At 35.7% G+C, this 52,614-nt stretch carries 29 protein-coding genes and 1 pseudogene; 1 reads left to right on the top strand and 29 read right to left on the bottom strand.

Annotation, left to right across the window (positions count from 1 at the left end; genetic code table 11):
* The 3 genes and pseudogenes from DPQ31_RS12225 to DPQ31_RS12215 all read right to left on the bottom strand — a co-directional run.
* A partial coding sequence (locus DPQ31_RS12225) for a M60 family metallopeptidase (protein ID WP_222615862.1) occupies positions 1 to 1,044 on the bottom strand: 1,044 nt, incomplete at its 3' end.
* A gap of 516 nt (positions 1,045 to 1,560) precedes the next feature.
* A pseudogene (locus tag DPQ31_RS12220) lies at positions 1,561 to 2,891 on the bottom strand (IS3 family transposase).
* Between the two features lie 155 nt (positions 2,892 to 3,046).
* Positions 3,047 to 4,228 (bottom strand): DUF7018 domain-containing (lipo)protein, encoded by a 1,182-nt coding sequence (locus DPQ31_RS12215; RefSeq protein ID WP_098820913.1) that lies wholly within the window; start codon positions 4,226 to 4,228, stop codon positions 3,047 to 3,049.
* 2,341 nt (positions 4,229 to 6,569) lie between these two features.
* Here DPQ31_RS12215 and DPQ31_RS12210 point away from each other — a divergent pair.
* Positions 6,570 to 6,776, top strand: coding sequence for a hypothetical protein (locus tag DPQ31_RS12210; RefSeq protein WP_098820914.1), 207 nt, complete (start codon positions 6,570 to 6,572; stop codon positions 6,774 to 6,776).
* A 192-nt stretch (positions 6,777 to 6,968) separates the two neighbouring features.
* Here the strand turns inward: DPQ31_RS12210 and DPQ31_RS12205 are convergent, their stop codons facing one another.
* The 26 genes from DPQ31_RS12205 to DPQ31_RS12080 form a co-directional block, all read right to left on the bottom strand.
* Positions 6,969 to 8,216 (bottom strand): hypothetical protein, encoded by a 1,248-nt coding sequence (locus DPQ31_RS12205; RefSeq protein WP_208731959.1) that lies wholly within the window; start codon positions 8,214 to 8,216, stop codon positions 6,969 to 6,971.
* A gap of 13 nt (positions 8,217 to 8,229) precedes the next feature.
* A complete protein-coding gene (locus DPQ31_RS12200; protein WP_208731958.1) occupies positions 8,230 to 9,003 on the bottom strand; it encodes a hypothetical protein in 774 nt (257 codons plus the stop codon).
* 178 nt (positions 9,004 to 9,181) lie between these two features.
* A complete protein-coding gene (locus DPQ31_RS12195) occupies positions 9,182 to 11,236 on the bottom strand; it encodes a hypothetical protein (protein WP_098657006.1) in 2,055 nt (684 codons plus the stop codon).
* 3 nt (positions 11,237 to 11,239) lie between these two features.
* A complete protein-coding gene (locus DPQ31_RS12190; protein ID WP_208731957.1) occupies positions 11,240 to 13,021 on the bottom strand; it encodes a hypothetical protein in 1,782 nt (593 codons plus the stop codon).
* Positions 13,022 to 13,033: 12 nt separating this feature from the next.
* The gene (locus DPQ31_RS12185; RefSeq protein ID WP_208731956.1) at positions 13,034 to 14,248 is read right to left on the bottom strand and encodes a hypothetical protein; all 1,215 of its coding nucleotides are present in this window, start codon (positions 14,246 to 14,248) and stop codon (positions 13,034 to 13,036) included.
* Positions 14,249 to 14,262: 14 nt separating this feature from the next.
* Positions 14,263 to 15,210, bottom strand: a complete 948-nt coding sequence (locus tag DPQ31_RS12180) for a hypothetical protein (protein ID WP_208731955.1) — start codon at positions 15,208 to 15,210, stop codon at positions 14,263 to 14,265.
* A gap of 15 nt (positions 15,211 to 15,225) precedes the next feature.
* Positions 15,226 to 15,975, bottom strand: coding sequence for a hypothetical protein (locus tag DPQ31_RS12175; protein WP_208731954.1), 750 nt, complete (start codon positions 15,973 to 15,975; stop codon positions 15,226 to 15,228).
* Positions 15,976 to 15,977: 2 nt separating this feature from the next.
* On the bottom strand, positions 15,978 to 16,358 hold the full coding sequence (locus DPQ31_RS12170; protein WP_208731953.1) for a hypothetical protein: 381 nt from the start codon (positions 16,356 to 16,358) through the stop codon (positions 15,978 to 15,980).
* A gap of 92 nt (positions 16,359 to 16,450) precedes the next feature.
* Positions 16,451 to 16,678 (bottom strand): hypothetical protein, encoded by a 228-nt coding sequence (locus DPQ31_RS12165; protein WP_098000122.1) that lies wholly within the window; start codon positions 16,676 to 16,678, stop codon positions 16,451 to 16,453.
* A 74-nt stretch (positions 16,679 to 16,752) separates the two neighbouring features.
* Positions 16,753 to 17,436 (bottom strand): DUF4376 domain-containing protein, encoded by a 684-nt coding sequence (locus tag DPQ31_RS12160; RefSeq protein ID WP_098657001.1) that lies wholly within the window; start codon positions 17,434 to 17,436, stop codon positions 16,753 to 16,755.
* A gap of 12 nt (positions 17,437 to 17,448) precedes the next feature.
* Positions 17,449 to 20,226, bottom strand: coding sequence for a hypothetical protein (locus DPQ31_RS12155; RefSeq protein ID WP_208731952.1), 2,778 nt, complete (start codon positions 20,224 to 20,226; stop codon positions 17,449 to 17,451).
* A 32-nt stretch (positions 20,227 to 20,258) separates the two neighbouring features.
* Positions 20,259 to 27,350: a carbohydrate binding domain-containing protein gene (locus DPQ31_RS12150; RefSeq protein ID WP_208731951.1), complete on the bottom strand. Its 7,092-nt coding sequence runs from the start codon at positions 27,348 to 27,350 to the stop codon at positions 20,259 to 20,261.
* Positions 27,351 to 27,450: 100 nt separating this feature from the next.
* Complete coding sequence (locus tag DPQ31_RS12145; RefSeq protein WP_208731950.1) at positions 27,451 to 30,969, bottom strand: hypothetical protein; 3,519 nt, start codon at positions 30,967 to 30,969, stop codon at positions 27,451 to 27,453.
* Between the two features lie 94 nt (positions 30,970 to 31,063).
* Positions 31,064 to 31,270, bottom strand: coding sequence for a hypothetical protein (locus DPQ31_RS12140; RefSeq protein ID WP_232353614.1), 207 nt, complete (start codon positions 31,268 to 31,270; stop codon positions 31,064 to 31,066).
* Positions 31,267 to 35,781, bottom strand: a complete 4,515-nt coding sequence (locus DPQ31_RS12135) for a hypothetical protein (RefSeq protein ID WP_208731949.1) — start codon at positions 35,779 to 35,781, stop codon at positions 31,267 to 31,269. The genes DPQ31_RS12140 and DPQ31_RS12135 overlap by 4 nt, the downstream gene beginning before the upstream one ends.
* On the bottom strand, positions 35,762 to 38,239 hold the full coding sequence (locus DPQ31_RS12130) for a hypothetical protein (protein ID WP_208731948.1): 2,478 nt from the start codon (positions 38,237 to 38,239) through the stop codon (positions 35,762 to 35,764). Before DPQ31_RS12130 ends, DPQ31_RS12135 begins: the two co-directional genes overlap by 20 nt.
* Before the next feature lie 101 nt (positions 38,240 to 38,340).
* Complete coding sequence (locus tag DPQ31_RS12125; RefSeq protein ID WP_208731947.1) at positions 38,341 to 41,640, bottom strand: LysM peptidoglycan-binding domain-containing protein; 3,300 nt, start codon at positions 41,638 to 41,640, stop codon at positions 38,341 to 38,343.
* Between the two features lie 44 nt (positions 41,641 to 41,684).
* Positions 41,685 to 43,868 (bottom strand): glycoside hydrolase family 78 protein, encoded by a 2,184-nt coding sequence (locus tag DPQ31_RS12120; RefSeq protein ID WP_208731946.1) that lies wholly within the window; start codon positions 43,866 to 43,868, stop codon positions 41,685 to 41,687.
* 17 nt (positions 43,869 to 43,885) lie between these two features.
* A complete protein-coding gene (locus DPQ31_RS12115; RefSeq protein ID WP_098126705.1) occupies positions 43,886 to 45,001 on the bottom strand; it encodes a hypothetical protein in 1,116 nt (371 codons plus the stop codon).
* Between the two features lie 17 nt (positions 45,002 to 45,018).
* Positions 45,019 to 46,602, bottom strand: a complete 1,584-nt coding sequence (locus tag DPQ31_RS12110) for a hypothetical protein (RefSeq protein WP_208731945.1) — start codon at positions 46,600 to 46,602, stop codon at positions 45,019 to 45,021.
* 15 nt (positions 46,603 to 46,617) lie between these two features.
* Positions 46,618 to 47,418 (bottom strand): baseplate J/gp47 family protein, encoded by an 801-nt coding sequence (locus tag DPQ31_RS12105; RefSeq protein WP_208731944.1) that lies wholly within the window; start codon positions 47,416 to 47,418, stop codon positions 46,618 to 46,620.
* Entirely contained in the window at positions 47,418 to 47,906 is a 489-nt protein-coding gene (locus tag DPQ31_RS12100; protein WP_208731943.1) for a hypothetical protein, read from the bottom strand. Before DPQ31_RS12100 ends, DPQ31_RS12105 begins: the two co-directional genes overlap by 1 nt.
* 3 nt (positions 47,907 to 47,909) lie before the next feature.
* A complete protein-coding gene (locus tag DPQ31_RS12095) occupies positions 47,910 to 48,479 on the bottom strand; it encodes a hypothetical protein (protein ID WP_208731942.1) in 570 nt (189 codons plus the stop codon).
* Positions 48,480 to 48,493: 14 nt separating this feature from the next.
* Positions 48,494 to 48,859 carry a hypothetical protein gene (locus DPQ31_RS12090; protein WP_001010565.1) on the bottom strand — a complete coding sequence of 122 codons (366 nt, stop codon included), beginning with the start codon at positions 48,857 to 48,859 and terminating at the stop codon, positions 48,494 to 48,496.
* Positions 48,860 to 49,088: 229 nt separating this feature from the next.
* Entirely contained in the window at positions 49,089 to 50,414 is a 1,326-nt protein-coding gene (locus DPQ31_RS12085) for a M23 family metallopeptidase (RefSeq protein ID WP_208731941.1), read from the bottom strand.
* Positions 50,389 to 52,443 (bottom strand): N-acetylmuramoyl-L-alanine amidase, encoded by a 2,055-nt coding sequence (locus tag DPQ31_RS12080; protein WP_208731940.1) that lies wholly within the window; start codon positions 52,441 to 52,443, stop codon positions 50,389 to 50,391. Before DPQ31_RS12080 ends, DPQ31_RS12085 begins: the two co-directional genes overlap by 26 nt.
* Positions 52,444 to 52,614: the final 171 nt, after the last annotated feature.

Here is a 52,614-nt window from a genome sequence, read left to right as displayed (position 1 = left end):
TTCTAGATATTGAAATGCTTTTGGATAAATTCCACTTTTCTCTAAGTTGGATGGTTGATTAAATGCTTTTTCTACAGAAAGGCTGTATATATTATTTTGTACTTCTGTCATATTATAAAACTTCCAGGGCGATTGTTGTCTCAAATGTCCTGCCTCATGCCAAGGGCCCCAGCCATCTGTTATAAATTTATTAATATCTAACACGTATTGGATTGCATCTCCTACATATGCGGTTCGATAAGAAGTTGCATACATATAATAATCGGGAGAATGATTTTCTTCTACGTAATGAATATAATGTTTATCTACTTGTTCTTCGGATAATCCAGCTACTTTGTCTTGAATTCGAGTAGCTTCATCCATCTTTTTCAATAGTTGTACAGGATCTGTATTAGAACCCAACAAATATTTCTTAACACGTGCAGGGCTGGCTGTAATTAATACACGTTCTCCTTTTAACTCCACTGCATGTGCATTAGGATATTGGTCCAGCATGTTTATTAAATCTTGTTTCGTATGCTTTCCTAATTCAAAGAAAGGCGTAGTCGTTCCCCCTGCTGTGATTGTTGTTCGAATGGTACCACCTTGTTGTTTATTATAAAAATATATCATCCCCCCATTTGGAGATTGGATTGTGTTTATACCAGGTTTTAATGTGAATGATTTTATCTTAGAATCTTCTCTCCAAGAAGCATCATACGAATACGTTCCAATATATACCTGAATATCTTGATTACCTTCTACATTAATCGTTATTTGTTCATTTGGCTTTGCATATAAACCAGTTGGTTCATATGGACTAAATGCCATATTTTTTCTTTCCTGTTGTTTCAGTACCTCAACATCCCCTTTTCCTGGGACCGTAAATGCTCTATTTTCTGATTTAACTGACTTTTCACTTTGCAGTGATGTCGATAAATTTTTTTGCTGCTCCTTTTGCTCCGCAAAGACATCCGATGAAGAAATCATTCCAGTCGCAAGCATAGTTACTGTAGCAGTGGCCGCAAGTATTTTTCTAGTTTTATGTTTTGAATTATTCCCCATATTATCTCCCTCATTTTTCCTTATCACTCTTAAGTTTTTTTGTTTTCTTCTCCATGTTTTTACAATCTAAACTATTCATACTATTTAAGTTGTGTCTATTACTCTATATTTTTTCATAAATATCTCCTTTTCTTTATGTATTATTGTATATAAATGTTATTTGATGACACATTAAATAACAACTTTACGATAAACTCATCGATAACAGCCTATTATGTTTTGATTCTGTATTCTAAACTTCCATCCAATTAGAGAAATATATCCAATTGGAGAAATAAGTAAATAAATTACAACATTTAAAGCTTGTGATCTCACGAAAAATTCATAAAACTTTTTTACTTTAAAGGTTTAAACAATTGTGACCACATTTGTTTGAACCTCCACAATTTTTTTCTAAGCTATTCTCTAAAAATCTTATTTTTCGTTGTAAATAAACCTGATTGGTACTCTTTATGCAAAAGAAAAGATGGAATCTTTAATAATCTGTACCCTTTGTAAAGGACATTTTGAAAAAAGTTAGGCAACATCAAGAAGATGATTTCTGTATCCAACAGGAGTCATCTTTTTTAAATTCCATTGATATCTATAATGATTATAATACGTCATATATTTCTTAATCTCTTGTTTCAATTCATTAAAGGACGCGCAAGGTTTTATATGAGCTTCATCTTTCAGATGACCAAAAAACGATTCTTGTGGGGCGATATCCCAACAGTTACCTCTTCTTGACATGGATTGTCCAAGGTTTAGCTTTTGATAGGTAGGGCTTGTGTAGTCGGATCCTTGATCTGAATGAATATAAGCACCTTCAGTCAATCGAATCCGCGGATTCCTTTTTAGTTTATGGAGAGTTGTCGTTACGAGCTCTAATGTCATCTGTTCTGAAACATGGTAAGCTAAAATTTCATTAGTTGAGCCGTCTAAAATTGTAGATAAATAGGCCCTTTGATTCTTACCGTAAACTAAATAGGTGATATCTGTAAGAAGTGTTTTCCCTGGGGTGTTTTGTTTAAATTCCCGATTTAATTGATTCGGTACTATTCGATGTTCTTTTGTAGCTTTAAGCATTCTTTTATAAGGATTCGCTTTGCGAACCGGACAAAAAATCTCGTATTTCTTCATAATTCTACGGATACGCTTTAAATTGTAGACACCTTGAAACTGACCCGCCAATGTCATCTTTATCTGACGAGCCCCCTTCTTTCTATTTCTAAATCGAAGTGCTTTTAATATGGTTTCCTTCAAGATTTCATCTCGATCACTCTTTTGTTTCCGTTGTTCTTGAGATGAAACTGAAAAGTAATTATAGTATCCCGAACGGGATACACCAGCTACTTTACACAAATGACTGACCATATTCCTTAAGTTGTATTTCATGATGACAGAACGAATCAAGATGAATTTCTGACTAGGTGGTAGTGTTATTTCCTTCTCATCCTCCCTTCCATAAGTTTGATTTTTTTAGCAATTCGTTTTCCGCCTTTAGTAAGTTTCGTTCGGCTTCTAAACGGGCATACTTTTCTTCTAACGTAAGCTCTCTCCTAAGAGTTCTTCCAGCGTTTTCGATACGTGTACCCCTTAAACCCAATACACCATTTTTTCTATAAGCAGCACGCCATCTACTTCCCGATGACATAACTCGTTTCATTCCAATCATATCTATATCAAAACCACATTCTTCAAAAATATTTCGAGGTAGCTTTCCTTTTTCATCTTCCTCAATAAAAATATGCTTAAATTCCTCTGTATAAGTGATACCTTTCTGACTTACAGATTTTACGTATAGGTTATTTGATAGAATTTGAATTTCTCTTTCTGTAAATAGTTTTTTTTGTCATTTCCAACATTCTCCGATCCCAATTTTCCTTCTATTATACAAGAAATACCCTATAGAATAGACTTTTTTCAAGTGTCTATTCTATAGGGTACATTTTACTCCGATCTTATCTTTTTTTATTTGTTAATTTGCAATAGGGCTACCGCCATATGCCCATTTTCATGATTAGTTCGTTTTACTTTTAATACTCTCAGTTGCTTTTTTAAATAGTTTCATTGCCTGTTCTGCTTTGTTATCTGCCTGTTCCAACTTATTATCATTTTGTTCTTCTAATGCTTCTGAAAGTAATTGCAGAGCATCCCAGTAATTATCCATTGCCTGTTTTATCTTTTTTTGTTCAACTTCTAACCCTTTAGGTGCCTCAAGGTATTTGATGTCTCTTACGTGTGTTTTTGCCATATCCAAACTCAATTGGATTTCACTTTTCTTTGACTCATAATCCTTTATATCTGAATGCCCTATATCTTGTATCAGTTTCATAACTTCATCCATCTTATTTGTATTTCCTACGATGGCTGCTTTGTATTTATCAACTTCTGAACCACTAACTTTGTCATTTAAATCTTCCTCACGATGCCCCTCTTTCGCATGTTTCTGGTTCTCTTCCTTTACCTTTTGCTCTACATCAGGGTATTTCTCGTTTATCCCATTAAATACTGTCTCCCATTTAGAAACACCATCATCTATCCCAAACATACCGTTTTGTATGCTTTCTTTTGCTTTATCCTTATCATATTCACCATCATACTTACGGTCATCATACTGTCTAACTGCATCTTCTACTTTTATTAGGTGTTTTCTAATCTCTTCTACCCCTTCTTGTATTAAGAATTGGTAGTCTTCATACTTTTTAGGTGGTTTGATTTTTTCAAAACGGTTTATGTCCAAACTAATGTGACTAATTAAGGAATCTATCTCACCTATGTAGACACCCTTTTCTGTAAATAATTCATCAGTTTTCTTTTCTAGTTTTTTTAAATGATACTGGAATTCTAAGTGTAGTTCAGTCAAACGATAAGGGTAATCTTTTTCAGATACCTTTACCTTCTCTTCACCTTCTGTGTCTGATACATTTGATTTACTTTCTTTACTACTTGATTCGTCTTCCTGACTTCCCTTTTCATACTCAATTCTAGACAATGCGTTTCTTAGTTGGTTTTCAATGTGTTCATCACTATAGTGCAATTTCTTTAGGTCAGATACCATTTTATCTGCATCATAATACTTATCTACTTTTCTATACTCTGACTGTGTAAGTCCATATGTATTTAATGTGCAACCTACTAGCATGAAACTAACACTTAACCCTGCTATTGCGATACCCTTAAATGATTTATTAATTTTCATTTTAAACTTATCTCCTTTTTCTTTTAATAATTCTTTTCTTCAGCAATAGACAGATTTCCCTGAGTTTCTACATTGTTGGCATTGCCTGCTGCTTCAGCTTCGTTTTCCTTACACTTATTTACTGTTTTTGAATTTCTTCTTTATAATTATAAAAAGGACATACCTAAGCATATAACTGCCAATAAGATATATCCTCTTATTATTTTATAATGATGGTAATTAATGAGTCAAAGTGGTTTTGCGAAAATTATATACAAAAGGCATAATTTATTGATTACTTGGCAATTTATGTTGAGTACTACAATGAGATACTAGTGAATATGCAAAATTACATATTCAGATTGCTATCGTTTTTGTTTTTTGCGGTTATTTAGGATTAATGATATAAAAAAAGCAAACCTATTGAATAAATAATACAAATCGATTGTTTAGTTACCTTAGAACTATTCGTAAAACAAACCAGCTGGTTAAAAAATTTGAATTTTTCATCAGTGTTCTTCAACAGTTTTCTCATACTTTGAAGCACCTTTTGTCTTTATTAAACTCTTTTTTCATCTCAATATTGTATTTTTTCATATATGCGTTGCTGCTCTTTGTAAAATGATTCCTCTTGATTGTAGTCAATTAATTCCTTTCCTTCGCCTCTAAGTTGTATTTCTTGTTCTTCTCTCTTTTGTGTAGCAGGTGTATTATACGTGCCTTATTATCAATAATTTAATCGTAGTCGTGCAATAGCTCCTTTATTTTTTCATGTCCATGCCCCCAATAATCATTTGGAATTACATTGCTAGATTCCATAACAGACTTGGGATTAGGGCCTTCTTGTTCTTTATTAGCCTTCTCATCTTTAACCTCAGTATTTTTAACACCATCTTGCTCTTTCTTCGTTACATTTCTATAAAAATCAAACGTTATAATCGTCGAATCCTCTCCACCATGAACTAATATCCGAAAATAGAAAATAGTTTAGTTGTCTCACTGAATCTAGGATTTTCCGCTACCTCTATGACTTTGTCGAAAGAAATTCCGACTTTAATTTGATCATACTGTTAATACATTTTCATTCACATCTTTATAATGCGGATATTTGTCATTAATTTCCTCACCCTTTTTCTTAAATTCCTCCACTCGTTGTACCTTGTTTTTCTTCTTAGTTTTTTTGATAGCCTCTTCGTCCTTAGACGGATTCGACTTTTCCTCTCCTTCCTGTGCAACTTCAATAAATTCTTATTTCTTGTATGACTTGTAATCCCTATCTTCCTTCACAGGGTAGGTACTAAAAATTGATATAGACCTTGTACATAATAAGAGTAGTTTCTTAAATAATATCGTATTAGATTTCATAATATAATTCCTCTATTACATTTATTGAATTGAATGTTTATAAATCCTCCTTTGGAAACACTGTCTATTCCCTCTGCACATACATTCTCATATAATTTTTTGTAAGACTCTTCGTTATTCATTACAAATCACTTTGTTTCTGCAGCACTTGTACATTCCATAACGTTTCAATTACATTAGTTTCATCCAAAAGTTAGTACCTTTCTCATTATTCACACTTAATCTCTATCAAATGTCTTGATTGTGTATCTTATTCGACAAAAATAATTGTATATAAAATGTACTTCCTTATTTATCTTACTTGATGAAATATTCGCTAGGCGTTCAATTAATGGCATGTAAAGCTTTTTCCCCTAATTCATTTTAATTATCTTATATTAAATTATAATTATATAAAATTCCCCTTTCTATAAATATTGTTATTATACTCAGCGTGTATCCTCTGGTATATCGTTTTACAGTAACTCTATTTTCTATACTTTTACCCTCAGCGGTTTCCTAATAATTTTATTTTTCTGATATTAACCTAACTAAATACGTATTATGTATAAAGGCTTAGGAAATAACTCTAATCCCCCCTTTCTAATATTTTGACAATACAAGGTTGCATATTCATGATGAAAAGGTTTTATTAAGTAAGTAAGTTACCCCGCAAGTTTGTACTTTCACATCTCCCGTGAATTCGAACTTGTTTCATCCTATCTACTTTACCTAATTATTTAAATTCCTCCCTAAACGAAAAAGACAGCCATCTTAGGCTGTCTTTTTCGTTTACTAAATAAAATTATAATAAAAATATTGTTGAAATGCTAAACAATCATATTGAAGCATTGATGCTACAATTCGTGTAGTTAAGAATAAAAGAGAAAAATGCTTATTCTAGTGATAATTCAAAACTTGATTTAAGGACAGTATAATATATAAATTTTTCTTACTTTAAAAGTATTCTAGCTGATATAATTTATGGGATATCTTAAATTAAGGAGGTACATAAGTAATGATAATAGATGTAATAGATATAATAGTATCTTTATTCTTAATAATTACCCATTTTATTAAATATCTCTTTTCAAGTGGAGAAAATAAACAAAAAGCAAAAGAAGAGCTAAAAGAAATTATTACTGGTACTGATGGAAAAATGTTAGTAGGTTTTTTTGGAGCGGCATTAGTTACAGGGATATTGTTTGTAGTATTTTACTTATAAAATTGATGATTATCCAATAACATATAATCAAGAACACGGTAATTATATTCCTCCTTTTATCTCTGGGGAATGTAATTATTATGATGATGTATGGAAAAATCACAAATTTGTTTTTGTTGGTGAAAACGATGAACCATTTAATAAATTAAAAGAGAAGGGAGCACACCATTTTGGTTATGCTCCCTTCTCTTTTTAAAGCACTTCTAATTCTTCATGTCGGTAAGGCAATTCAATCTCGCGTAAGATTGGTACCTGATTCCCTGCTGTTTTTAAAAGCGTTTTTACATATACAGTTTGAATTGGTTGGAAAATATCTGTTGAAAAATCAAACTTCTCCGTTAGTCCTTCATCAAAGTACAATTCATGTTTTACAGTGTAATCATTAAATGATGGACATCCAACGGGTACTGTTACCTTTGGCGTATTTACATTTGTAAAACGACGATCTGTTCCTTCTAAAGAGAACTTTGTTGTGAATTCCGCAGTATCTTGGGAATATTCACGGTATTCAACAACGATGTCTTGGAATCCATACATAAAAATTCGTTTGTTATCATGCTTAAACCAGTAAGGTTGTTTTACTTTAATTTGTAGTTCTGTTACTTGTCTTCTTGGGAATGAGAATACTAACTTACCAGATTCAACAATCTCTTCTGGAATTTCTGTATTGTTTACCTTTTTAATTGGGTAAGTTTCAATACGCCTCCACTCTCCATTTTGATTCTTATATTGAATATCAAGAATACTCATAGAGTACTCCGGAGATGGATGAATAGTAATTGTGTTTGTATAAATGTTATTAGAAATATTTTGTGGAATTTTCACATGAATTAATCCATACACTTCTGTTACGCATTTGTTTTCGTTTGATTCAGATTGACGAACCCAGAATGAGTTCTTATCTCCATCAAATGCTTTAGTAATACCACTAGAATCTACTGCATAGAACTTGCGTTGTTTTGTTTCTTCATCAATTGGCTCTACATCTGAGGACTCAAATACACTTACTTCTAGGTTGCTAGGCAATATGTATTCTCCTAAGTCATTCTTATAAGCAATCTTATCATGAGCTCTAACAACAACTGGGGTAACAATTCCGTGAAGTGTATCTATATTAATGGGATTATTTGCATTTGAGGAAATAATATTGCTTGCATGATAGAAGGATCGAGTTAGGATACTCTCCCCGTCTACACTGTTATTTTGGTAATCCTTTTCTAGCTCATATACCCGTCCTTCTAACTTCTTTAGACGGTTTTGTAAGAAGTAATTTTCACGTAAAATATGATCCATATTTTCAGAGATTGTGCCATCATGACTATTAACAATATCAAACAAATTTGTAATATCAGTCTGGATGTCATTACGTAGTTTATTAAACTCTTCAGAAGAGCTAGGCCCCTTGTTTAGATTCGGATTTCTTAATGTAATCGGGCGCATGTACTCACCTTCCCTATCGTATCGAATTAATTTTTTCTTCTAGTTCATCAACATTTGGTTTAATAACCATGTCGATAGATGAAGCTTGAATTGGTGTTTCATTAAAGTAATATATCTCAAGATCTTTTATTTCAACATTTTCCGCCTTTAACTCTTTCGGTTTTTCATGAACGTTTATATTAATTGATACCGATTCAGCATATTGGAAACGTAACACGTAATCGATAGTGATAAATTCATTACTTTTCGCTAAAGGAACCTTCCTTGTGTCACCATTCTTATCTGGTCCCATACGCATATTGTTCGAACCAAAGGAAAAGTCTGAAGCACCACCTGTACTTCTTACCTTCATTCGAATATAAAGCTTGTCTCCTGGTTCTACATAAAGAGTACTAAACATTCCTACTGGATCTAGCAATCCATTTGAAGAGAGCTTAATTGCGTCACTCACTGCTGTTTTTGTACAGCCATTTAAAGGGCTCCAACTATCTAATTCAGGAATAGGAACTGTTCGTGAGTAATCAATTTTTTGAAGTGTGGAAGCCGTAAATAAACTCGACTTCCCTACTTCCCGATCACCTGTCATGATAGAAATGAAATTATTGTGCATTTCTTTTTTGTGTCCATCTTTATGTGTTGCTTCATTTCCTTCTGTAATGTTTCCTAATAATAAAAGGTCGTGGGCAGATTCAAGAACAAAATTCGTATATTGGGAAAGCTCAGTAACACCACGGTAACGAGCATTGGCTTTATGGAAAGAAGGTTTATATTTCTTTTCTATTTTCATCTCTTTGCCATCCCTTTCATTTATTTAAGCTTTAGATAGGTATTTCTCTTTAATACGGTTGTGTAAATTACCAACACATACGTTTTGTCATTTCTAATTGGGACAGTACTTACCTATTTTATTCTAAGACTTGTAACAAGTATGTCTTAGCATTTCTTTACCCATTGATAACTCTTCACTAACTAAATTGTAATGTATATCGACGTAATACAGGTGTTGTATACTGCCCTACTGAGAATTGTTTCATAACGATTTTTAATTGAATATTTCGGTGCTCTACTTCATCCACATAGTCATAGTAAAAATCATATGTTACACCCGGTAGTGAATGATTAACCACAATATAAACCTTTCCATCTTTCTCATAAAGAGCGTACTTAGACCAATCGTTGTTCTTTGTGTTATATCGTAAGTCGAATACGGATACCTTTTCCAGGAACTGACTTGAAGAATAACAATGAGTACTTACACGAATCGGATCAAATCCTAAATCAATCGTACAGTCCTTATTCAAATTCTGTACATACACCAACACAGTTAGATCATTCCATCCCTGTTTAAATTTGTAGTTTACATTAGTTTGAGAAGAAGGGATTCCTTCAAATAACTTTTCTCCATTTAAGAAGATGGCAATCGGTTCTGTAGATGATGGGATTGTAGAAAGTACTTGTTCTTTTCCTTCATAGAAAATACCCATTCCATAATACAGTTGCGTATGTTGTGTGAATTGTTCATCTTGTAGAATCAGTCCTCGATTCCCTTCCTGGATTGGTATTACATTTCGAACGATATCATTTGATGGCTTCTTCCAATCATCGAGAGAAGGGATATGGGTTTCACCAAAATTCTCGACTGTCTTCTGAACACTCCAAGCATCTTTCCCCATATACAAACGCTCTGTTCGCGGAACGATTTTACGCTTCTCAATAGAACCTAATGAGTAGAATGCGACTCCATTTGCTTGCAGTTCAATAATTTCAGATTCTTGGCCACCGATATTCTTTCGAATGCCCAAGTTTGTTGGACTAGCATGAACAACATATTTAAAATCAATTAGGTTAGGTGCTTGTGCAGTATCCCTGTTAACAGGAGAAATCTGTTTCCAGCTCTCTTCCCTATCATCTACTCGTACAAAGTACTCGATATCCGTACCGTCCGGAATCTCTTCTTCTGTAACCAATGATACTTTCCCAATAGAGAATGTCTCATCTGTTTTTGGCGTAAGAAATTTTGTAACAACCTCTCCTCTTTCTGGATAACTTAATTGGAAAAATTGAATTTTTTTAACTCCAAACAAGTACTGATATGAATAACCTTCAGGATGGACAATTTCTTTATCACTTTCCTGTTTGCGAATCCAAATTCGCATATTCTTCATTTCTGTTGTCGGGAAATAAAAAGATACATTATTCCCCGTCTGCTTACCATCTGGATAATATGGTAAATGGAAATAATTCAGTTCATCTAGCGTGAATTCAATATACACAGTAGCACTTTTAATTGTATGTAGGCTTAAATCAATTCGATTCAATACCTGTTTATCATTAAATTTGATATCTATATATCCATCAGCTGGCCCTTCCATTTTAGACAACCATACTTCTTGGAACGTTTCATTTGTATTTACATTTAATGCTTGTTCAATCTTCCCTGAAATGGGAATCTTCTTAAATGTACTTACAGAACTCTTTGGCATAACGAACTTAATTTCACTAGCAGGATTAATTAAAAATGAGGTATTCTCCTGTTTTTTAAGTGTGATTTGATGATTTTTTATATCGATAGATACATTGTCTTCTGAATCAATTTTAGATAGGTCATCAAATGTATCAAAGATACTAGCTAAGTAACCTGTCTTTCCATATAGCAAAATTTTCTCTTTTAATTCCGATTCTAATCTTCTAGCTTCATACTCTAATCGATTCTTTTCTACTTCAAACCAATGAAACTTTCCCTTTAGCTGGTTATGAACAGCAATTGTATTTTCGTAAAGAATCATCAAATCTTTTTGAATTCTTTCAACAACTTCATTAAAAAAATCAGACTCAGCTAATTCACCATTACGAATACGCTTAAATGTATACTCAGGAGCACCTAATTCTTGATCTCTTAATAGTTTATTTAAACGAGAAGCGAATTCCTTGGATGTAGGAAGATTTCCCTTTCTCAGTTCTTCTTGAAGGATTTGGTTTACCGCTACAGTAAAACGTTTTTGACGAATATTGATAGACATCCCCTACACCCCTTTCTGTTCGGTAAGAATTTTTAAAGCAAAGTCTTCAACGAGTGGTGTTGTATGAAGAAGAGGTATTTCATCTTCTGTTGTTTTCTCCGGTCTCTTCATAATGATTTTTAACCTTACTTGCTTTGGAAGTTCTTTTAATTGAAGGTTTTGTTTGTAAAGAGCAAACGCATTTTCAATATCAGATTCGTTATCATTAACTGAAAGCACCTTTGCAGGGAACTTATCGTTTACTGGGTGCTGATGTTGTGGGGAAATTCTATGCCAGTCTATATCATCGAAAGAAACAAAGTATTGAATCCAATCATTGGATTCACTTACCTTCTCTTTGTATCTAGCAGGAACTTTTTCATTTGCATATAGAAGTACTTTCTTAATACCATCTTCAAGTAGAAATGGTTTGCTAATATATTCACTCGTTTCAGCGAATTCGAAACTCATAATGTCGATGTCTCGAACTCCTATAGCGTAACGCCAACCTTCAACAGCTTCTAATACCTTTTTAATCTCATAGTCGCTATTAATAGTATGGATGCCGTATTTTTCATCAACAATATTACTTGGCACCTCCTGTATGCGAATACGTGTAAATGAAGTAGAATCTTTTTTTCTTCTATAGAATGCTTCTTGTCCTAATAATTCTTTATAAGAATTTGGTTGTTCTAGTACGAATTCAATATATTTTGCTTCTCTTGATGGGAAGCTCCAAACACCTTGGCCAGAAAATTTTGTTTTAGCAAAGTTTTCACTACCATCAAATAAATCCTCGGCTCGATAGCTTTGAGGTGTTTTATTGATTTCTTGGTTTAATACAAATTGGTCTTTTTCGAAAAGACCTTGGTATTCAATACCGTCATTAGATGTTCGAATAGAATATACATTAACTGTACCTGGGCTACCTGCAGCATGATAAGGATTTAAATTAATCCAGTTGATTGTCTCGTTCTTAGGTAATTGAACAACAATCTTTACACGTAGTAAGTCACCATGTTCCTTTCCCTTTGCCCATTCAACGTCGTAATAGAATGATTGTTTCTTATAACTTTCTGGGATGTTTACCATTTCAAATTCAAATACAGTATCCGGGTTTCCATCGATTAATGCTTTCGGATCATCATTCTTAATTTGAGAAGAAACATACTGGTAATTTTCGAAATCTGAATCTGATTGAACTTTACGAGATAGAAAATAAGTTCCTGCAATTCCATTACCTTGAATAGCTCGAACTTTACTTCCTATGCTTCTATTTAAAGCATTTGTACGACGCAGTGTTAATACACCTTCTTGTGTATGAATCATGCTTCTGTTCTCTACTGGAGTTAAAGCAGGATCCACATTATCGTAATTCGTAAACGATTCTTTTAAATAAACCGTGTTAGGGGTTGTTTCTTCAGTTAACATTTGAAGGTCTGATACGACCCCATTAATACTGCGCACGATAGATAAGATTCTATCTTTCTCACTCTGAGAATAATTAAAATAATCTACCAGGTATGTAGCAATGGTATTTAGTTCTGAGAATAAAATACCTAAGTCTTTCTCCATTTCCTTGTTGTTATCATAGTAATCCTCAAGAAAAGGTAGTTCTCCATACACAACTTTACGTGCCTGGAATAAAGGCTTACCTATACAAGATTGATACCGGTAAAAGATTTCATCTGCTAATTGAGATACTTCTTCTTTTGTAGCAGAACTATTTAATCGTATTTTCGCTTGCTCCAAAAGATATTCTCTTTGTTTCTCTAATATTTTAGATTCAATAACAGGGGCATTCATTCTTGCACCTCCCTACTTCATGACTTTAAATTTTAATTGGTAACTATCGACCATTGGCGTTACTACTAGTTCATCACCAACGTTTTTACGCAAAATAACTTTTAATCGAAAGTTTGTCACTAAGTAATCGTAGTGTACAACCACTGTAGCATTACCATGATTTGTTGCTTCATTATAATAAAGATCCGATCGATTAAAGCTTTCTGTGAAAATGAGTTTATTCTTCTCTTGCTTATACTCAAATGTATTGTAAACAGAATCCGGAACAATGCTATACTTATTTAAAAACACATCTTTGTTAGTTTTATAATCTGTACGGTTTTTTGTTGTAAATTCATTTTTGCTTGAATAAGAGATTGGGAAGAACTCTTTTTGTGTCTTTCCCCCTTCTACTACAATTGAACCATTCGTTAGAAATACATCAATTGGTCTGTAATCACTTGTATTCGGATCATAACTCTCTTCACTGTTCACTTGTTTATAATCAACATATGGATACTTAGACAGCTTAATTGTATTGTTATAATCAGTTCCATTTGGGAAAGACTCCACTTTACGAACCCTTTTAGAAAATCGATCTCCTACCTTAACTGTCCAAGGGTCAAATAAGTTTGCGTTTGGTACATAATCAATAGTGTAAATTGAACTATTATCATGAGGCACAGCCAACTGAATAGCAGCTCCTCTTTCTGTAAAGTACCAGTCACTCCTATTCATTAAAATATTATTGCGGTATACTCTTGTATTATCTTCATCACTAATGTCTGCATGGAATCGAAGTCCCGCACTTGAGCCACGGAAGAATAGCTTTTCACACTTCACATTCCTTGTACCTTCAGGAAGGATTGAAACCCAATCATTAAGTGAAGGATTTTCTTCTAATGAGATGTAGTATTCAATAGAAGTGACTCGATCTGTTGCCATCCCATTTAGCTCATTAAACAGCGGATGGTCTTCAAAGGTAGATAATGAAACCTCTACAATATTCCCCTCTACTTCAATTGGTTTTGTAACAAAAATTCCAGCTTGTTCATACAAAGAATGATTTAATTGAAGGTTCTTTATTCCATATTGGTAAACATATTCTGTTGAACTATTTGTACGATTACTTGAACCAATTCCTTCTACGACTGGAGGAAGCGGTCCAGGTGTTGTACTACTTGTAGTACTTTGACTTTGTAGTAAAGTTGTTTTTGGTTTACTTGCACTTTCAAAACTGTTAACCATCTAAATCCTCCTTTCTATCGTTGTTGGCTATCTAAAGATCTTTTGGCTTGTTCAAAATCACTACGGTATAAATTCATAGGGTCCGATGAAATAGATGAGTGACTTACATTAATGTTTTGGTAACTATCTAAGATTTCTTGATGCAGCTGAATACCAGATTTAGAAGAAAATAATTGGTCTACATATTCTCCAACTGCAGACTCATAAATAGATTGGCTTCTTGTTGAAGCTTGATCCCATAACTCTGCTTTCATTACTTCTTCTTCCTTCTTTGATTGGTCTAGTAATGTATAAGACTCTTGTTTAATGATTAAATAGAATGTCTTTGCAAATACAGGAGAGAAATGAAGATAGATCGATCCATTTGTTTGAACTGCTCTTGAAAGAGGAATTTCGTAAGTAGTCGATTCTTCATTTTGGTCAACTTGATACATCAATGAGAGTAACTCGATTGGATACTCTGTAAAGAAATCAATGAACAAATGATTTACGGTTTTAGGCTTGTCTAACGTGATTTTTAGCTTGGCCATAACACCTTTTCCGCTGACTTTTTCTGTTTCATCTACTACATCTGTTTCTAACGCAGAGAAGAAATTATAAAACTCATTTACTTCTTTAAGGGCGATTTCCGTTAAATCAATATAGGTCAAACTAGTACCTGTAAAGTCTGTTTCAAAATCATACCCATATGAAACAATTTTCTTTCCCGCGAAGTCCCAAGAATAAGGATAGTATTCGATTTTATAAAGTAATCGTTTTAATACTTCCGTTAATCTTGGTCCAGCTTCTACAATCGGGCGATCATCAAACTCAGCATGTTCATAATCACTATTAGGAGCAACTAGATAGATACTAAAATGCTCTTGTCGATTGTATGGGTGCATAAATGTCATTTCCCATAGTCCTTCAAATTCAGATACGGATAATGAATAATGTTGTTCAATATAAATGGGAGTAGGCATTCTCTTTCCTCCTTTCTATAGTTTTTTTATTTCCGTATAAGCAGGTGCATTCGTTTTAACTGCTTGCGCCCAATACGTTTCAAGTGAATCATCTATTGCATGTTCCAATGGATGGTTTTTATCTGAAATGCTATTTGGTGCTTGATACATAACTTCAATCTTTGCAGTTGTCGCCCCATTTGAATTTTGCATTGTGTTCTCCACTTCTCTGATAGGTAGTGCTAAATAGTGTTGATGAAAACTACGATTCAATGATGCGCTTTGTAAAGATTTACCGTCGCGGTCTAAGAATAAATGTGCATATTGATCATGATCTGTTTCCATGTACAAACTCTTTTCTTTTTCTTCAAAACCGTATGTCTTTACGACTAAACCATCTTCTCCTTTTGCTTTGAGGTTTAATTCCTCAACACGAGTAGAAAGTGAGTCCACTTCTCTTTTTACATCATCTAATGTTCCTCGAAGAATTCTGTCGTAATTCGCAATTACTTTCTCAATAATAAGATGTGAGTTATAAAGTCTCTTTAAATCCAGAGCTACATTCGAGTGAATTTGGTTAAAATGTTCGGCATCGACTTTTTCACCCGTTGTCGTAAGAGTCGTAACCTTTTCTTTTCTATTTGCAAGTTGTTGAATAAGTGCTTCGAACTCTTCTTTGGTTATGACTTTTACATCAAACAAATCCATATTTTCTTGTAATAGCTGCTCTACTTCTTTACGATCATAATTAGGTAGAACAGATAAATAATTATTCAAATATTCCATATCTACACCTCCTTATGTTGGATATAAACCCAAGGACCTGCCTGTTCACTATATCGATTTCGTATCCGAATAGCAGGACAAGCATTATCGATGGTTGTTTGTTGAATATAAATCCATTCTCCTTTTTCGTTTCTTATTCTCATAGGAGATTTACTTATCTCTAAAGCAGAAGCTAAAATTGATTCAATTCTTCCATATTGCATTTCGCTGTAATGAAAATGTCCATATTGATTTGTCTTAGTCGTTCGTTTCATAACAGGTTCCGCTTTCACTTGGAATGCATTTGCTTTTGGAGTTTCCTTTCTGGTCTCTTCTTGAATATAAACCCAGGGGGATTTTTCGTCTGTTGTAATAGAACGAATTCGGATTCGTAGCTGTGTCATTCAGAAACACCTCCAAAATATAATAAGAGGGAGCTATTGCTCCCTCATGAACGTAACCATTCGTATATGACCAGTCAATATATAAGTTATTGTTATGCTACGACTTCAGCTTCTACTATTTCTTTTGTCGGAACCGCAGGTGGCGCAGGGGGTGCTGCATGTCGCATCATTTCTTCCTGAAGCTGCTGTTCTTCGATAGCTTTTTGTTTTAGAAGTGTTTTGTATTTAACATTTTCACTGATTAACGTAGTAATTGTTGATTCATATTCTTTTATTAGTAGATTTACATCTAAATTTGTTGTATTCCCTTGTTGATTCATTTTGTCTTTCCTCCTATTGAATATTTGGAACATATTATTTTCTGAACAAATCATAAGGACTACTTATTAAAATATCAAGCTAGTTGTGTTGGTTTTTCGTCCCACTGAATAGCATTTACTTCTTCAATAGTTGTACATGCCTCTATTCGTGGCTGAAGTACATTTCTTAGTTTAGATATTTTCGCATCCTTTTCTTGATACGCTACAAATGCAACACTCATAAACTGCTCTCTATTTAAAGTAACTCTATGGGGTGTATCATCTTTCCATGCAGTCCACTCAACTTCTGTCATAAGACCTTCATTAAATAATGCTAAGCTACCAATGAAATTAGACTGTGCTTCTGTATCAAAAGAGAATGTATATGTCTCTGAACCAACAGAAGCATCAAAGTAGCCTAAGATATCTTTATTGCATGCATCATTTAGTTGATTGAATTTAACTGCCTTAACATCTTTTAAAACAACTTCCATATCTGCACCCTCAACCCACTCATTTAAAGTTTCATCAAATCGGGGTTTGTAATAACTTTCTTTCCAGCAAAACTTAATAATTCTTCGTCCTTCAGATAAAGCTTTTTCTATTTTGTCCTCTGACATTAAGTAGTGCTCAATCACATAACCTTCCTCATCTACTTCCCAACATGGTAATCCTACATTTATAGGAGTAAACGGAAAATTATTAACAGGTTCTTCTATAATAGGTTCTTTTGTAATTCCTACCTCACCTACGACTTCAATATTTTCTAAACTTTCCATAACAAACCTCCTTTATTGTCTAGCTAGGAACCTAACTCCATTTAGAGAACAGAAATCAGGAGCGCCACCTTGCATCACAACGGTTCCATCTGCATTTATGTCAAGACGAGAACTACCATTAACACCATTAATAGCATTAAAAATAAGTGTTGTGTTTGGTCTAAATCCAGCAGGTAATTGGAATGCAGACCCGCTCGTACCGCTATTACCTCTTAACAATCCTTGCAGTACAACAAATCCTGCTGCATCTTTTGTATAGGCAACTCCTCCGAATCCACCATACTGAGCCCATCCATTTGTGAATGCTGTAACCTGCGTGAATGGTCTACTTATGATTTCTGCATAACCACCTGCACTACCCGTGTTAACCCTGATTACTTGGGTACCATTCACATCTGAAACCCACCAGTTTGCAGTCGATCCATGACTTGCAGGATCCCTAGGTTTTATGTTCCCGTATCCGTCCATTGCCATACCTGAGCTATTCATAAATTGAATCTGCTTACCGTTGTATATTCTTAGGTCTCCATAGTTTGATACGTTACCAGCGCCGTCTACTTTCCATCTAACAACATCACCTGTTCCATGTATTTCAAGCCCATTATCTGCACCAGCACCTGTTCCGCCAGTACGAAGTCTTGCGATATTGTTAAGGAAGTTTAATGAAATTGTTGCTGCAGTATTACCAGGGTTGCTTGTAGCAAAACCACCTACTGATGCAACCTCACCATTGGCTCTTACCGTTGCTCTTCTTGCACCATTTCGCGCGAACTGCAAGTCACCTGTTGAATTTGCAAGGTTGTCTGGAGCAACTACAATCTTCCAGTTGTTTGTAGGATCTTTCCATTCTAATCCTTCTCCACCACCTGGATCAGTGATTGTAATGTGGTTTACGTTTTCGATATTCGTATTACCCATGTCGATTATTCCACCGACAATTAAGTTACCAGTAAGTTTCACATTACCACCAACATAAAGTTTTTCGGTAGTTCCTGCAAAACCATTAATCCCTACTCCTCGCTCGCGAATAGATAATGCAGGTGTAAATGTAGGAATAGTAACTTTTAGGGTAACATCATTTGAACCATTTAATATGTAACCTATTGAATCACGAACTACAACAGAAATTGTCGCAGTATACGAATCAGCAAGAGTTGTACTACTTGTTACTGTGTAAGACTCTGTTCCCGAAGTTATAGTTGAAGTTCCCTTTGTATATCCTGATGGCATTGTTGAGGTGTTTGTAGCTCCTGCTAATGAAGTATTAGGAGTAATACTAACTTTGAAGGTTGCTTTACCAACTATACGAGATAGTTCACTTGAAGTAACACTTGGTTTTTTGTAGTAGTGAAGATCTACTTTTTGGGTTTTTGCAGAAAGTTTCGATGCGTTACCTATTGTTTTAGCTTCTATAAAGAAGGAAACATTTTTCTTACTAGTTAATAAACCGACTTCAGTGTGGTTGAGAGTTGCTGTAGTTGCGGCAGTAACAATACCTGTATTTTTAAGAACCCATAATGCTTCTCCTTCTACCATTATTATGTCATAGCTACAATTTCGGCCAAGCATGTCCTTAATTGAGCCGGCAATCGAAAGTGAAAGTGGTTTATATTCAGGGAAGATATAGTTTACTGAATTTATTGAGTAGTAAGAAGTGGCTGCTATAGATACACTAGGAGTTCCATTTACAGGAGCGTCTATTCCTAAATCAAGTGGAATAGCTACTGTTTCAGTTCTCGATGAACCTTTACCATTTGTAGCAGTTACCTGTAAATCAATGGTTCCTTTGTAGGGGTTAGTATCTGAATGGGCAGCCCCATTTAGTGCTGCGGCCTTTAGATTGTCTAGCGTCATATAAGTACCGCCCGTACCATTGTTTGCATTGATTGTAATGTTCCCTGGAGAAACACTAGTAGTTCCATTAATAGTTGTGTATTTACTTGATATCCCACTAATGGTGTAACTTATTGAAGAACCCAAATTGTCAGAAGCAGCTCCAAGTGTTACAACAAAGGTTCTTGTATTGTAAGTAACATTAGCACTAGAAGTTAATGACGGTGATTTTAATTCATTTTTATTTACTGTTGGAGAGTAAATAAACCCAGACATCATTTCGTCTGTTCCTACACGGTTCTTTGCCAGCACAGCATATCGAACCGAGTTTGCACCTGCTCCTGGAGCATCATTAATAGACGTACCACTTATGGCACTATTTACGATGGTCCAGTTTTGACCATTAATACTTCTTTTTAGCTCATAAACAAGAGTTCCGTTTGCCCCTGATGCGCTTGGCCAGCTAATATTAAAGGAGCCTGTCCCAAGATTTTCTCTATAATAAGAAGAAACCACTGTTGAACCATCCCTAATGGTAACTGAGCCACCTAATGAGGGAGTCGTAGCATAAACGGAAACAGGTACGGTTCCTGATTTACCTCCGACATAACCTGTTGTACTACTTGATGTTCCACCAAGTTGTGACGTTGCTGAGAATGTGTATGACAAGCTAGATGTTGCCGCTGATATTCCAGATACAGTTACGCTGATTGTGCTAAATTTAGCTCCTGCTCCTTTTGGGAATTTACCTAAAGCAGCAAAAGAAGCAGTAGTACCACCTATATTAATCTTGGGATAAACAAGTGCGTTAAAATAATCGTAAGTTTGGTTATCTAACCTAGCCCAACATGTAACGCTATATGTAACTGAATTTGCAGAACGACTTGTCTGTTCCGCATAAACTGTATAAAGCATGGTCGGGTATGAACCCGACGTCAATGCTGAAAATAACTCCATATGTTTTACTCCTCTCTTAATTTATCTATCTACTAAATGAATACATAGTCTATACCCTTATTGCCAGAATCTGTAGACTTTTTCATACGTAAGACGTTTGTAATCTCAATATCGTCCCTAGCAATAAAACTACCATCTACTCTAACCGATGTATCACCAGTTACGTTTTTGAATACGAAATCATCACCAGATGAACCATCTGATACAAATTCTAAAGCTGTCGTTCCCTTTAATGAGAAGCTTTTCATTCTGATTGTATTGTTTTTGTAATCAATTCCGAAATCGTTCGCTCCGAAATCGAGTTTTTGATTAGTGATATCTATCGTTAAGAAGTTACCGAAAGTCGTTTTTGTATTTAATTCTACTGCTGATTCTCCAAGAACAACTTTCTGAATCTTTGAATCATCAGTAAGGATGATTTTTGCATCACCTTTTATTAAATTACTATCTTGAATTGAGATATTTCCTACCACTACTTCACCAGAGAATGTTCCTGTGAAGTATCCTTTAGTCGCTTCTAAAGTACCATCTGAGAATACTTTGAATGGAGCAGTAGATTTATTGGGGCCTGCCCAGAACCTTAAATCTTTACCAGTTCCGCCAATACTACTTAATAATCCACCAGTAACAATAAAAGAATCTGTTGGTGCATTGTAGTACCCTAATTCAATATCTCCACGGAAAGTAGCAGCATTAAATTCAGCAGAACCATCGGCATCGATCTTCCAACCTTTTTTCTGTCTTTCATATCCAATAGATTGAGAGGTACCAGATGTAGATAGGTTACCATTTGTATCAATATGGAAGGTCTGTTGACCTGAATCATTGTATACTTGGACATCTCTAAAGTTGGCGTATTTTGCTTGAATTGTTCCTGTTTTAATGTAGTTACCGTCAATAACCGTAACTCCATTTGTGTCGTCTTTAGTAAATAGGTTCGACATGAAATTCTTTTCATCTGATAAAGGTCTGTAGTTCCCATCCATATCTAGATAAAGCGGCTTTGCAGGGTCATAACCTGGTTGATCAGAGTTGCTAATCTTATTTCCTTTTGAATCAAGTGCCCATCCAGAAGCAAAATCAGAGAAGGTTACTTTACCTTTTAAGTTGATATTTTTACTTACTACATCAATAGCTCCTGGTGTGACAGACATAGAAGACGCAATATCAAGTGCTTTAATGTCTCCATTTGGAGTTACTACTTTTCCGATTAAGCCCTCAGCATCTTCATTAGCAGGATTCCAAGCTGTTAACTTTGATCCTTCTTCGAATTTAACACCAGTAAACCAGTAGGTTCCATTTGTTCCTCCACCACTTCTACCAATATACACAACTGCATTGTTTGATTTTGCAGTAAATGTAAAGTACAGCTTAACCCATTTATTTTGAGCAGCATCACCTGCATCCATAGTTGCGCCTGGATAACCTACACCATCATTCACCTGGATAACTGCTTGTCCTGATGAAGATTTTACATAGCAAGAAACGGTATACTTTTTACCGTTTTCAACAGAAACCGTCTGAAACAATCCTTGGTTTGCTCCTGTTGTTGTAAATTTAACTGCTTTATCAAAACCAGGCAAGTCTGTAATATCTTCTACCTGTCTTGCAGAAGGAGATCCCCAGTTTGTCCAACTTGTTGCATCTGCAGTAGAGAAGCGAGAGTTTAAAACAACATTGCGTCCCCCTTCTGTTTTTGATGGGTCATAACCATCCGCAAACATTGAGCTACTATTAATAGAAACTTTACCGTTAACAGTTACTTCCCCTGTATTGGTAATTTCTAATGTAACAGTACCACTGTTGTTTGTTACTCTTAAACGTCTTGCATCGACTGATTCAGCTTTTACAGAGTTAGTTTTTAACTTACCACCATCAATAACAGTTACTCCGTTTTCAATAGTAGTGATTTCATAAGCATCTATTTCTTGTTGTGTAGGTTCTCTAAATACAAGTCGATCAAAGACAATGTTCTTAACTTTGTTTGTTGTAGAACCAGAGTAGTTAGCAAGTAAATAACCGGCCATAGCTGAGTAGCCAGCTAGATTGTCTGTTGGTCTTTTCATAACTGCTCGAACTGTATACCACTTACCTAACGTTGGAGCAGTTACTACATCCGATAGGTGAATTGATGCCCTAGAAGGACTCATTCCATTCCAGTCTAGTAAGACACACGCTCCTGTTATTGATCCACTAACCAACATAAAATCTAACTCAAGCGCATAATACTTGTTATTTGGTAGGTTTGGGATAAAGTATCCTGTTGTAATTTGTGCTCCTATTTGTGCAGTATCTGTTGAAACATCAAATCTCATTGCGCTTCCAGTTCTTGTTAGAGTTGTCTCTTTTGAAACGGTTGAACCAGTCCATGAACTAAGTCCAGCAGGATATGCCTGAGTCCAGTTAGAAAATGTTGAGTTAATAACTACCTGCCCTTGTTTTAATGCATTGTTAGCATTATTTGCTGCGTCTTGAGCTTTCTTATCTGTATCCGCAATAGCCTTATCGATATCTGCTGGAGCTAACTCCCAAGATGTAGCAACGTTACCTTCTTCGATTTTTAATGAGTTAACACGAATCCATGCATAACCATTAGAACCTGTCATCTCACGTTTTGTGCTACCACCAATTAGGATGTACGCATTGTCGTCATCGCGGTCAGCTGTAAACGTTAGTTTGACACTGTAATAGTTTGTTAAACTTCCTTCAGCAATTGGTGCGAATTTCGGGAAGTTGGTTGTTTTAATATCAGCTAAACGACGGTTACCACCCGCTACTGTGTACATTAAGTACATGTAATCCAACATGTCACCCAGTTCGCTTGTTGCCACGTTCATAGAAAGTGTGTACTCTCGTCCGCTTTTAACCGAAAACTTTCTTCCGTCACTTGTCATCCCGATTTTAGTATCTAAAGGAACAGGCAACTGAGTACTTCCGTTTCTCGTTTCCATAAATAATGCTTTTCCTGTCGGCAATAGCGGTTGTGCATAATGACCAACAGATCCAATGCTTCCCCAACGACTCCAACCAGAAGCATCTTTGAAGTCTGTTCCAGTCAGCATTTGAGTACCGCCGACTTTCATATCGTCATATCTTTTATTTGCTGCATCGATTAAATCATTAATGTCTTGAGTAGCTAAGCTCCAGTCTGTTACCTTATTTCCTCGTTCTAATTGGAATCCAGTAACGAATCCTGCAGTTGCTACTGATGATGAATCCGCCCCAGCATAGACGCTTATTGTGCTGTCTTTTGCAACGAATGTATGAACTACACGAACCCACTTACCTACTTCCGGTTGGGATTGTGTATATGTCCATTTTACATTTGAGTTACCCTCTTGCATCTTAATAACACCAGTTTTAGTTAATTTAAACCAAGCTGAAAGTGTGTAGGTTTCTCCTGTAGTTACTTTAACACTGTCTAATGCAAGACCATATTCACCACTTACGACTGATTCGAATTGAAAACCAGTTCCGAACCCTGCTAGGTCAACATCTACACCTGCGGTTTTTGTTCCACCAGCAGTACCGAAGCCTCTCCATTTACCCATTGTTTTGAATAAAGAGTTTGGAATTATATTGTTTCCACCAACTTGTATGTCTGTGATCATATCTGAAACATCAATAGCCGATGGAGACCAGTTAACAATTCTATTAGCCTCAGAAAACATAACATTTTTAACCCAGTACTTGTTAGTAGCTGTTAATTGAGCACCATAGATAAAGGCTCTGAAATAAGCTGCTGAAGTGATAGTAGGCTTTGTCTTGAAGAGCATTGAGATTCTTGTCCAAGTGTTTGCCTTAGCAACTGTCTCGCTAGAAATCAATGCATTTCTTTCTATTGCATTGTTGTTTCCTCCTGTGTCAAAGAACCAAAAGTGCATTGGAGTTGTACTAGCTATTGTTGTATCTTCACTAAACATAATTTCTGTAGTGTATACGTACTCTGTTCCTTCCTTAATTACAGGGACATTTACTGTATTAGTAGAACTAATGGAACCAACTGCTTCTAATACAGAGAAACCATCCTTTTGAACAATGTTTAGAGACGTACCACCATTTAATATCCAACCATTTAGATTTCTAAAGTCTCCAGAGTTTCTAAGTAAATTGTTACCACTGTTTAGCTGCCCAAGAATTGTGTTTTCAATATCTTCCGGAGCGGGAGACCAGTCCATTGGTTTATTTCCTTTGTATAGAGCAACCCAATCTACAGTAGATAGTGTTGTGTTTTGAGGGTAGTTGTATAGACTCAATGTTCTTTCGTGTCCGCTTTTTGGAGCTATTGCTTTGAATGTTAGGTAAGTCACACCATTTACATATGTTGATGAGACATATCCAACAATGTCTGAACCACCATTTTGCCATATGCCAAACTTCTGTCCTGCAGGAACATTCCCTTTAATAACAAAAGTGTATTCTTGTCCCACGATCCAATCTTCTGACAGCTTATATATCTTAATAAGATAATCTGTTGTTGAGAAGTCCATGTTAGAGTCTAACAATAGGTTCTTACCACCTACAGAAAGCTTATCAAGATTATCCTGTACCTTAGCAATTGATTCATCAATGTCAGCTTGGGATAAAGAGAAATCAGTTGCTACACTACCTAGCTCTCCTTTTACGTTTCTGATTTTAACCGTGATAGGAGCACCAGTGTTATTAACTATCCCAATATTAGATTGGTCATATAATTCTGTAGTTGAACTATCTTTGTTTTTATAAGAGAACCAACATCTTGTCCATGTATTTGCTTTTATGTTTCTACCTGAATTCTTTCTTAATGCAACTTCATCGTTGTCATTCGTTCCAGATGTTGTACCAATAGGAAAGTTATTGGTGTCATTATTCCATGTGATATCAACAGGTGAATATACATCAAAACTAGTTGTATACCAGCTTCCGATTGGGATAACAGAAAATTGACCAGTGATTCTCACACCTGCTCCCCATGATCCACCAGCACCATCATTAATTGTAAGAGTCCATGTATTTGTAGGATCATCAAATGATGAAGATGCTGCATTGATAGGAACTATTTGTTTTTTTCTAACGATGTTTTGTCCACCAACTTTTAAATTGTCGATTTTATCATTAGCTGTATTTGCTGATTTATTAATTGCATCACTAATTGCTTTCTTGATTTTTTCAGACTCACTAAAGTACGTATTCATCTGTGTTTTAAACAAGTCTCTAGCAGCAGCTGAAGCAAATGAATAAGTTGTGCTCATGTTCGCTAAAATTTCTGAAGCGATTTTTGGAGATGTTCCATCTAGATTTGTATAGGCCGTTGTATATGCGGATGTGGAAACACCAGAAGCAGATTGAGCTAACGCTAATACTTGAGGGTATTCAGCTTTGATTGCTTCCCAATCTCGACTTAATTGACTTTTTTCAAGTGGTGTAATCTTCATGTCACTTGTCATATCAGCGATAGCATTCTTACTATCTTCAGCTTTCTTATCTGCATCAAAAATCAATTTATTTACAGCTTCTGGAGCTAGCCGATAAGCTGTAGCTTTATTTCCCTGCTCGATTTGGATTTCCCTAAAGATAACTCCTTTGCTTTTAGTAGTCCCTGCCTTACCTGCATACATTAATACACTATTTGTATTTGCAGATTCCTTAGTGAATGTAAAAACAACTTTGCCATCAATAATTGGAACAAACGTGTCGCTACCTTCAGGGTAAGGGTATATGGAAATGTGAGTATCAGTATTCGGTGCTTGAGTAGTGAATTCAACTTTAGCTGATACTGTGTACTCTTTATTTAATTCCATATCAACATAAAATCTTTCGTAGTTGTAATTGTCGGCTGCATCTCCATTGTTTTTAGGAGGTAACGTTCTTATGTCACTATATTCAGTAACTAAATTTCGACCTCCAATTTGAAGATTAGTAATCTTGTTATTGGCATCGCTTGCTGACTTATTGATTGCGTCATTAATTGCCTTTTTAATTTTCTCAGACTCAGCAAAATAAGAGTTTATCTTTGTTCTAAATGCATCTCTCGCAGATGCGGAAACGAATGTATAAGTGGTTGTCATAGTAGCTAATACTTCGGCTGCTATTTTCGGAGTAACGACATCTAAGTTTGTATAAGATGCCGTATAAGTAGAAGTTGTAACACCAAGAGCGGTTGCTTGCGCTAACACTTGTGTGTATTCTGCTTTAATGGCTTCCCATTCTCTACTTAGTGTTGTTTTCTCTGACGGAGTAACCTTTAAGTCATTTGTTAGGTCATCAATACCCTGTTTACCTTTTAGAGCATTATCTTTCACTGTGCCTGCATCAGTTCCAGCGATTGTAGAATCAGAACTAACAACTAATCCGTTTGCATAGATTTTACCATCTAGGTTTGTATAGAACATTTTGTTCCATGTACCTGCATTGTTCTTCTCAATAGAAATACCTTCAGTTGCATTGAGGATGGTTCTGAAAAGACCATCACCCCTTAAAACAACGATACCTTTATCAGTATTTATAGTAACACCGTTGTAGTCTTCTCCTGGTCTAATACTGTTTGCTAGATATGTAGATGTTGCAACTGCTAATCTTGAAAGCTTTTCATAATAAGCATCCCATTTAGCTGTCCATGTAACAGGATCAATTGTTGTATCCCCTGTTAACCAAGGTCTCGGAGTTAATGACTCTAAATATGTTTTTAAATCACTATAGGCTGTTTCAAAAGCTGTATAATCCACATGAGTTATTGGAATACCTGAAGCTCTAGCTTCTGCTCTTGCTAAATAAACTTGTCCGCCTTTTGCAGTATCAATCGTTGCGATAGTAGGAAGAGTCTGTCCAGAGAGTGTATCCCCTGTGATTTCTAATAAAATAAGTTTAATGTTTGCCTTTTCGCCTGAAGAAATGATACCGTCACTTCCTGCTTTATCAGCAAAATCTTTTAGTTTTTCTACGTCTTGATAAAATGATGGGTCTAGAGCGGAAATAGATAACGATTGCTCAACCCAATGGGTTCCGTCCCAACTACTTAATGTATTAGGATCTTTAGTTGTGTCAATCCAAAGTGCTCCTAATGAAGGGTCAGCGGGCGGTACATCTGATACGATTGCATCGTTAATATCAACAAGTGATATGTACCCAGTTGCTAATACTTCCATATTCTTCCCTTCTTTCTGATTTATGTTTTAATTAAAAAAGTAATAGACTACTTTGTTTTACCCAATCAAAGTAATCTATTACATTATGGAATCGCAACACCTAATTATTAATAATCTGACATAGAAATGTCGCTCTTTGTTTTAAATCCTGTCTGGTAATTGGCACTTCTTTTAATCCTGCATGTGCTTGATTCCAAGGAATATCCTCATTACCATCTTTATCTACTCTTCTCCATAGAAACTGATTGTTTTTTAATTGGCTTGTTACGTCAGTAGAACCTTTGTACACCTGAGCCCTTAATGTCGTTGAAACAACACCTTGTTTAAAGAACATTCCATTTGTACTTATTATTTCTACACGATAAGGAGTTCGTTTTTCTATTTCTTGAAGAAGTTCACCAGGACTATAACCCGGTTCAAACTGTGTATCTGGTCCGATCTGAACCATACCAGCTTTTATCTTTCCAGTAGTTATTTGTTCCGCATGTAATTCTCCTGTATAGAAACCATCTTCAGTTATGAATGAACCGTCACCAGTCCACTCAGTTACGATGTTTCCTTTTTGGAGCATTGGTCTACAGAAATACGTATCTCCGTTTTTAGGATGATAGATTCGTAAACGAACTCTTGTCGTTCCTGCAGGAGCAATTTCTGTAACACTAATACGTTGCCATATATCATTTCCTGTTAATATAGAAGTGGTTATTTTTGATGTGATACGAGCGGATTCATTGTAGTATTCGATTTCGACTCTAGGATGCCCACCATCATAAGCGGAGAGATTTTTTGTAAGGACATATACAGAAGCAGAGTAGTTTTCTCCTACACTTGCAGGAACAAACTTAGAATATGCACTTGAATTTTGCAGAGGTTTTCCAGTGGTAAATAAGTGAAGACTATTTGTAGTATTTAAACGAACAATTTCACTTACTTCATAAGTGCTAAAGTTTGAATCAAGAATCCAATCTATTGTCCTTTTTCTAAATGTTGCATTGGATACTAAGTTTCTACTCGTCATCTGAATAGAACCAGCAGTTACCTTGTTGGCACTTAACGTTTTGATGTGAGCATCTGTGATACTAGCTTGCGCGATTTCCGCTTCACCGATAGCACCTTTGTCAATTACCCCACTGCCTGCAACAATAGAACCTACTTGTAGATGGTTTGCGTTAACAGATTTCGCTGCTAACTCTCTAGCCGTAATAGATTCTGCTACTAACTTATCAGCGGTTACTGTATTGGCTGCAATATGCTTTTTACCATCAACTGCTCCTTCTTGGATTTTCGGATTCGTAATGGCCCCGTCTGTAATACCTTCTGAGTAAACACCCTTATCATCGTACAGAACAGTTACTCCATCAGCACCACGAACACGTAACCCATAAAGGGATCCATCAGCATTAACATCACCAATAGATACACGCTCAACAGGTGTTTCTTGATTATCAAAAACTTGTAATCTATTACCTGTAATTCTTAAATGACCATTTGTTCCTTGTAGGGTAACTTGCCCAGTATCAATAGTACCTGCAACAATCTTATTAGCTACTAAGCTAACAATCTTTGCATCTGTGATACTACCGTCAGCAATTTGAGCAGAGTCAACTGTACCTTCACCAATAATCGCTCCATCAATAAAAGCATGTTTGATACTTGCGTTAATCGCTTCAATTACAGAAGCTTGTAATCTATCGAAGTCCGCACTACCTGCTGAAATTTCTAAAGCTTCAATTAATCCGGCTGAAATGTTTTCAGCTTTTAAAGCACCAATTTGTGCAGCATCGATTTTAGCTTGTCCTGCATAAAGGTTAATAGCTTCAACAACCATACCTTTAATATGACTTGCAGTTAACGTACCAATCTTTGCAGAGTCAATTACAGCAGTTTCAATGGACGCGTTAATTGCTTCAATTACAGCTGCCTTAATATGGTCTGCATCAAGTTGTCCGATCTTTGCTGAATCAATTACAGCTTCCCCTGCATACAAGTTAACAGCTTCAATAACTGCCCCCTTGATTTTATCTGCTGATAGTTCACCAATAACTGCATTATTAATTTTTGCTTGTCCAGCAGAAATGTTTGAAGCATAAATATTGATTGCATCAATAACATTGGCTGCGATATGTTCTGCTGATAACTCGCCAATAACAGCTGTATTGATTTTAGCTGTACCAATATAAGCGTTAATTGCTTCAATGATATTGGTCTTGATTGCTTCAATGTTAAGTACCCCTGATTTAATAGCTCCTGCATCAATGTAATCAATAACACCACCGTGTAAGAAGTCGTTTCCTGCTATTGCATCATAACCACCGGGACCATTCTTAGATACAGCAGCAGGTGAGTTATTGATTGCCCTAATAACAGTATCCTTGATTGAATCCGGAGTCGCACCACTTCCAGTTAATCCAGAGATTTTCGAATAATGGATTAGGTGATCATTGTCATTAATTGCATTAACAAGAGTTTCAACACCTTCAGAACCGTAAATGGCACTTGCGAAATCAATTGCGCTACCAGGGACTTGTTTATCTTGCCATGTGTAGATGGAAGGATTTAACCCTACTCCTTTTATGTGGCATTCATTTTTTACTTTATCGAATACAAGACTTCCTTTAGAGAAAGAACGTGATGTTGCAGTTGCTTCTTCTACGTAGACTGGATTCTGTGCTTTCCATTTCCCTAATTCAAATCCATGAAGATATCTTTCCACCTTCTCATTTAAAGCATATCGACTCTGAGGGGCGAGACTGTATCCATCTAAGTTGTACAGCGTAGATAACATTTTTCCGTATAGATAAAGCTTGTTGTTATCGTTACTTGCATCTGCTGTATCTTCAACGAAAATCTGAATTCCTCTTTCTTTCTGAGCTTTGTTTAAATTGAAAACAACGGAAGGAATTACCGTGGAATTATTTTTAGCACCATTTAAAACAAAAACATCCTGTGCCAGATAGATGTCGTCTTTTAATGTTTTAAGGTCTACTTGTTGAGGGTTGTTTTTATGGGGCTTATTAAATAATGTGGTTTCTATTTCACCAGTGATAACTGCTGCCATTCCTCTTTCATGAATATATTGAAGAATTTGGTTTTGTTGCGATCTGTTCCATCCGCTTTCAAATCCAAAATTAGATAGTAATACTCCATGAAAACCTTTAGATTCGAACCATGTTATATCAGCCTCAATGTTATTTAAAACAACATTAGGATAGTTGATAATACCATATAGCATCGTTCCACTCTTCTTAATTTCATCTACAAAGAAATTAAAGTTAGTAGATTCTTCTTTATTAATCATGACATGGGGAATGTAACTAAAGGCATTGATTCGTTTTTCGATAGAATCATACGTGTTAATAGATGCACCTCTATAACCAACGAATAACGGGCTACCAAAATCAGATATGGTTGCCTTATCTACTTTTTTATTAAGCTCATTTGAAACTGTGCTTCCTAGTTCCTTAAAGTTAATGACACGTTCTATTCGTTCAATAGATTCCTGAAGTTCATTAACATCTTCAGACATGACGTAATCTCCATTGGGATCCCCGTCATACTGTGCATCCTTCTTACGGACAAACTCAGAATAAGGCACAGGGAAAATTAATTCCTTTTCCATACATTCACCTACTTTGTCTTTAGTATGTTTCTTTTATAACCATTACAAATTACTTTTGCTATAAAAAACGGGACGGAATTATCCGCCCCATTGATTAATAATTACTTCCTATTTTTGGTTGCTTTTCTATAATTCCATTTCGCCCATCACACTTCACCCATTTACGTAAGTTTTGATCATAGATTTCAACTTCGAAATGGGTAAGATTTGGATCATCGACATAACTCCACTGTAAGTGGGTTGTATTAGTATCCTTTTCATAATACTGGAATACTCCTAATGGATAATTCAAACCAATCACTCCCATTCAATAATGCAGTGCGTTCCATAAGCAACATACTTATTAATAACTTCTTTTGCATATTCTTCCGATAAGTTACCACCGTATTCGGTTAAAATGGATTTAGGAAGGGTGACAATTAGGACACCATTTCGGTAGAATGCTTTTCCATCCCAATTACCAATGTCCCAATAACGCTGTCTTCCCTGCACTCTCTCATCAATTGTCTTAGTTGATAGCGATTCAGAAATACCACCACCACGAGTACGTGCATCCATAACAACTACATCTTTAACACTCGTATGCTCTCTTACTTGGACTTTAGCAAGTAGAAGATACATAGGGTTTGACTGCTGAATGCTTCTCCACTCTTCTCTACTGAAACAGTGACGGATTGAGTTTCCGTTTTCAGAATTAGGAACAATGTAAATATGGATAAGCTTATTGAGAAGCTTTGAAGATGGAACTTTCTTGTACTCTACCTTTTGAACACCATTCACATAAGTTGTCATCGGAAGAGTTGAGTAATGTCCTACTGATGGGTTGAGGTCTAAATGAAGGAATGTTCGAAGTGTTTCACTATAGAAGCCCTTGTATTCGTAGAAGTTATCAAAATAAGAATACTTAGCAAATAAATCATCTTTAAACGAAATGTTTTCTCTTAAGAAGAAGATTCCGTTTTGGATATCATAATCATTTGCTGCTAGCTCTTTGTTTTCGAAATAACCATAGTCTGCATATACAGGCCCAACCGGTTCAAATTTAAAGACTACTTTTCCTTTTTCATAATCGATTCGATAATTTGTAGCAGGAATTGTATTAGCGGATGTTGCCTTACCTTTAGTAGTTTTTAGAACTGGCACCGGTTGGATTAACCAATTTTCTTTTGAACCATACATAATTACTTCTTTCGTAACCGGATCGATACGCTTATTTTCCAATAAGTCGTTAGACATTTTTGTATTTTTATAGATTCGCTTATAAAGGCGGAAGTTACAATGTTCATAAGTAGCATACACTTTACCAGTTATATTTCTACCTGGGAAGAAAACAGTGCCCTCGTCATGATTAATCTCGAATGGATACTCTTCGAAAATCTCCACGATGTTGCCATTGTTTGCAGCATCTATAAAGATGTGAACCCTATCGTTACGAATCCAGTCTTTTTGTTTAGCTCGGAACAATGTTCCTGCAGAATTCGCTAAGCCCTCAACTAAAAGCTGTTCTTTTTCTACAGAGCCTTGGCTTACATACAGATTATTGTGAGGTACTTTTACTGTAGAAGGAGTAATGTATTCCATCTCGTTCTCTACTGTCATAATTCCGATAGAAGGATTAAAAATTTGAGAAGCGTATTCGTTGACTTGATACTTCTCTTTTTTCATAACTCGTTCTTTGTATTGATTCATTACAGCAAGATTATTACTAGCATGCATCTCTGACCACTCTTTATATCCAAGGTCATCCTTAATGAATTGTCCGTTATGAATTCTTAAATACCAGTTCTCTTTAGCATCCTTTGTTTGAGGAAGTTCACTATACATACGACGGTCATCAATTAACTTCAATCCAAAGTTTCGCTTAGAAGCTCTTATTGTTTCAAATCCAGTTTCAGCATGAAGAACAAAACTTGGTTTGTCTGTTGCCCAAAAAATGTCTTTATGGCCAATAACAAGATCTCCACTGTAGAACCATTCCATGCCTGTTTTACGGTCAAACAGTTTTAGGTTAACTAAATTGTTTTCCTCTAAGTTTTCTGAACCAAGTGAAATCTTGTAGAAAATTTTGTTCTTGTCATACCACTCTTTCCCACTTGGTACTGGAGGAAGCAGCGTATGTAAGTAGCCTAGATTCTTTAATCCTTCTGTTTTACGAATTGATTTAGAATAAGCAACTGGTGGTCCATACATTCGCTCATAACGACCAAACTCTAGTCCTGTTCCTGGGTCTACTCCGAAGGAAATCCACTGATGAATAAATGGCATAATCGTATATGTGAATGGAATTTCCGGTGTAGCTCTAGTGATGTCAGCATTTTCAAAGCCTTCTGCTTCAATATCAATCGTTGTAGCATTCGGTTTAATACTGAATACATAGAGCGTTTTCTCTCCTTCATTCTGTGCAACACCTCTAACTGCTCCGATTGTATCTAATGTAACATCATCAAAGCTTGCTTTACCGAAACCATTTCCATCCACAAAACCTAAACGAATCTTAATTTTTTGGGGTTTATCGATGTGGAAATTCGTTTCTAACTTAACCCAATCTTTTTTCCCTGTAATAGAAATAGAAGAAGAAATTTTTTCACCCTGTAAGTTATAAATACCGATTTTAACACCATCTGTTGTAATCCCTCGTACTTGATCAATTGTTGCCCATGCAGTCACCTTGTAATCATCAATAGATAAATAGATATCTTCACTTTCCCAAAAGGCATGAGCTCCTGTTGTTCCGTTTGATGAGTCTAAGGATACCTGACGAACACCGAATAAACTTTTTGTGGAATCATGTGTGAATGTAACTGTTTGACCAGCTAACTTCTTTGTATTCCATGAAGGGATTGCATTTACTGTATCAGTTGTCCACGAAGTAATAGGCTGTCCACCTGAATCTACTTGACCACTTTCAAATCCACTGTTGTTAATTGGAATTGATTTATCACCATCTACAGCATGTTTATACACTCCTGTAGCATTATAGAACCAAGGTTTGCAGTAGATTTTCACGTATTCTTTACAGTTCTTATAAAGGATTTTTTTTGCGACAATTTGATTTGCATTGTAATCACTTCTGTCATTAATATAAACATCCGTATTGTTCACTTTGTATTCCTGAGCAAATAAATTATCTCGGTGATATACGAAGTCATTTCTCCAAGGAGTAAACACCCATTGTTCTTCTGAATGATAAAGGATTGAGTTTAAAACAAGGTTTACACTTTCTTTTTGGTTGTGGTAAAATGCTCTGAATATTCCACAGTTAGAAACAAGAACAGTACCTTTATCAAACATTGTTTTCTTAATAATTGAAGGGCCACCATTTAAGTGTTTTACAATTGTATCCCACTGGGTACTTTCCTCATCTTGTCCAAATAGGATAGCCGGAGAAATGTCCGCATAGCCTAAAGCTCCAACATTTTGAATTGGTAGCAAGCGACTAATGTATGGAGAGTCTTTTTTAATTTCCTTAACTCCAAATTCATTGCTATTTGACGAAAACCCGATATCAGAAATAAATGTATTCCCTTTGCTCGTTTTGAAATCAAGAATATTAATTCCACTACCAGCATTATCTATCCAAATCGTACCGCCATTTTTTAAGTAATGCTCAAACTTGTCTTTAAACATAGATAAGTCGGCTTTACCGTAACCAGTTATAACGAGTAAATCATAATCCTCATAATGGTGATCTGGCATATTAAGGTTAACTGCCCAATATCGAACATCTTTTTTCAAAAGATCTACTTCTGTTGGATGCGGATTTTGTAATTCTATATATTTGGGAAGCGACAGGTGCTCATTGATTGTTTTACCAATAGAAGATAAATTTTCAACATTAATTACCGATTGAACAAAACTAAATCCAATGTTCATCTTACCTGGGTTTGTTTCACTTAATTTGGTTTTCAATTTTGCTTCAACGCGATGTTTAAATAGTTGAGGTGTTCGTGTTTGATAGTTTGCAATCATAACATCAGATGTTGCATAGAAAGAAAAATCATTCCCCTTCTCCTCAATTGCGTAGACTTTCAAATGTTTGTATTTATCCGGATTTGATTCCATTTCAGAAACAGTATCTTTAAATTTGTCCATTGTTACTTGTTCGAAGAATGGATATGCGTTTAGGACTTCTTCCTTTAATTCGCTCTCTTTACTGTCATTTTTGTAATTAGGATAGACTACTTTGTATGTAACATCTTTGTTGTTACGGAAATTTGTAAATACAACAATACGGTATACAAAGTTGTCTTCACGAATTAATTGAACCTTAAACACATCACTGTCCTGTAACGGTCCACTGTTTGCTTCTATGCGTATACTATTACCTACATAAATTAATTCATTTCTTTTGTCTATCACAACTTCTTCTAAGGGTATAGCCTCTTGTTCAGTCTCAGAAGAGAAGCCGCCTAGATAAGGAATAACTTGAGCAGTTCTTGCATCGAAACGTCCTTTCAACTCCATTTGATAGAATACCGGTTTTGGAGTATCTTGACGATTTTTACGAATAGTAAATTCATCCGTTACATAGACTGCATCAGTAGGAAAAATAGCTTGTCCGGATTCAGTTTCTAATAAGAAATTATGATTTGGATAAACCATATAATCTCTTTCTATGAAATTAGATAATCCGTTTTCTTGAATTTGAGAAGAAACATCCTCTAATAAGATGTTCTCCTCGGGTGATACAGATTTTGATTGTACATATGCAAGGTTTGCACTATTCTTAGGAACCTTATTACCAATACGAATAGCGTATCCTCGGTTTCTATGACCACTGCGAACAAGATCTTTATGAGGTTGCATCTGCATGTTTTGTATCCTCCCATTCTTTTAACTTGTTTAAGATAACAATCAATTCATTATCTTTCTGATTCGTTTCTAGGACTAAAATCTCGTCCATTGTAACGCGACCGTCTTGGTTAAAATCTAAAATAGTGAAAAGCTCCTCATCTTCATATCTCTTTACTCCCTCATACATAAGGAGGTAGTTAATGATTTTTGTTTTTGTAGTTAATAAGTTCTTTTCATCTTGAGTTAATTGAACTTTATCTGGCTTTGAAACAGGACTCAACAGCATCTTATAGCAAACACCAATATTGTTATCTTTGTCTGTAATCCAAATATAATCCTCTATAATCTCACCTGTACGCTTCGCTTGGATATATGGAGCATGGTATTGATATAGATACTGTCCCGAACGTTTTTGTGCCTCAACTGCATCCCTTGAGATATGTCTAGAAATGAATCCTTTAGAAGCAATAATTTCTAGATTAGAGTGAGATAAAAAGTTTCCTTCATAATCAAGCGGTTCAATAATAAGTGTTGAGAAACTTGCTCCATCTGCATGTAATCGATCTGGTGTAGCTGTGATTCTAAAGCTATCTGTCTTATTTATTGTATTCGTAATATATAAGAACCCTTCATGATTTTGATTTTGAATTGGATTCATATCAATCATTGTTGCTAGTTTCCTCGGTTCACCATAACGGTTTCCTTCTTGATACACAATTCTTTTCCCACCATCGTGTTTAGCGAAATCAATTCGATAACCATCAACAGCTTTGATATTGTAATCAACTGTGTAGGTATCGTTTACTTGATACGTTGCATAGAGGGTTTTGTTTTTTAATACTGCCTTTCTATTTGTGTGGAAGGAGAAATAAAACCTCTTACCATCTATTCTGTAAGGCTCACCTATTTTTTCTCCATCCTCTGTACGGATAGCAATATCTCTAAATTTCTCATCAAGGTTATTATACGCAACCTCAACGTAATCACTTTTGCCGTCATACTTGAATGGTTCTTGATTCCACGTTTGATATGCTCCTGTTTCATGATTAAAGAATGAAACTTTTTGCAACGTGTCTCCATTTTCTTTTTGAACCAGGATCGGTGAATGATCAATTGGCGCTACAGGGATTTCAGACCAAGTAACATTCTGGCCACTAATTCCTCCATCAAATAAAGATTGCATAACTGCAAAAGGTAGCTGCGTTTTAATATTAGAAGCATTTGGTAATTTGTTATTGAACAGTGCCCACTCTTCTAAGATAACTTCTTCCTGAATAGGTGTTTCTTCATTTGCAAAAATCAATTCTTGAGGAGTTGTAAGTAGAAGCCCTGTATTTAAAGCTTTCGCATTTTCACCATTAATAGTTAACTCAATACCTTCATCATTCCAACTACAAAGGAATTCATATGACGTACTTCTTTCGAGTGTTTTAGGGATAGTAATTGAACTTGCACCAACAGTATAGGATAAATTAGTTCCACGTACTGCAAGAGATAGTTCATTTGTATCTGAGCGGAAAAGAGTTTGGTCTTTATCGATACGGTTTTTTGTAGTTAATTTTAAATAGATACTCCCTGCTTTTTTATCAAACAAGCTCTTTACTGGAAACTTTAATGATGACCCCTTGCGAACTACTGAATCATTAATACTAGAATTCGGTATATACGGTGTAGAATCAACTCGGTCTTCTAATTGATGTTTTCCTACAATAAGAATTTCATCTGTTTGGAATACTAGGGTAATTGTTTGCGGGGTTAATAAATTAAAAGATTGCGAGATATAAGACAAATCTCCTTGTGAGATGTCAATCTGTTTTAAAATTGTCTCCCCGGATTTAATTAAGCACTCACCATTTCCTTGAGCATTGAATGAAAGTGTATGGTCTTTTGCAAGTAAAGAAATAGATTGAGAGAACGTTGCTTTCTTAGTAGTAGAGCCTAAGAGCTTTATGTACTCGTGATCTCCTATTTTAATCGTTTTAACCTCTACTCCCCCACTGTCTGCATTACTTTTCCATGCAGTAGATTGTGGTTCTTGTATTTCACAAGAATAAAAGATTTCTCCTACTTCACCACATACACGAACTTGGCCATTTACAAATAAAGCAGATTCAAATTTAAATACCGTTTTATTGTTTAGTTCAACTGTAAAATGAGATCCATTAGAAGAGATTGTTAAAATGTTAGAATTCAAAATATTATCCTTTACATCTACGACTCCATAAATCTTCTCAGAATCTTTTACAATTCCGCCTATATGTAACTTGTTTTCTTTATCTAAAGAAGTAAATAAATAGTTTCCATCACTTAAATATTTAGGAATTAATGCTACCTTTTCCGTCGGCTTGGAAAACGAGAATATTACTTTACTATCTTTATAGAGTTCATTTGAAATAGAAACATACCCTGCACTTTGGAACGTAATCGCGTTTGGAATTGTAGCGTGTTTAATAATTGTTCCCGGATTAGTGAACATTTCTGCACCACCTTTTTATTGATTTCTTTTGACAATCTAACCTTTACTTCTTATTAATGTCCATAAGAAAAGGAGAGGAATCTCTCCTCTCCCTAACTCATTTAGAATAATGTGGCATTAAAGACTTTAGCCCTTTGCCAATCATCGTTCTCAAATACAGAATCTCTAACTATGTTGCTACTAGCAGGTAATAACATTGCCCCCATTCCAGTTGGCCCCTTAACATACTCGATACCATCAGCTGTCGGCAATTCTTTTTCAGCTAATACTGTTTTTAATGGCTCAGAATATAGATAATGCTCTTGTTCTTTTAGATAGTAGTAACCTTTCTGAATTTCAGGATGCCAATTCTTGCTTGGATCTTTTCCATTCAAGGTACCTACCAAGAACTTCTTACCGTCAATATCTTGGACACTTGTTTCTACCCACAAGTCATTATCCTCTATAATGTAACTAATATTCTTATAAATCCCATCATATCCTTCAAAAGTTTGAGGTGTAGGAAGCTCTAGCTTAAAGTCTTCTGTTGGTGTACAGACCCCATCAAATACTTTCACTTCAGGTGAACGCCATACAATGTCTGTCCCCACCTTTTCAAAATAAGTTGTATCTAGATGAACTTTAACACTATCTACTTCACGACGTTTATAAACAACAACGTACTCTTCCCCTAGTGCAGGCTCTAATACTCCTGCCTGAGATGGAGACCAATCAATATAATTACTCTTTAATTTGAAGTCACCTGTTTTTAAAGTGTCGTTCCAAATGTGATATGTTACACTTCCGTTTTTTTTCTTACAAGAGACAATCTCGATAACATCACTTAAAGGCAGTGGATCCATTCCATTAGCATCTGAACCTCTTACCATTTCAGCTGTAAGAAGTTCAGATGTTCTGTATGTAACTTCAAGAGGAAGATGTTTTCCATTCCAATCGATAGGAACAAAGGATTCATCAATTCTAACTCCATCCTTCTTATGAACAGAATCTTCAATAATAGAAATCTTATAAGGCATCGCATCTTCAAATTCTGCTTCAGGAGCTAATGCTGGCAGAATAATATTTGGAGGTATAATAATTGTATTACCTACTTTTAATTCCTCAATTGAATTATTAGCTGCCCTCAAATCCTGTACGTATATATCATATTTAGAAGCAATACTTTCCCATGTGTCACCATTTGCTACTACATATTCACGATCAAAATCTGAAAGAGTTGAAAGATTAAATTGTGTACGAACAAACTCCCCGCGGATATCATTCGCATTAATTACACCTGTATAAATCTTTTCTTCTGATGCCCAATCTACATACCCTTTTGGAGGAGTGTTCGGAACCTTGATACTTATTGGTTCACTTGAAAGGTCTGTAACGTTTAAGCCATGATCTTTATCATAAACTGAGTTATGACTAGATTTCTGTGTATAAACTGTACCGTTCTTAAATAATAAAGAAACATCATCGTTCTTGGATGTGTTCGGAATTGTGATAAGCTGATCCTTCACCAATGTTGTATCTTCATTCAGCAGAATGTCCTTATTGCTTCCTTTAATTGCATTTACCGTCGTGTTATACATTTCAGCTACATCATTTAATGTTTGTCCATTAACGACTTTGTGTACTTCGTTTGGCCATCCATTTTTAATGTAATAACGGTACTTGAGATTCGGCAATAAAAATGGTGTAAATGTAGAATCTAACTCTCTTTCGTAAGGTCTTAGATATTGAACCTTCCCTGCACCATATTGATAATGCATAAGGACTCCTGTTTTATCTCCAAATTCCAATTTCCTTTGTATAGCTTTTGCGATTACTTCATCAGATGCAGATGTAGATTTACCAGTTCTAGACCCTTTATTCTCCTCTGATTTAAGGTACAGCATAACATCCGAAGGTCTTCTTGTTTGGTCTGTAAGCTCATATTTTTGCTGAGCAGCAGTAATTTGTTGCTGATTAAATGGAATTTGATTTGAGATACTAGGATATTTGAATGGATAGTCACTAATTTTCTGAAGTGATTTTCTACCTGTACTTAAACCATCTACAGCAGATACATCTTTATTAATTATATTGACTACCTCTTTGTATAAAATATTTTGGTAAACATCTATAAGATCAACTACAGGTGTTCCCCTTGCTGAAGAACGTGTCATTTCTACAGTTAAGAAATATGGTTGAGGAGAGAACTTAATCGCTCGATCTTTTACATTCATTGGATTATCAATTACTTGAAGAAGGTTTCGAGGATCCTTCTGATTTGTTCTTGTTTTAGAGAAAATATAAGTTATCTTGGTATTACTTGCATCCTTCGGGGAGAATGCTTGTGTATCCCAACTTAATAGCGCAGTTGTCTTACTAAAATCGAACTTACTTCCTTCATTAATTGGGCCTAACGTTACACTATGGTTTGTGGCCTCACGTTTTAACCGAAGACGCTTTGTGTTTTGACGATAAGGTGCTGTTATTGGACCCCAGAATATGTTGTCTCGACTAGAAGAAGAACGAATATTCATTTCAGTACCAGCTGGTTGCTTCTGAATAAAACGTATCTTATCTACATGCTTGAATGACTTTCCAACACTTGTTGCCACCTGTGTCATATCAATTTTAACGGTGTAATCACCATTTTGGTCATATAATCCACTATCTTCCGAACGTAACTCAACCCTATCAACAATAGGGGAAGTTGCATTATCTGAAGATAATAAAATTATTTTTCCTTGAACGTAACGAACGTTTTTGTAAAGCGTTACGCTCTGTCCTGTAGATAAATAATTCTGCCCTTTAATAAGTTTTTTGTTTAAAGTAATTGGCTCCCATTTCGACCATGTAGTTTTATTGGCAGAGGTACGAACCTCAATATTAAAATCACTTGTTCTTAATTTACCTCCCACAATGATTGCATCTGCTGTCGTATCAAGTGCTTGGATAACTACCTTATAATCACCAAAACCGTAAGAATCAAAAACGATTTTATCTACTTTATTTGGATTTGTTAGGGATAATGTATTGATTGACTTTGTTTGTTTCTCTACCCATTGGTATGTTTCTGATACTAATTCTTCTTTGTACAACTTCGCTTCAATGTTCTGAGTACCCACGTTTTGAAGTCGTACATGAACTTCCAAATTGTCACCTGTAGCTAAGAATTCCACTGGTGTATTAGCAGTTCTTGTTTTAATATCAGTACCCGATACTGTCCATTTGGTTGCATCGGTTCTTGTAAATTCTCTGCTTGTTGCTGCATAAAAAGTAGAAGGTAATTGTGCTTGGATTTTCGCATCAATATGATAGCTAAAAGGTTCTTGAGCATCAAATTCTTCTGTTAGATAATCTCCATAAAATGCTTTTAGTCGTCCATATAATGAACTAGAATAAAAGTTTCTTTGGTACTGTGCCAATCTGTGTCACCACCTTAAAAAATAAGGGGGAGATTACTCTCTCCCTATCGATATTTAACGTAAAATTGGAATGTATAAGCGTCAAAACGCATGTAAGAATATGGCCCATACTCTGCTTCAGGATGATAGAATGCAATTCCTTTAATCCACCCGTCACGTAACCCTTCACCAAACGACTTATTAAGAGAAATCCAGTGTGACTGTCCTCGGTCAAAGTCTATTCTTTCAATTTTTTGGTGAATACCCAATTTAGGTCCTTCAGATGCTGAGGGTAAATCCCATTTACCTGCATAGTTGTGTGACCACACATGAAGAAAACGTCCATCTTGATCATACCCATGCTGGGTGTTTCTTCTACGAATATAAAACTGGACATCTAAGATTTCTTTCCCCTGTAATTTTTGTCTCCAGTCATTATGATCAAGGAAGAACAAACATTTATTATTGCCCCATCTTGTTCCTTTTTTAACATAAAGACCATCCTGCTCTTTGTTTCGAAGCTCTATCCATTCTCCATGAAACACTTCTCGGTCATCGTATTCATTACGCCATTCAGATGGATTTCTTACAACTCTACCGCTCTGCATTAAAATGACATAATTTGTACGCCATGTTCTACTTCCTACACCCTTTTGGTACTTCTCTAGAATTGGTCTTGGTTGTGTTTTACCACTAACAGTAGCCCAAGGTGATGCGCCCGCTCGGTTTACAGCTCTTACCTTTTCAACATATGTTGTATCTGGATTTAACCATTCATGAGGTGAGTCCAAGTTGTTTGTTCTTTGTATAGTTGGGTTTGCCCACCATGTAGGTAAATACTCATAATACTCAGCAGTAGGAACAGCATCCCAAACGAAATTCAGTTCATGTTGTGAAGACCACGCCATACGAGGTTTTGGAGCTGCGGGCGGTTTTAACGGATCAATTTTTATATAATCTAAAATCCAAAACCAATCACTTACATGTCCATTTTTATCAAATACACGAACAGCATAATGGTAAACACCATCTACATTGCCCGTTACATTATGAACATAAGCTGTATTTGGACCATTGTAAATGTCGTAGTAAGACTGGGTGATCCACTGATTTGATAAATCGTATTGTTGAACACGTAGGTTATAACTTGCTACACCAAGGGGAACATTATCCACTTTGTAGGGTTTGTAGTAAGGCACTGATTGCTCTTTTCTTTTATCTACTGCAGAAACTCGTAAAACATAACGTGTTTCTTTCGAGGAAGAAAGATGCACAAAGTTAATGTGATCCATTGGGATATTAATTTTTCTTCCGAATGATTCTACATCTTCTACTCGATAAAATAATGTATAAGTACAAGACTTATCAGTGAAACCAACCTCTAACTCAACCTTATAATACGAAACATCTTCTGAAAGTTCATTTAAAAAGTTAATCGTACATGTACCTAGTTTAAGATCTGAGGGTTGCCAGCTAACATCAACAGATAAATCCTCTTTACCATTATTATATGCACGTCCACTTTTTACATAAAGCGGTTCAAAACCTCCAAATGTTAAGTACACATTACTTGGTTCTCTTGGTGGAATTCTAATAAGACGGTCAAAGATTGTATATATCTTATGAATGTCTTGAGCCCCTAGACCATCTTCAATAAGTCTTTGAATTTCATCTCGATATGTATCTTCTTTTTTTGCAATTAACCATAGAATACTTTCGAGGTTTTCAAAATCGGTACGACTAGGAACAGTTTCACGAGTAAATAAAGCCAAAGCTTTTTCTAAGGCATCGTTTTCTTCTATAGAATCTACCACGTAATCCTCTAATACTGAGGCAGCATTTTCTCTAATCTCCTCAAAGTATTGACGAGTCCCGATGTATTCATATGCGTCTGGTCCATCTCGCCATACAAGTCCATCCTGTAAAAATACAGGTCCAAATTTAAATCTTTTTCTTCCACTAAAAGCAGTGGAGTCGTTAGCAGCTGTTACTTTTACTTCCCATTCATAAGTCTGCTCTAGGTCAAGAACACCCTGATGAGGTGTTATGTCTACTTGTTGATCTGTTCCTGTAGAGAAGGTAATAAGGGCTGTATTAGAGCCCGTTTTATATACCTTTACTTCTGCATTTTTCTGATAATCACCAGAGTTTTCTTTAATGAATGTCCATGAAAAAATGAGTGAGGAAGGAACGTCTGGAGAAACGATGGAGTTAAAATTAGGAGATAATCCTTCTGGTCGTTTTGCCATTTACATAACATCCTTTCTTAGCGATCAAATACCGCTGGGTGAACTGGTTCAACAATCGCATAATCAAAACGAACTTTTACAGAAGATGTTGTAGCTAGTTTTCTAACACGTAGTTTTGTAGAACCGTCATGATTGAAGATCAAGTAGAATGTTTTATACTGTCCACTTGTATCAAAGTCTGTTCCGTTTAAAGTAGCTTTGTTAATAACTTGGTTTGTCTTTGAGTTAACTGCAGAAATCTCAACAACCGCATTAGAAGGAAGACTACTTGTTGATAATCTTACAATCGCAACATAACGACCATACTGCATTCCATCTAATGGAGCATTTAACAGGTCTGAAGCAGCAGTAGCACCACTTTCAATTGCTTTGTTTAATAATGTTTTTGAGTCAGCAACTGCAGTGTTACCAGTTGAAGATGCATCATTTGAATCAAACTCTCTTGTCCATCGAGTGTTTGTCTTCCCTAATACTTTCAACTCTGCATTTTGTGCAATTGTCCCACCTGTTGTTTCAGAAATCTTGTCATTAATCGCATCAGCTACTTTCGTATTTGAAGTTGATTCTACGTAGATGTCAGAACCGGTGATTCCCGTAGCAGTCTTTGTTAAATCAACGTTTGCCTTTGGAAGTTTACCCTGTACTTCTTGTGTAAGCATAATCTTCTCTGGCATACCAGGAATTCCTGAAGTGCTACCTAAGTGACGGTGTTGCTGAATTGTAGGATTTGTAGGCTTGTCCTTATCAAACTTCCATACTGGTCCACCGTATCGTTTATCGAATTCAGCATACCAATCATGAGTCTCAAGTGCGTCTATACGAGACTTAACGGTAGAAGTTCGTTTAAGGTTTAGTAGCACGTTTGGGTCTGTAATAGGTTTTCCGTTTACATCCTTTGGTGCAGCTGGTATTTGAGCTAATTCTCCTAGCATACGCTGTACTGCCATTACAGCATCTTGTAGAGAGTTTACATGCTCAGCCATATTATAATCTTTAAGGTTTGTCCATCGTTGCAGGTTGGGGTTCGATTTAGAACCACTTCGCTCGTCGAATAATTCTGGGAAACGAGTAAGAACTAAATCTGGGTAAACATTATTCCCAACTGCGTTTTGTACTGAGCCAGTTTCAGCCATATTTTATCCACTCCTTGTTAATTTGGTAGATTAAGAGATAAAGAACCTTCTCGGTTAACTCTTACTGATATACCTTGTGATCCTCTTGAGAATGATCCCTCTGTATCTATAACGGCAGAGAATGAACCTTTACCAAGAGTTACAGAACCGCTGCCTATTTCTACATCAGCTAACGTCGTTTGGGTCATTGTATTATTTAGAGTAAAGTCTTCATCTGTTGTTAATTTGTAAGACTGAGGCGTATCATTCTGATCGGTCCAATCCACTATAAGCTCTTCTAAAACAGGTGTCACTGTTCTATCAGCAGTTTTCATATCTACATGAATTTTAATTTGTGGCTCCTCATTATTATGAAGAGTATCTTCCCCGGTAACGATTTCCATACCAGGGGACGTATTGTCGCTAAATGTATAACCATAACGATTGTCCCAAGTGATATGAGTTTGATATAGGAATTCACGTAAAGCTACTAATACGTAATGAAGCGGAATAATTTCAGAAGCCATTACTGTATATTTATAATCCTCTAAATCATACTCATCATTTGGTATTTTTCCTTTAGCAACTATCTTGTATTTGAATTGGATTTCTGGGTGATTCTCTTCAATTTGTTCCTCTGTTCCATGTAGTCCAACATAAGCTTTGAATTCTCGAACAGAAGACTCTTCTTTTGGAGCAGTTACTAATAAATCGTCACCGCTACCAATACCTGATTGTACTTCGTTATCTTTCCATGAAGCAGAGAAACCATCCCAGATATGAGGTAGATAATGAAACCCCATATTGTTTTCTTCAATACTACGCCAATAAGCTTCTCCCCAGTTCATATGATCCCATGAGAAACCTAGATTGCTATTAATCTGATTGACGTATTGGATATATGTTTGAGAAGGTGTCCCATCTGTATTCATAAGTTTTGTTTGAACATACTTATCATCAGATAGCGAGCCTAATTCAACTTGAGATTTATCAATGCCAAGTTCTCTACTAATACCATTAATAAGCCCTTTCTTTGTTGCTCCACCAGGATTCTTAAAGACATCTAAGATACGATTCTTAAAGTCTTCGTTTCTTTCACCTGGTAATCTAGAAATACCTAACAACATACCAAACTCGTCAAATACGTTCCAGATATGATGAAGCATATATTCATAATGAAGGGTATCCCCTACTTCAATTGCATCGAATGGTTTAAAAATATTATCTTTCATGTAATAATCCATTACTTTGATATACACATAACCTTCGATAGTATCAATCATGTAGGAGTTGTCGTCACTTTCAAAAAATATTCGCAAAGTATCAACTGGCATACAATCTCTTCTTACACCGTCAATAACTAAACGAACGTGAAGATCTGGCGTTTCGACATCCACAACGTCACGAGTAGCAAGCGGAATCTTATAACAGTAATCGGCTGTTTGTAAGTTTGCTGTACCGATGTACATGTTGTTCCAAGCTTGCTCTATGTAACGTTCAATCTCTGATAATTCAACACCAAATGCATCTAAAAATAAGGCCCCTATTGATTTCGGATCTTTGGCCATCTTCATCCATTGGGGAAGCATGGACATCATACTCGTTGTATGTTTGTTTAACAATGTGCCACCTACTTTCTATGCTACGTTAATTTTTCTTAAGAAGTATCGTTCTTCTAATGAAGGTTCTACATTCTTAATGAAGTACTCTTTTTCACCAACAACAAGTTTTTTAAATTCCATATCAAGAATTTGTTCGCTTGTTTCCATTACACGTTGAATAATTTCATTGATAATAATTGGAGAACCCATGTTTAATTGTTTCATGTACGCTCCAACATTTTGAACAACTTTATTGCGGATGTGTTGTCTTTCAAGAGAAGTTATTTTGGAGTGGAAAATTAAGTTGAGAGTAATGTCCACGGGGTTGTATTCACTTGTTTTTACTTCTACATTCATGCCATAAGCAGCTACTTCAGATATAACGCTTTCTACACGAGTTAATAGATCGTTTTCAATCGGATAAACTTGAGGAGTAACATAACACGTAAACGAGCCTGTTCCTCTTGTAAACCTTTTAAACTGAGCATCAGCAACACCATCAATTCGTAGTGTTTTTAATCGTATGGCAGTTAAATTTGCACTCTGTTCAACAGATACTTGATTAGAGATTCTTGCACGATAGTTATCGTCTGATTCATCTCCATCACGAGTACAGTTTAACAGTTCACCAATAAGGTCCAGATATCCGCCTGTTGATGTTGAAATAAAACCCATCTTAGTAATTAAATCTAATTCATCGTAGAATGGACTAAATTCTTCTATCATTACTTCTGCAAACATTCGAGCAATCGATCCTGGACTTGTTTCAGTAATTCCACCTTCAGTTCGAAGTCGAGTCAAAACTGCTTCGAGCATTTCATCCTTTGATTTTCTCATTAACTGTTCACCTCATATTCTGATAATAAACCATGTTCTAAATTAAATAGAACTGGTATAACTAAATCTGCTATTTTTCTTCTAACAGTAATATAGAAGAGTATTTCGCTCGAATTAACAGGGACGGGTCTAACATTTAGATCACCAGGAAGTAGAAACTTGTTACCAGTTAAACTTTTTTCAATTAGGGACTTTCCTAAGTCTCCTGTTTCTCTTGTGTTAGGAAGACCAATTAATTCCGATAAATCAGCCCCTATCTCCCGATGTATAAACCAGTCCGGATTGTCTGTTCTTAATCTATTGAGTATTACTTGCTTCTCGCTTAAGTAAGATACTTGCAATGGAATATCCCTTATCAATAATCCTTCTGAGCTATCTGTTGAGATATTTCCTACTGAATCGATATAGAGTAATTCATCAAAGTCATTGTAACTAGGAGAACCCAGCTCTAAATCCCCTTCAGGTGAAAAACGAAAATCCACTTTCATTTGTTATCCTCCTCTCTTTATTCTTGAAGTTTCTATTCCTAGATCTTCAATCATAGATGTAACTTTCGCATCGTAATAATGTTTTCTCTTTTGCTCTTGGAACAAAGGAACATTGATGTCGGATTGTCCATCTTCTAGTGTAGAAATCATTGAAGCTTTTGGAATATTTCTCTTCTCTCCTACCTTATCACCATAATATAAATAAGGATTTAAGTTATGATTATTCCAAATGAATCCATATGGTTTTGTATGCATTCTCATTTCCTTTGTAGCAAAATGAATACTGTCACCATAAAAGATGATTGTGTTATCTTTCGCATCCAATCGAATGCCAGTATCCTCATTAACAAACATTTCGATTGAGCCGTCATCACAGAGCTTAAAGGTTGAACCTGTCACTGGGTGTTTTAATGCAATTTCATCTTCGCTAATAAATTGCCAGTTCTCTAATTCCTTTTCTAAACTCTTGGCCTTAAAGTTAACAAGTTCATTTTGTAATACTTGGCGCCAATAAGGATAATGAATATCTTTGTCTCCATCTCCAAAGGTTTTATTTATATATGCTTCATTCATTGGAATCCTCCTTTCTAAAAAACACGGGATTGTCTAATTGTTCTTCCACCATATGGACTAAGATAATTTTCTTCGCTGTGATTTGATTTATATACTGTAGAAATATAAGGTGATTCCTTAGATTTATTTTTAAAGGAAATTGAAACTCTATCACCGTTTTTAACAGCTTGTGTAAATACACCGTCTCCATCTTTAGGTAAAGATACTTCTTTCATTGTTCGTAAAGCATGACTGTTTTCATCTGAGTAGACTACTTCACAGGTTAGTTTTGTGTAATCTACTTGAATTACATAACCTTCAATGGTTCCTTGTAGTCTATTTAAAGACGGTACAACTACTTTACTATAAATAGACTGATGGATTTGACTATTAAAATTCATTGAATCACCTTCTCTTTAATACTTTCTTGAGTTATGAAATCATCTTTCATAGGTTTATAGATTGATTTGTGCATATTCTCATAGGATACATAGAATTAATACGAATTTTTTATTTTGCTTCTTCATTACAATAGAAAAATAATTTGTCATAATCCTCACTAATAGCAATGAATGGATTTCCATAGTCAATCATGTTCAGCCATTATACTGTTCAATTTCCTCTTAATTTTCATGCTGTCACCCACTTTCCTGGTCCCCCATAAATAGGAACTCCATCGTACATAATGTCCTTTCCTTTTGGCGCAATGTCTATATGAATAAAACCCTTTTTGTTTTTGAAATCTCCACCAATCGCAATCGACCTCAAACCTAATTGCCATGCACAGTCTGCAATTTCCCTTACCTCTTCAATACTTCTTACAAGAATGTCAACTGCACAACCTGCTTCATGGGGTGAAAGTTGACCAGGGTTACTAAAGCGAAAACCACTAATAACTTCAAAATAAGGCTTTTTGGTTTTCAAAAGCAAGCTTTCAAACAACCTTTTTGCATCTGGTGAATAAAGATTTCCTTCATGACCATCGTATTTGTCACTATGAATAAACCTTTCCTTATTTAAGGAAACCATCTTTTCATACTTGGTAGTTCGGGCCCAACCAATACGATTAAGAAGAAAGTACTCTCTTGTGATGTCACTTTTCTTAAGAGAATCCCCTATGAATTGAACTGGTAGGTACGGGAAAGAACTTCTGTACGTCTGATCAATTAGTTTTTCTTCTTCCGATAATTCTGCTCCATCCTTCTCATAAAGAGTGTGCATTGGTTTTTCATTGCCTTCTTCTTTCTCACCTGCTTTTGCTGAGAAGCTAGCCTTAGGTGCAATAGAATTTACTTGAATAGCTGAAGCGCTACCTCGGATATCAACGTAATCTTCAGGATTTTTAGTAGTTCCTCTCCTGTTATTAACAAAGTCTGTACAAACTTCAAAATGCAAATGGACACCGGAAGACTGACCTTGCTGCCCCATCATCGCAATATGCTGACCTCTTTTAACTGTATCTCCTGTTTTTACTTGTAATGTACTAGGGTGCATATGTCCATAAATCGTATACAAGTCATCTTTGTGCTTAATAACTATCCAAGTACCAAATCCTCCTACTCCACTTCTAGCTTGAAGAACAACTCCGTCACCAGCAGATAATATCTTACAGTTAGTATCACCACGGGTATTAGGAGCTAAATCCACTCCATTATGGCTTGCTCCATCACGAGGCCCCATAACAGAAGTGAATCTATATGATTTTGGTTCTGCAGGAACGCTTAGTTCACCCGAACCTGTGAAGTTGCCAACTCCTCCCTCAGGTTCTTTTACGGCGTTACCTTGATTTTCAGGCTTTTTACTATCATCGGAAACTTCTACTTCTTCCTCTTCATCATCAGTTTTAGGAAGTTCGAATTTAGCAAGGTACTCTTTTCTTTTTTTATACTCTTCCTTACCCGCTTTAATTTTTCTCTTATATGATTCAAGGTTAAAGGTTTCTTTTTTTGTAGCCATAACTAAACTCACCTGCCTTTAATGTACCTGGTCCTCTATAGAGTGGTAGATTGTCATATCCCCAAGTTGATTCAGGGCCGATATCAACATGAACAAACTTAGGACCAACTGCAATAGCACGGAATCCTGTTAGCCATGCAGTGTCAGCTATATAAATTGCTTCTTCTGTTGAATCAGCATATATATCCATGGAGATACCAATAGAATGAGAAGACTCTCCATCAGAAGGGTCAAACCCTCTAGCTATCCTTAAGATTCTGTATCCAAGTCGATCTTTAAGAAGACGGAAAGCTTGTCTTGCTTCACTTGTGTAAAAATTCTCTTGAGGCCCATTTAGATGAATAAACTCATTTGGAGGTAGTGGGGAATAATTTTTCTTCATGTCATAACTGGATGACAGTTTAAAATCTTCTACATAGTTTGACCTTGGGTAGTCTGGGGCAATAATTCTGCTCTCTTTTAATTGTGCAATAGGAATACGTATCTTAACTGCAAAACTTCTAGCGGATAATAATTCATCCTCCGTTGGTGGTAGCCTGAATGGTGTATCCATGACATCTTCTTTTATCGGATCTTGATGAAGGTCACAGCCGGCTGCATAATTCGCTTCAATATCTGAATCTGATACAGGTACTGATTGAGCAGAGAACGCACTTACTTTTGCCTTTCCTGTAACTAGATTCATGAACCAAGTTTTATCTACTCCAGTACCAGGACAACTCTTCGGTTCTTGACCATTTATTAATCCTTCACGGTGAAACTTCACACCATTTGGTCTACCAGCAAAATACTTAGCGATAGCAACAGCAGATTCCAACTGTTTGCCTTGTAAAGTATCATTACCTTTATCAAAGTTTCCAATCATTTCATACATTGCTGGATGATTAGCAGCTGTACCATTATAGTTTTTTGCACTACATGGTACGGATGAAATATTGCGTCCTAGAATTACTTGCCCATCTACACCGATAGTAAAGTGTTGCGCGATATCGTCCCAGCCATTTGTTTGTGTATGAAATCTTCTCATGTCGTCGTTTAGTTTTGCTAATGTCTGACCTTTAGCACTTGTATGATTTGGGTTCCAGGTATGATGGACATAGATACCATTAATCATAGTCGTATCTACAGTGTCTAAGAATTTAACCACTTCCGAACCGCTTGCAAATGTTTTTCCATACTCCCATTTACCACCTGTTCCTTTACCACCAGCAGAAGATGAACTTCCTCCCCCGCCGCCACCAGATAAAACGTCCAGAGTTAAAATTGTGTCTGTATATGCGTCTCTTCCAAAACCTTTATACATCGCAGATACCTGGTTCGCATAAACATAGCCACCGCCTAAAAGCTTATCACCTGCGTTATCAGGTACACTAAAACCGTTATATAACCAAGAAACCCCATGAACGTTTTGCTTTAGTTCAAACCCTCGACTTTTAAAGCGTGAATATCTGTCTGCAGCCCTAGAGATAACACCTGCAGCATAATTATGTTTTTCTTTAAGAATCATACAACCTACATAGATATTGTAGACCGGTTCATTGCATGCTTTTCCAAAATCCAACCCTAGATTTCCGGTAATTTCCTTTTCTGTCTGCATTAATCCTACACAGTTATAAGGATTCGGTGTTTTAACGTGGTCCCCACCAGATTCAGTTGCCATAATTACTTTAACCATAAGAGGGTTTACACCAGCTTTTGCTGATTGTTCCATAATGTCTTTGTTCCATCTATCAGTGCCAGCTATCTTACCTTTAAGTCCATTTTGGTATACTCCTCCGTCTAGGAGTTTATCGGTGTAAACATCTGGTCCAGTATACTGAGCAACCGTAGGTAATTCTCCATTGAAGTTTACTGTACCGCCACCACCTGATGCTGCGACTTCTCCGCCACCTTCTTTTGGCTTCTCTTTTTTCTTTTTAAGTGAGAAACCCTCTAGAAACTTCTTACGTTCCGCATATACTTCTTTTGCTGCTTTTATTTTCTTTATATACATTTCCGTGTTATAGGTTTGTTTGTCTTTTTGTGCCATATGGTTATTCCTCCTTATTGTGATAAGCTAACCATTTATTTTGATTTTCGCTATAGTTAACACAGAAAAAGAAGAGGCTATGCCTCTTCTTTCGCAGAGTGTTGGGAAACCCTTTAGGGTTCCCAACATTCTGCAATCCTTTTTAATTTTAGTAAATGAAAACAATATAAA

It is taken from the genome of Bacillus sp. COPE52 (genome assembly GCF_003355115.1).
GTDB lineage: Bacteria > Bacillota > Bacilli > Bacillales > Bacillaceae_G > Bacillus_A > Bacillus_A toyonensis.
Note: the sequence above shows the minus strand (reverse complement) of the source record. Positions and strands in the feature narration are given on the sequence as shown.

What these genes read in the sequence shown, in the direction of transcription:
- DPQ31_RS12215 (WP_098820913.1), bottom strand. Translation starts at nt 4,228, where the DNA reads ATGAAAATTAATAAATCATTTAAGGGTATCGCAATAGCAGGGTTAAGT.
- DPQ31_RS12210 (WP_098820914.1), top strand. Translation starts at nt 6,570, where the DNA reads ATGATAATAGATGTAATAGATATAATAGTATCTTTATTCTTAATAATT.
- DPQ31_RS12205 (WP_208731959.1), bottom strand. Translation starts at nt 8,216, where the DNA reads ATGCGCCCGATTACATTAAGAAATCCGAATCTAAACAAGGGGCCTAGC.
- DPQ31_RS12200 (WP_208731958.1), bottom strand. Translation starts at nt 9,003, where the DNA reads ATGAAAATAGAAAAGAAATATAAACCTTCTTTCCATAAAGCCAATGCT.
- DPQ31_RS12195 (WP_098657006.1), bottom strand. Translation starts at nt 11,236, where the DNA reads ATGTCTATCAATATTCGTCAAAAACGTTTTACTGTAGCGGTAAACCAA.
- DPQ31_RS12190 (WP_208731957.1), bottom strand. Translation starts at nt 13,021, where the DNA reads ATGAATGCCCCTGTTATTGAATCTAAAATATTAGAGAAACAAAGAGAA.
- DPQ31_RS12185 (WP_208731956.1), bottom strand. Translation starts at nt 14,248, where the DNA reads ATGGTTAACAGTTTTGAAAGTGCAAGTAAACCAAAAACAACTTTACTA.
- DPQ31_RS12180 (WP_208731955.1), bottom strand. Translation starts at nt 15,210, where the DNA reads ATGCCTACTCCCATTTATATTGAACAACATTATTCATTATCCGTATCT.
- DPQ31_RS12175 (WP_208731954.1), bottom strand. Translation starts at nt 15,975, where the DNA reads ATGGAATATTTGAATAATTATTTATCTGTTCTACCTAATTATGATCGT.
- DPQ31_RS12170 (WP_208731953.1), bottom strand. Translation starts at nt 16,358, where the DNA reads ATGACACAGCTACGAATCCGAATTCGTTCTATTACAACAGACGAAAAA.
- DPQ31_RS12165 (WP_098000122.1), bottom strand. Translation starts at nt 16,678, where the DNA reads ATGAATCAACAAGGGAATACAACAAATTTAGATGTAAATCTACTAATA.
- DPQ31_RS12160 (WP_098657001.1), bottom strand. Translation starts at nt 17,436, where the DNA reads ATGGAAAGTTTAGAAAATATTGAAGTCGTAGGTGAGGTAGGAATTACA.
- DPQ31_RS12155 (WP_208731952.1), bottom strand. Translation starts at nt 20,226, where the DNA reads ATGGAGTTATTTTCAGCATTGACGTCGGGTTCATACCCGACCATGCTT.
- DPQ31_RS12150 (WP_208731951.1), bottom strand. Translation starts at nt 27,350, where the DNA reads ATGGAAGTATTAGCAACTGGGTACATATCACTTGTTGATATTAACGAT.
- DPQ31_RS12145 (WP_208731950.1), bottom strand. Translation starts at nt 30,969, where the DNA reads ATGGAAAAGGAATTAATTTTCCCTGTGCCTTATTCTGAGTTTGTCCGT.
- DPQ31_RS12135 (WP_208731949.1), bottom strand. Translation starts at nt 35,781, where the DNA reads ATGCAGATGCAACCTCATAAAGATCTTGTTCGCAGTGGTCATAGAAAC.
- DPQ31_RS12130 (WP_208731948.1), bottom strand. Translation starts at nt 38,239, where the DNA reads ATGTTCACTAATCCGGGAACAATTATTAAACACGCTACAATTCCAAAC.
- DPQ31_RS12120 (WP_208731946.1), bottom strand. Translation starts at nt 43,868, where the DNA reads ATGGCAAAACGACCAGAAGGATTATCTCCTAATTTTAACTCCATCGTT.
- DPQ31_RS12115 (WP_098126705.1), bottom strand. Translation starts at nt 45,001, where the DNA reads ATGGCTGAAACTGGCTCAGTACAAAACGCAGTTGGGAATAATGTTTAC.
- DPQ31_RS12105 (WP_208731944.1), bottom strand. Translation starts at nt 47,418, where the DNA reads ATGAGAAAATCAAAGGATGAAATGCTCGAAGCAGTTTTGACTCGACTT.
- DPQ31_RS12100 (WP_208731943.1), bottom strand. Translation starts at nt 47,906, where the DNA reads ATGAAAGTGGATTTTCGTTTTTCACCTGAAGGGGATTTAGAGCTGGGT.
- DPQ31_RS12095 (WP_208731942.1), bottom strand. Translation starts at nt 48,479, where the DNA reads ATGAATGAAGCATATATAAATAAAACCTTTGGAGATGGAGACAAAGAT.
- DPQ31_RS12090 (WP_001010565.1), bottom strand. Translation starts at nt 48,859, where the DNA reads ATGAATTTTAATAGTCAAATCCATCAGTCTATTTATAGTAAAGTAGTT.
- DPQ31_RS12085 (WP_208731941.1), bottom strand. Translation starts at nt 50,414, where the DNA reads ATGGCTACAAAAAAAGAAACCTTTAACCTTGAATCATATAAGAGAAAA.
- DPQ31_RS12080 (WP_208731940.1), bottom strand. Translation starts at nt 52,443, where the DNA reads ATGGCACAAAAAGACAAACAAACCTATAACACGGAAATGTATATAAAG.